Annotated in this window: 57 protein-coding genes and 2 tRNA genes (1 of these 59 running past the window's edge); 31 read left to right on the forward strand and 28 right to left on the reverse strand. The window is 35.7% G+C overall.

Annotation, left to right across the window (positions count from 1 at the left end; all coding sequences use genetic code 11):
* Both BM201_RS16460 and BM201_RS16465 read right to left on the reverse strand, forming a co-directional pair.
* Nucleotides 1-990, reverse strand: a 990-nt coding sequence (locus BM201_RS16460) for an alpha/beta fold hydrolase (RefSeq protein ID WP_092544632.1), incomplete at its 3' end; no start/stop codon positions are given.
* 172 nt (nt 991-1,162) lie between these two features.
* On the reverse strand, nt 1,163-1,492 hold the full coding sequence (locus BM201_RS16465; RefSeq protein WP_092544634.1) for a hypothetical protein: 330 nt from the start codon (nt 1,490-1,492) through the stop codon (nt 1,163-1,165).
* A gap of 632 nt (nt 1,493-2,124) precedes the next feature.
* On the opposite strand from BM201_RS16465, the gene BM201_RS16470 reads away from it, so the two are divergent.
* From BM201_RS16470 to BM201_RS16480, 3 genes are read left to right on the forward strand one after another with little or no spacing between them, the layout of a single operon-like run.
* A complete protein-coding gene (locus BM201_RS16470; RefSeq protein WP_092544636.1) occupies nt 2,125-5,130 on the forward strand; it encodes a SusC/RagA family TonB-linked outer membrane protein in 3,006 nt (1,001 codons plus the stop codon).
* Nucleotides 5,131-5,142: 12 nt separating this feature from the next.
* Nucleotides 5,143-6,549: a RagB/SusD family nutrient uptake outer membrane protein gene (locus BM201_RS16475; protein WP_092544638.1), complete on the forward strand. Its 1,407-nt coding sequence runs from the start codon at nt 5,143-5,145 to the stop codon at nt 6,547-6,549.
* A 12-nt stretch (nt 6,550-6,561) separates the two neighbouring features.
* Nucleotides 6,562-9,363 (forward strand): M16 family metallopeptidase, encoded by a 2,802-nt coding sequence (locus BM201_RS16480; RefSeq protein ID WP_175487071.1) that lies wholly within the window; start codon nt 6,562-6,564, stop codon nt 9,361-9,363.
* 57 nt (nt 9,364-9,420) lie between these two features.
* On the opposite strand, the gene BM201_RS16485 is transcribed toward BM201_RS16480, so the two are convergent.
* The 4 genes from BM201_RS16485 to BM201_RS16500 form a co-directional block, all read right to left on the reverse strand.
* Nucleotides 9,421-9,699, reverse strand: a complete 279-nt coding sequence (locus BM201_RS16485) for a DUF6520 family protein (protein WP_092544642.1) — start codon at nt 9,697-9,699, stop codon at nt 9,421-9,423.
* Nucleotides 9,700-9,761: 62 nt separating this feature from the next.
* A complete protein-coding gene (locus BM201_RS16490; RefSeq protein WP_092544644.1) occupies nt 9,762-10,205 on the reverse strand; it encodes a MauE/DoxX family redox-associated membrane protein in 444 nt (147 codons plus the stop codon).
* An 86-nt stretch (nt 10,206-10,291) separates the two neighbouring features.
* Nucleotides 10,292-11,215, reverse strand: coding sequence for a helix-turn-helix domain-containing protein (locus tag BM201_RS16495; RefSeq protein WP_175487072.1), 924 nt, complete (start codon nt 11,213-11,215; stop codon nt 10,292-10,294).
* Nucleotides 11,208-11,585, reverse strand: a complete 378-nt coding sequence (locus BM201_RS16500; RefSeq protein ID WP_092544648.1) for a DUF7793 family protein — start codon at nt 11,583-11,585, stop codon at nt 11,208-11,210. Before BM201_RS16500 ends, BM201_RS16495 begins: the two co-directional genes overlap by 8 nt.
* Nucleotides 11,586-11,817: 232 nt before the next feature.
* Here BM201_RS16500 and BM201_RS16505 point away from each other — a divergent pair, with 232 nt between their 5' ends.
* The 5 genes from BM201_RS16505 (at nt 11,818) to BM201_RS16525 (ending at nt 17,072) form a co-directional block, all read left to right on the forward strand.
* Nucleotides 11,818-14,223, forward strand: a complete 2,406-nt coding sequence (locus BM201_RS16505; RefSeq protein ID WP_092544650.1) for an aminotransferase class I/II-fold pyridoxal phosphate-dependent enzyme — start codon at nt 11,818-11,820, stop codon at nt 14,221-14,223.
* Nucleotides 14,224-14,263: 40 nt separating this feature from the next.
* Entirely contained in the window at nt 14,264-15,148 is an 885-nt protein-coding gene (locus tag BM201_RS16510; RefSeq protein ID WP_245758682.1) for an RteC domain-containing protein, read from the forward strand.
* 277 nt (nt 15,149-15,425) lie between these two features.
* Nucleotides 15,426-15,710 carry a helix-turn-helix domain-containing protein gene (locus BM201_RS16515; protein ID WP_092544654.1) on the forward strand — a complete coding sequence of 95 codons (285 nt, stop codon included), beginning with the start codon at nt 15,426-15,428 and terminating at the stop codon, nt 15,708-15,710.
* A complete protein-coding gene (locus BM201_RS16520; protein WP_092544656.1) occupies nt 15,710-16,426 on the forward strand; it encodes a hypothetical protein in 717 nt (238 codons plus the stop codon). Before BM201_RS16515 ends, BM201_RS16520 begins: the two co-directional genes overlap by 1 nt.
* Complete coding sequence (locus BM201_RS16525) at nt 16,410-17,072, forward strand: P-loop NTPase family protein (protein ID WP_092544659.1); 663 nt, start codon at nt 16,410-16,412, stop codon at nt 17,070-17,072. Before BM201_RS16520 ends, BM201_RS16525 begins: the two co-directional genes overlap by 17 nt.
* A gap of 64 nt (nt 17,073-17,136) precedes the next feature.
* Here the strand turns inward: BM201_RS16525 and BM201_RS16530 are convergent, their stop codons facing one another.
* Nucleotides 17,137-18,618, reverse strand: a complete 1,482-nt coding sequence (locus BM201_RS16530) for a vWA domain-containing protein (RefSeq protein WP_092544661.1) — start codon at nt 18,616-18,618, stop codon at nt 17,137-17,139.
* A gap of 316 nt (nt 18,619-18,934) precedes the next feature.
* Here BM201_RS16530 and BM201_RS16535 point away from each other — a divergent pair, with 316 nt between their 5' ends.
* The 7 genes from BM201_RS16535 to BM201_RS16570 all read left to right on the forward strand — a co-directional run bounded on the left by BM201_RS16535 (nt 18,935) and on the right by BM201_RS16570 (nt 25,852).
* On the forward strand, nt 18,935-19,222 hold the full coding sequence (locus tag BM201_RS16535) for a hypothetical protein (RefSeq protein ID WP_084840822.1): 288 nt from the start codon (nt 18,935-18,937) through the stop codon (nt 19,220-19,222).
* A 281-nt stretch (nt 19,223-19,503) separates the two neighbouring features.
* Nucleotides 19,504-21,903 carry a TraG family conjugative transposon ATPase gene (locus BM201_RS16545; protein ID WP_092544663.1) on the forward strand — a complete coding sequence of 800 codons (2,400 nt, stop codon included), beginning with the start codon at nt 19,504-19,506 and terminating at the stop codon, nt 21,901-21,903.
* Between the two features lie 12 nt (nt 21,904-21,915).
* Nucleotides 21,916-22,512, forward strand: a complete 597-nt coding sequence (locus BM201_RS16550; RefSeq protein WP_092544666.1) for a TrbJ/VirB5 family protein — start codon at nt 21,916-21,918, stop codon at nt 22,510-22,512.
* On the forward strand, nt 22,512-23,366 hold the full coding sequence (locus BM201_RS16555) for a hypothetical protein (protein ID WP_092544668.1): 855 nt from the start codon (nt 22,512-22,514) through the stop codon (nt 23,364-23,366). The genes BM201_RS16550 and BM201_RS16555 overlap by 1 nt, the downstream gene beginning before the upstream one ends.
* Nucleotides 23,367-23,455: 89 nt before the next feature.
* Nucleotides 23,456-24,064: a conjugal transfer protein TraK gene (locus BM201_RS16560; RefSeq protein WP_092544670.1), complete on the forward strand. Its 609-nt coding sequence runs from the start codon at nt 23,456-23,458 to the stop codon at nt 24,062-24,064.
* A gap of 11 nt (nt 24,065-24,075) precedes the next feature.
* Nucleotides 24,076-24,999: a conjugative transposon protein TraM gene (gene traM / locus BM201_RS16565; RefSeq protein WP_092544672.1), complete on the forward strand. Its 924-nt coding sequence runs from the start codon at nt 24,076-24,078 to the stop codon at nt 24,997-24,999.
* A gap of 4 nt (nt 25,000-25,003) precedes the next feature.
* Nucleotides 25,004-25,852, forward strand: a complete 849-nt coding sequence (locus tag BM201_RS16570) for a DUF4138 domain-containing protein (RefSeq protein WP_092544674.1) — start codon at nt 25,004-25,006, stop codon at nt 25,850-25,852.
* 169 nt (nt 25,853-26,021) lie between these two features.
* On the opposite strand, the gene BM201_RS16575 is transcribed toward BM201_RS16570, so the two are convergent.
* The 7 genes from BM201_RS16575 to BM201_RS16605 form a co-directional block, all read right to left on the reverse strand.
* Entirely contained in the window at nt 26,022-27,248 is a 1,227-nt protein-coding gene (locus BM201_RS16575; RefSeq protein ID WP_092544676.1) for a site-specific integrase, read from the reverse strand.
* Between the two features lie 224 nt (nt 27,249-27,472).
* A tRNA-Arg gene (locus BM201_RS16580) sits at nt 27,473-27,546 on the reverse strand.
* A 185-nt stretch (nt 27,547-27,731) separates the two neighbouring features.
* Entirely contained in the window at nt 27,732-28,001 is a 270-nt protein-coding gene (locus BM201_RS16585; protein ID WP_092544678.1) for an ATP-dependent Clp protease adaptor ClpS, read from the reverse strand.
* A 58-nt stretch (nt 28,002-28,059) separates the two neighbouring features.
* Nucleotides 28,060-28,893, reverse strand: coding sequence for a 50S ribosomal protein L11 methyltransferase (prmA, locus tag BM201_RS16590; protein WP_092544680.1), 834 nt, complete (start codon nt 28,891-28,893; stop codon nt 28,060-28,062).
* A 2-nt stretch (nt 28,894-28,895) separates the two neighbouring features.
* Complete coding sequence (gene tpiA / locus BM201_RS16595) at nt 28,896-29,648, reverse strand: triose-phosphate isomerase (protein ID WP_092544682.1); 753 nt, start codon at nt 29,646-29,648, stop codon at nt 28,896-28,898.
* A gap of 132 nt (nt 29,649-29,780) precedes the next feature.
* On the reverse strand, nt 29,781-30,875 hold the full coding sequence (locus tag BM201_RS16600; protein WP_092544684.1) for a BT_3928 family protein: 1,095 nt from the start codon (nt 30,873-30,875) through the stop codon (nt 29,781-29,783).
* Nucleotides 30,876-30,899: 24 nt separating this feature from the next.
* Entirely contained in the window at nt 30,900-31,448 is a 549-nt protein-coding gene (locus tag BM201_RS16605) for a DUF1599 domain-containing protein (protein ID WP_092544754.1), read from the reverse strand.
* Nucleotides 31,449-31,539: 91 nt separating this feature from the next.
* On the opposite strand from BM201_RS16605, the gene folP reads away from it, so the two are divergent.
* The 3 genes from folP (at nt 31,540) to BM201_RS18370 (ending at nt 33,660) form a co-directional block, all read left to right on the forward strand.
* Nucleotides 31,540-32,364 carry a dihydropteroate synthase gene (gene folP / locus BM201_RS16610; protein ID WP_092544687.1) on the forward strand — a complete coding sequence of 275 codons (825 nt, stop codon included), beginning with the start codon at nt 31,540-31,542 and terminating at the stop codon, nt 32,362-32,364.
* 37 nt (nt 32,365-32,401) lie between these two features.
* Nucleotides 32,402-33,178: a diadenylate cyclase CdaA gene (cdaA, locus tag BM201_RS16615; protein ID WP_092544689.1), complete on the forward strand. Its 777-nt coding sequence runs from the start codon at nt 32,402-32,404 to the stop codon at nt 33,176-33,178.
* A 296-nt stretch (nt 33,179-33,474) separates the two neighbouring features.
* Nucleotides 33,475-33,660, forward strand: coding sequence for a DUF3667 domain-containing protein (locus tag BM201_RS18370; protein WP_175487073.1), 186 nt, complete (start codon nt 33,475-33,477; stop codon nt 33,658-33,660).
* Nucleotides 33,661-33,906: 246 nt separating this feature from the next.
* On the opposite strand, the gene BM201_RS16625 is transcribed toward BM201_RS18370, so the two are convergent.
* Nucleotides 33,907-35,676, reverse strand: coding sequence for an ABC transporter ATP-binding protein (locus BM201_RS16625; protein ID WP_092544693.1), 1,770 nt, complete (start codon nt 35,674-35,676; stop codon nt 33,907-33,909).
* Nucleotides 35,666-36,418, reverse strand: a complete 753-nt coding sequence (truA, locus tag BM201_RS16630; protein WP_092544695.1) for a tRNA pseudouridine(38-40) synthase TruA — start codon at nt 36,416-36,418, stop codon at nt 35,666-35,668. The genes BM201_RS16625 and truA overlap by 11 nt, the downstream gene beginning before the upstream one ends.
* A gap of 100 nt (nt 36,419-36,518) precedes the next feature.
* Between truA and BM201_RS16635 the strand changes: the two genes are divergently transcribed.
* On the forward strand, nt 36,519-37,016 hold the full coding sequence (locus BM201_RS16635; RefSeq protein ID WP_092544697.1) for a metallophosphoesterase family protein: 498 nt from the start codon (nt 36,519-36,521) through the stop codon (nt 37,014-37,016).
* 273 nt (nt 37,017-37,289) lie between these two features.
* Here the strand turns inward: BM201_RS16635 and BM201_RS16640 are convergent, their stop codons facing one another.
* Nucleotides 37,290-37,700 (reverse strand): DUF4293 domain-containing protein, encoded by a 411-nt coding sequence (locus tag BM201_RS16640; RefSeq protein ID WP_092544699.1) that lies wholly within the window; start codon nt 37,698-37,700, stop codon nt 37,290-37,292.
* Nucleotides 37,701-37,899: 199 nt separating this feature from the next.
* On the opposite strand from BM201_RS16640, the gene rho reads away from it, so the two are divergent.
* From rho to BM201_RS16660, 4 genes are all read left to right on the forward strand, one after another.
* Entirely contained in the window at nt 37,900-39,552 is a 1,653-nt protein-coding gene (gene rho, locus BM201_RS16645) for a transcription termination factor Rho (protein ID WP_092544701.1), read from the forward strand.
* A 116-nt stretch (nt 39,553-39,668) separates the two neighbouring features.
* On the forward strand, nt 39,669-40,382 hold the full coding sequence (locus BM201_RS16650) for a response regulator transcription factor (protein WP_092544703.1): 714 nt from the start codon (nt 39,669-39,671) through the stop codon (nt 40,380-40,382).
* A complete protein-coding gene (locus BM201_RS16655) occupies nt 40,366-41,724 on the forward strand; it encodes a HAMP domain-containing sensor histidine kinase (protein ID WP_092544705.1) in 1,359 nt (452 codons plus the stop codon). The genes BM201_RS16650 and BM201_RS16655 overlap by 17 nt, the downstream gene beginning before the upstream one ends.
* A 75-nt stretch (nt 41,725-41,799) precedes the next feature.
* The gene (locus BM201_RS16660; RefSeq protein WP_092544707.1) at nt 41,800-42,279 is read left to right on the forward strand and encodes a hypothetical protein; all 480 of its coding nucleotides are present in this window, start codon (nt 41,800-41,802) and stop codon (nt 42,277-42,279) included.
* A 419-nt stretch (nt 42,280-42,698) separates the two neighbouring features.
* On the opposite strand, the gene BM201_RS16665 is transcribed toward BM201_RS16660, so the two are convergent.
* Together BM201_RS16665 and BM201_RS16670 are read right to left on the reverse strand one after the other, a co-directional pair.
* Nucleotides 42,699-42,771: transfer RNA gene (locus tag BM201_RS16665), tRNA-Gly, on the reverse strand.
* A gap of 51 nt (nt 42,772-42,822) precedes the next feature.
* Entirely contained in the window at nt 42,823-43,248 is a 426-nt protein-coding gene (locus BM201_RS16670) for a GNAT family N-acetyltransferase (RefSeq protein WP_092544709.1), read from the reverse strand.
* A 65-nt stretch (nt 43,249-43,313) separates the two neighbouring features.
* Here BM201_RS16670 and BM201_RS16675 point away from each other — a divergent pair, with 65 nt between their 5' ends.
* On the forward strand, nt 43,314-43,862 hold the full coding sequence (locus BM201_RS16675; protein ID WP_092544711.1) for a ClpP family protease: 549 nt from the start codon (nt 43,314-43,316) through the stop codon (nt 43,860-43,862).
* 5 nt (nt 43,863-43,867) lie between these two features.
* Entirely contained in the window at nt 43,868-44,155 is a 288-nt protein-coding gene (locus tag BM201_RS16680) for a GNAT family N-acetyltransferase (protein ID WP_245758683.1), read from the forward strand.
* 73 nt (nt 44,156-44,228) lie between these two features.
* Here BM201_RS16680 and BM201_RS16685 read toward each other — a convergent pair whose 3' ends face one another.
* Entirely contained in the window at nt 44,229-44,987 is a 759-nt protein-coding gene (locus BM201_RS16685) for a murein L,D-transpeptidase catalytic domain family protein (RefSeq protein ID WP_245758684.1), read from the reverse strand.
* A gap of 382 nt (nt 44,988-45,369) precedes the next feature.
* Here BM201_RS16685 and gpmI point away from each other — a divergent pair, with 382 nt between their 5' ends.
* From gpmI to BM201_RS16715, 6 genes are all read left to right on the forward strand, one after another.
* Nucleotides 45,370-46,887 (forward strand): 2,3-bisphosphoglycerate-independent phosphoglycerate mutase, encoded by a 1,518-nt coding sequence (gene gpmI / locus BM201_RS16690; RefSeq protein WP_092544715.1) that lies wholly within the window; start codon nt 45,370-45,372, stop codon nt 46,885-46,887.
* A gap of 23 nt (nt 46,888-46,910) precedes the next feature.
* Complete coding sequence (locus tag BM201_RS16695; protein WP_092544717.1) at nt 46,911-47,453, forward strand: thioredoxin family protein; 543 nt, start codon at nt 46,911-46,913, stop codon at nt 47,451-47,453.
* Nucleotides 47,454-47,512: 59 nt separating this feature from the next.
* Nucleotides 47,513-47,923: a BT0820 family HAD-type phosphatase gene (locus BM201_RS16700; protein ID WP_092544719.1), complete on the forward strand. Its 411-nt coding sequence runs from the start codon at nt 47,513-47,515 to the stop codon at nt 47,921-47,923.
* Between the two features lie 12 nt (nt 47,924-47,935).
* Complete coding sequence (map, locus tag BM201_RS16705; protein ID WP_092544721.1) at nt 47,936-48,751, forward strand: type I methionyl aminopeptidase; 816 nt, start codon at nt 47,936-47,938, stop codon at nt 48,749-48,751.
* Nucleotides 48,744-49,310 (forward strand): HNH endonuclease, encoded by a 567-nt coding sequence (locus BM201_RS16710; protein ID WP_092544723.1) that lies wholly within the window; start codon nt 48,744-48,746, stop codon nt 49,308-49,310. The genes map and BM201_RS16710 overlap by 8 nt, the downstream gene beginning before the upstream one ends.
* A 69-nt stretch (nt 49,311-49,379) precedes the next feature.
* Nucleotides 49,380-50,153, forward strand: coding sequence for a class I SAM-dependent methyltransferase (locus BM201_RS16715; RefSeq protein ID WP_092544725.1), 774 nt, complete (start codon nt 49,380-49,382; stop codon nt 50,151-50,153).
* Between the two features lie 67 nt (nt 50,154-50,220).
* Here BM201_RS16715 and BM201_RS16720 read toward each other — a convergent pair whose 3' ends face one another.
* The 8 genes from BM201_RS16720 to BM201_RS16755 all read right to left on the reverse strand — a co-directional run.
* Nucleotides 50,221-51,255 carry an FAD:protein FMN transferase gene (locus BM201_RS16720; protein WP_092544727.1) on the reverse strand — a complete coding sequence of 345 codons (1,035 nt, stop codon included), beginning with the start codon at nt 51,253-51,255 and terminating at the stop codon, nt 50,221-50,223.
* A complete protein-coding gene (locus tag BM201_RS16725; RefSeq protein WP_092544729.1) occupies nt 51,236-51,595 on the reverse strand; it encodes a Na(+)-translocating NADH-quinone reductase subunit F in 360 nt (119 codons plus the stop codon). The genes BM201_RS16720 and BM201_RS16725 overlap by 20 nt, the downstream gene beginning before the upstream one ends.
* Before the next feature lie 97 nt (nt 51,596-51,692).
* Nucleotides 51,693-52,979, reverse strand: coding sequence for an NADH:ubiquinone reductase (Na(+)-transporting) subunit F (gene nqrF, locus BM201_RS16730; RefSeq protein ID WP_092544731.1), 1,287 nt, complete (start codon nt 52,977-52,979; stop codon nt 51,693-51,695).
* 16 nt (nt 52,980-52,995) lie between these two features.
* Nucleotides 52,996-53,610, reverse strand: coding sequence for an NADH:ubiquinone reductase (Na(+)-transporting) subunit E (gene nqrE / locus BM201_RS16735; RefSeq protein WP_092544733.1), 615 nt, complete (start codon nt 53,608-53,610; stop codon nt 52,996-52,998).
* Between the two features lie 22 nt (nt 53,611-53,632).
* The gene (locus BM201_RS16740; protein WP_092544735.1) at nt 53,633-54,391 is read right to left on the reverse strand and encodes an NADH:ubiquinone reductase (Na(+)-transporting) subunit D; all 759 of its coding nucleotides are present in this window, start codon (nt 54,389-54,391) and stop codon (nt 53,633-53,635) included.
* 2 nt (nt 54,392-54,393) lie between these two features.
* Complete coding sequence (locus tag BM201_RS16745) at nt 54,394-55,137, reverse strand: Na(+)-translocating NADH-quinone reductase subunit C (protein ID WP_092544738.1); 744 nt, start codon at nt 55,135-55,137, stop codon at nt 54,394-54,396.
* Between the two features lie 2 nt (nt 55,138-55,139).
* Entirely contained in the window at nt 55,140-56,324 is a 1,185-nt protein-coding gene (locus BM201_RS16750; RefSeq protein WP_092544740.1) for an NADH:ubiquinone reductase (Na(+)-transporting) subunit B, read from the reverse strand.
* 11 nt (nt 56,325-56,335) lie between these two features.
* Nucleotides 56,336-57,671: the 3' portion of a Na(+)-translocating NADH-quinone reductase subunit A gene (locus BM201_RS16755; protein WP_092544742.1), read on the reverse strand. Its footprint extends 11 nt past the window's final position; the window shows 1,336 of its 1,347 coding nt (coding positions 12-1,347); its start codon lies beyond the right edge, outside the window; it ends in the stop codon at nt 56,336-56,338.

Below are 57,671 nucleotides of genomic sequence, written 5' to 3' on the forward strand. Positions count from 1 at the left end.
TATTATTTTGTTCAATGGAGCTTTATCCATTTTATACAAAGATGTTCCTACAGGTGCATTTTTTTCTGTCAAATAATGGTTGAGATCTTCAAAAACTTTAACTTCAATAAATTCATTTTTAAAGGATTTTATATAATCGGATTCCAGTTTAGCATTAAGAATTGCGTCGTCAGAACCTACAAAATAAAGTGTAGGAATGGATAAGTTTCTAATGACTGTTTCATAATCTTTTCTGACCAACTCCATAAATACATCATCACTTAAAAAGTCTTTAAGAAATTTTAAATATTTGCGATTAAAACCTTTTTTATCAAGTAACTCTTTAGTCTGTTCTTTTATATCTCTTGAATTCGAATTATCAGCCAATATTTTAAACATATCACCAAATAATTCAATGGTTTCTTTTTCAGTTTTACCTTTTTCAATAATACTCGGATTGTTTTGTATGTCGTTTTTAATTCTATTTAAGATATAATTTCCATTTTTAAGTACTGGTGTTCCAATTAATATTAAGAAAGTCGGATTTAGACCATTTTGAATCATTTCTAAACTGGCCATTCCTCCGCGACTATGTCCTACGAATCCAATTTTTTTATCTTTATAAGATATTTTTAGCTTTTTAAATAAACTTGAAAGATCTTGTGATAGTTTTGTTGCAGAGTCGGTATAACTACCTTCTGATTTTGCGATTCCTCTTTCATCAAAACGATAAACTGCAATGCCATTCTTTAGTAATTCCTCTGCAAGAATAAAATGAGAATGTCTAGTGTCTTCAGTACTACCAGGTATGATGACAACAATTTTGTCATAATCTTTTTTGGGTTCTATAAGAGTACCTGAAAGCTTGATATTATCAAATGCATTGAAAAATCCAATATCTATAAAATTATACTCTTTTTTCTGTTTAATTTTTTTTTCGTAGTTGAATATATTTTGTGTATTTCCAATAGCAGAAATTAGAAAAAATAGGAGCAAAAATTTTTTAGTCATAATTGTGGGTAACTCGTTATATCTATATAATAGTAATCATATATTATTACTATTTTCTGGATATCAACACTATAAATATATTAACCTCGCGTATAGAAAAAATACGGTTTACCGTAAAATAAAGAAAAAACTGATAATTAAATTTGGGAGAAATCAGAAACTCTGTAGATTACTATTTATTCTTCTTTTGAAGACCTTTAGCAAATTGATCTATTTCTGTTTTTTTGATTGAATTATATACCTCAGCAAACTCAACCAATGTAAATCCCATCCCTTCAACTATAGAAATTAAAGTCGAAAATCTTACGTTGCTTTTTGCATTAAAATTATCGGAAACTGTTGCTTTACGTAAATCAGCATTAGTTGAAATCTTACTATAGCTTTTTGCGAACTTAATAGTATCGTCAAAATCTAAATCCTTATAAAGTTTACTTTGTAAAAGCAATTTATTCAATGCTAAAGAAGTCCTAAGTTTAATATGGTCAATTGCTTTTTCTTCCATTGATGCAATTAACTATAACTTAAAATATTTTTCGGTACGCTTTGGCGTACCGAAAAATTATTCTATATTTATCCTGTTTATTATATTTGCGAAACTTCTTAAGTAAAAATATTAGAAGCATTCGCTTTGAATCTCGCTATCGAAAACTGGTAATTTAAGGAACGAGATGATAAGTGTAAATGCTCACGACCGCGGGCGTGGGCTTACTTATTGTTCCAACGGTATTACCAGTACCGCGATAGCATAAGTAAGTCACCATGCCCTTTCTTTTTAGACTTCATTCAAAGCTTTTCTTCCTCTATATTATAGTACTGGTTTTGCAGTTTTAAGACCCTACTTTTTTATTGGTAATCCATAGGGAGCTTCCTAGTGGCTATTCCGGGAATCGCAACAAACCCTATTTCTAAAATTTATTACTGTGGTGATGGGCGGGTGAGGTATGCCCTAAAATGATGTAAAATAAATGTGTAATCTAAAACAAAATCTATAAGAATAAAAGAAAGCAAAACCACACAATTTGAAATGGCCTTAGGCTAGGCTATTAGCTAAAAAGCCTTCCCGCAAGTTTGGAAGCAGAGGGAAGGCTTAAGGCTTGATTAACTAATAAAGTAAAACAAAACCACAGCGAAATTATGAAAAATAATTACAGGTGCTGCAATCTTGTAGTGCTAATACCCCTATTATATATAATTCTTCAGCTAGAGACTGGAAAAGTCTACAGCCAAACCAATCAAAATCAGCAAACCATTTCCGGTATCATTAGTGACCAGGACGGTTTACCACTTCCGGGCGTGAATGTTCTTATTAAAGGAAGCGCTACCGGAACCATGAGTAATATGGATGGTCATTACAGTATCCTTGTTTCTATTGGTGATACCATCCTCTACTCTTTTATAGGCTACCAAACCATAGAAAAAAAACTCACGCCCGGGTTTAATGGGGACTTGATAATGCACCCGGCAACCGATGCCTTATCCGAGGTCGTTATTAACGCCGGCTACTATAATACAACCGAGCGAGAGAGAACGGGTAATATCGCAAGGGTTACTGCTGAGGAAATAGAACTGCAACCTGTGGTAAGCCCGATACAGGCATTGCAGGGAAGAATGGCAGGAGTTGAAATTGTACAGCAAACCGGTGTCCCGGGAGCTGCTCCTACCATACGTATACGAGGACAAAACAGTCTTAGAACCGGTTTTAATGATAATGGTAATTTACCTCTATACATCATTGATGGGGTTCCTGTGAATTCAGCTCCAATAAATTCTATCAATCGCTTTAACAGTAGTATTGGTATCGACCCGCTAAATGGTATTGATTTGTCCAGCATTAAAAGTATTGAAGTTTTAAAAGATGCCGATGCTACTGCTATTTATGGATCCAGAGGGTCTAATGGTGTCGTTTTAATTACCACAAACAATAAGAACTATAGTCAGCAACAGGAAAAATTCCTAATCCGTGTTTATAGTGGTGTTAGCAATGTTTCCAATTATTTAGAAATGCTAAACACTCCTCAATATTTAGCCATCCGGCGAGAGGCATTCGAAAATGACGGAGTAGAACCAACTGTAGCAAATGCTGAGGATTTAGTACTATGGGATCAAGAACGGGATACCGATTGGCAAAAAGAACTCTTCGGTCAACATTCACCCACCTTTAATGCTTATATTAACTATTCAGGCGGAAACGAATATACCAATTTTAATATTGGAGCTTCTTATTTTAAACAAGGAATGGTTTTCCCCGGAAATTATTCTTTTCAGAAAAAGAATATAAGCCTTAATCTTAATCATCGATCCAAAAATCAAAGATTTCAAACTAACCTTACCATAAATTATGGCTTAACAGATAATGATCTCTTTAGTACATCAAACTTTGTGGGTAATGCTTTAAGCCTGCCTCCTAATGCTCCAGCCATATACAACGAGGATGGTAGTCTTAATTGGGAAAATTCTACCTGGAGTAATCCTTTAGCTCCGCTTAACGGTTCGGGTAAAAATGAAGGAAAAATACTTATTAGTAGTCTTAATCTTAGTTATAAATTATTTGAGGGATTTTATTTAAAGACCAATCTGGGATATAACACATTGGATAGTCGGGATGATCTTAAGCTACCTATCGTGATTTATGATCCCGCTATATGGGATAGAGTCTCCAATCAATCGCGTCTATTAATAAATAATCGTATCTCATGGATCGCCGAACCTCAAATAAACTATACTAAAACATTTAAAAAAAATCAATTTGACCTGTTGTTGGGAACAACTTTTCAGCATAGCGAAGATAGTAGACTAGGATTTAATGGAACCGGGTATGCAAACGCTCAACTTATTGGAAATCTAAATGCCGCAGATGCCGTAGTTTCTACTGCAGATCAAAGTTTAATCTATAAATACCATGCTATTTTCGCCAGGATAGGATATAATTTTGATAAAAGATTATTTTTAAACTTAACCGGAAGAAGAGACGGATCTTCACGATTTAGTCCAAAAAATCGGTTTTCCAATTTTGGCGCAGTAGGTGCCGCCTGGATTTTTAGCTCCAGTAAGTTTTTAGAGGACAATCTTGATTTTATAAGTTTTGGAAAACTTCGAGGAAGTTATGGGATTACAGGAAATGATCAAATCGGAGATTATAGATATCTGGATGCCTACCGGGCAACACCTGGTCCCGGCGGCTTATACCCCACTCAATTAGCCAACTCGAACTTTTCATGGGAGTCTACCAAAAAACTAGAGTTTGCCTTGGAGTTAGGCTTATTTAAGAACAGAACGAACTTAAATCTTAGCTGGTACCGCAACCGTTCTTCAAATCAATTAGTGGGGTACACATTACCATCAATCACCGGATTTACAAGCGTTGAAGCCAACTTACCTGCCACTGTTCAAAATCAGGGTTGGGAATTGGAACTCTCTTCGGATATTATAAAGAATAAAAACTTCAATTGGCGTAGTTCAATCAATCTTAGCATTCCAAAAAACGAATTGATAGCATTTGAAGACATTGAACAAAGTTCTTATGCAAGAGCTTTTGAAGTTGGTGAACCACTAAGCATTCAAAAGGTATATCACTTTAACGGTTTAGATACTGAAACAGGATTATACCAAATTGAAGATGCTAATGATGATGGTCGCTATGATTATCAGGATCAAATTATCAATGAAGATTTGGGGAGAGTCTACTTTGGAGGTCTTTATAATCAACTAAGTTATAAAAACTTCTCTTTAAGCTTATTGATGGAATTTGTAAAGCATAAAGGGAATGAGTTTTATATAAATACTCCAGGCTTTTTTGGTTATCTCATTGACAATGGACAATATGTTAATGGGCTGGCGGTGAATGATGGTGTGCAAGGGCCCTCACAATCTATTGATGCATTATTAGCTTATGAAAATGTCGTTAGAAGTGATCTCTGGATTTCTGATGCTAGTTTTTTACGAATGAAAACGGTGGATCTAAGTTATAAGATTCCCGAAAAACTATTTTCATCTCAGTCATTACCAGATATCCAATTATTTGTACAGGGACAAAATCTCTTTACAATTACAAATTACAAAGGTCTTGATCCCCAGTCCCCCGGTAGCCGAAATCTTCCTCCATTAAGAACGATTTCAGCAGGATTATCCTTAACCTTTTAAATTTTATAACTCATGAAAATTATATCAAATATTTCAAAATGTATCATTGTCATCGGCTGCTTTCTGATCTGGTCCTGTGAAGATTTTGTGGAAGTAGAAACTCCTGATTACTTTCTAACCACTCAGAATGTTTATAACAATGATGAATCGGCAGATAGAGCTCTAAGAGGAATGCTGAACCAGTTATTCAATATAAGCTTTGCCAATGGATCTTATCAATCCGTGAGTTTTCTGGGAGGTTTATCAGCAGATAATTATGATCTATACTCGAACTCGCAAGAGCTAATAAGCTTCTATTATAATAACATCCCTGTAAATAACAATAACAACCTTAGCTTATGGAGTGGAGCCTATAATGCGATATATCAATCAAATGCATTACTGGAAGGCGTTAGGGATAATTCTGATTTATCAACGGCACTTGTAAATAAAATTGAAGGGGTTTCAAGGTTCGTTCGTGCCTTCACTTATTTCCATCTTTTAAACCTTTACGATGAAGTCCCATTGATTTTGACCACCGACTATCAATCAAATGCACTTGCTAGCGAAACAGATCGTCAGGAAATTTATAATCAAATCATTTTGGATCTTGAAACTGCGAGCGAATTGTTATCTGATAGTTATGCCGATAATGACCGTACCGTTCCCAATACTTATGCTTGTTATGCTTTACTCGCCAGAGTTCATTTATTTTTAGAAAATTACCAGGCAGCAGAAGACTATAGTTCACTTGTGATTCAGGCAAGTGACCAATACACTTTGTTATCAGATTTCGACATGGTATTCCTTGCAGATAGTGAGGAAGCTATTTGGCAGATTTCACCTATTGGATGGGGAACAAGTTTCACACATACCCGCGATGGTAACGCTTTAATTAAAACACCTACTGTGAGCACTCCATTAGCACTATCAAGAAATTTTTTGGAAAGCTACGATCCTACTGATCTACGATTAGAAAATTGGGTGGATTACATTATTCAAAACGAAGACACGCTATTTTATCCTTATAAATATAAAATTCAATATGAAAATTCTGGAGAGATCACTGAATATTCCATGGTTATGCGTTTTGCCGAGCAATATCTAATAAGGGCAGAAGCCAGAACCATGTTATCAAAATTCGCGCAGGCTATTGAAGATATTAATACGATAAGAGAGCGATCAGGGATTAGTCCAATTTCAAATACAGAGGATTCACACAATCAAGACCTCATTCTGCAATTGGTAATTAATGAACGTAGAAAAGAACTCTTTAGTGAATGGGGACATCGTTGGTTCGATTTAGTACGATTTGAAATGCTTGAGGAGCTTAGTGAAAAAAACAATTCCGAATTCAGCACCCCCAGATCCTTGTTATTTCCTATTCCAGATAGTGAACGGGAAAGAAATCCTAATCTTAATCAAAATCCAGGATATTAAATGAATAATTATATGCAAATACATAAAATAATACTTCTATTAATTGTATTCAATGTCAGCAAATTATACTGTCAGGATGTTCCATTGAAAAACTCAAATGATCAAGAAGAAGTGATTATTGATAGCCTTGCAAATGGTTTAAAGTATATTATTAAACCTATAAATGACGAAAAAAGAAATTTTTTAAGTCTTGTTATCAAAGCCGGATCAGCAATGGAGGAAGAAGATCAATTCAACAATGCTCATTTATTGGAGCATATAGCTTTCAATTATCTTTTTCATTTTCCGAACATATCCAATAATGATCAATTATATATAGATTTAGGTGTAAAAAAAACAAATTACGTAGCAAATACCGGAGGGTATAGAACACGGTATATTTTTGACTATCCTGCCAATAACACTCGTGGTCTCGATACCATTTTAAGCATATATTCTGATATTATTTCAGGTAATGTTCTATTTAATGAGCATCAGATTGCTTTAGAGCGAAAAGCCATTTATCAGGAATATTTTTTTGGTAATAGCCCGAGAAGATATCCATACCTTAAAATTGAGGAAACCTTATTTGGGTGTACATCCACATATCCTGATCCTGATCACTACGAGGATTTTATATTAAAAGGTTCCAATCAAGCTTTAAAACGTTTTTACAGGCAATGGTACCAACCGGATCTTGCAACTTTAATTATTACCGGAAATTTTGAAAATATCGAAGAAGTACGTGAAAAAATTAAACAGAAATTTGCGGCTATTCCAAAACCAAAAAGAGAAATAAAATCCCTTAAAGATTGTTCAAAAGATATATTACAAAGCGAGCCAAATTTTATTACCAAAAATCAGTATGATACAGCAAAACTTCAAACTGTTTTTCAATTTTACTACAGGGATAATAGTAATCGGTTTGAAGGATTTGACAGTTCAGAATATCCATTCCTGAAAGAAATTTTAAAAATCATCATTAATTCAAGATTACAGAAATTAAAACATAATTATGAATCTAAGTTCAATACATATTTTCAAGATAATATGCCATATCCAGCCTCATTTTTAGAAATCAATCTATTGGAAAATCCTAAGAAAAGTATAGGCAAAGTTTTTGGTGTTCTTCAGTCTTTCAAAGAACAAGAGATAACGGCGGATGAATATAGATTAATTGAAAATTACATAAATGAGGGGACTGAAAATAAACGATATAGTTCGTCAAGAGACTGGTTAAATTTTTACGATCAAAAAACTGATCATTCAAATGCTAGAATGGAGAATAAAAAACTCCGCGAAAAACTGTTCGCAAAACTAACTACCTCAACATTAAATAACTTATTGAAAAATTATAGCTGGTATCCCGATGATATAGCTGTTATCGTTCCATTCAATACGAGCAAAAATGAATATTCGAGAGCGCAAGTAAACAATTGGATAAAAGATGGTTTATCAAAAGCCTTTATCCCGGAACCCATTGATAAACCCAATCAGCTTTTAAAAAAAATTCCTAAAGAAGCGAAAATTATCGATCATCAATTTGGTTCCATAAATGAGGATATCATCACTTTTGAGAATGGACTTAAAGTAGTTTTGAAAAGTAACTCCTGTATATCTGGAAATCATAAAGATAAAATTACGATTAGGGGCTTTAGCCCTTTTGGTAGCAGTCAATTTAAAGAAGAAGAAGAAATTCAGGCTGATTTTTCTCCACAAATCATTAAATATAGTGGTTTGGGGGAGCATTCCTATTTCGAAATAAGGAACTTTCTGCAAAACACCAGTATTCTATCCGGTTATAACGATTACATAAACAAATATGAAACTGGATTCGAAAATGAGGTGGTAGCTGAAGATTTAGAACGCTTTTTAGCGTTGATTTATTTATCCTTTACAAAACCAAGGTATGATGTAAAAGCATTTAAATATTGGAAATATAAAGAACTGGAAAGTTTTACTAGAGCTCCTAATCCTCAAATAGATTTTAATGATTTTGTAAAACAAAAATTAGATATGTCTGGACTTCCTCGTGGTGAAAAACGATACGAGCAAAGTAAAAAAATTAAGTATCATAAATCTTTCTCTTTATATAGAGAGTTACATAATAACCCCGGTAATTTCACGGTCATAATCACAGGGAATTTTGTAAAAAAAGAAATTATCCCGTTGTTAAGTCGATACTTGGGAAGTATAGAATTGAATAAAGAAGATAGTAGCTTACAAGCTCTGGATAAGAATGACACTTTATTAAATTCAGTTGCTTTTACTGAAAAGGATACTGTAACGCCTAATTCTCCTTATCGAGTAAAGAATAGATTTTTGACGATTGATTATAGAACAAGCCTGGATTCCAGAACATTTGAAGAAGAGATTCATACGGAATTAATAAAAACGGCTATTTTTCATCGTTTAAATGAACTTCGTTTTAAAGCACAGCTGGGTGTATATTTTTATGCCGCTACACAATCTATTAATTATGACACCGGGACCAGGGACATTCAAATCAACCTTCAATGTGATAGCAAGGACTACGAGCAAGTATTGATATATTGCCAGGAAATCATAAAAGACCTCAAAAATGAGTTACAAAATGAAAGTTTTCTAACACTGGTAAAAAGCAGTATGTATTTGCCTGAATGGTCTAAAAAATTTGAACACTCCAGTAAATCCGATATGAATCGACTTTATAATAACTATAGACATAAAATCCCTTTAGTATCCATAGCACAATCTCAAGAATATATAGACAAATTAAGTGTTAGCGACCTGCGTAAGATTGCCAATGACTATTTAAATAATGATAATCACTTGATATTCACAAATAAAATTTAACGCAAATAAAAATAGAGGCTGCCTTCAAAGCAGCCTCTAAAATTAAACACTCTTAAATTATCTTTCAATAATATAAGGTATTTGTGTTCCTCCCTCTTTTTCCTCGGTTAATTCTTCATCCATAAAAACTGGATAGACGGTACTAAGATCGTCAGAAAATCTTACCTGGCATGGCTCAGATGTTTGAGAATTACAAGGATCCTGTGATAGTTGAACCGCCGTATCATTTTGCTCTATCCATCCATTGGACTGTTGTTCATTCGCTTTTGTTGAAAAAGCAAGACCAACAGCCATTGCGATTGCCATTACCGGCATTAAAATTTTTGAAGATTTCATAATTTTTGAGTTTTAATTCATACCTACTCTATCCTTTCAGGTTTTCGGCTTCCCCTGCATCGTCACGTAACAATATTTTTATATTCATTTTTACTATTAAGATATATTCCAAGGCCGCTTAAAAGTGTAAGACTTACATTGAAAATTAAATGTTCTTTCCAGCTTAATTCACTTACAATACCTCCGCAGGAACAAGGTAGGTTATCGCTAAAAACAAGTATTCCTCCTAAGTAAATACTAAAAATAAGCATCAGTAAAAACACCAGGTACCATCCTGTTTTTAAGTATTTACCACTTATAAGTAATCCTGAAATTCCAATTTCTAGCATCGGTATTATAATAGACACAAATCGAGCAAGAAAGGAATATCCAAAAATGGGACTGTTTAAAAGATCATTATAAAACTTTCGATAATCGATAAGCTTGCTTATGGCAGCGTATAAAAAGAGTATAATAAAAATATACCGAATAATAATTTCCAAATACTTTCTCAAAGTGTTTTTCATGACCTTCCTATTTCCAATAGGATAAAGTTGATAAAACAATTTTGCTCTTTAAGAATAAAATATTGTCTTACAGGTATTTTGAAGAATTAATTGATATAATTATCGTCTTTAAATTTAGAAGGTGATTTTCCATACTTCTTTTTAAAGGCTTTTGAAAAATACGGATAGTCCATAAACCCGAAATTTTTTGCTATAACACTTAAGGGTGTTGGAGTATTAACAATCATCTGATAAGCCATTTCCAGCCGCTTTTCACGATGAAATTTAACAACAGGGGTTTGATAAAGTGCTTTAAATCCCTTTTTTAATTTGAACTCGTTTAAATTAAACTTACGAGCAATTTCATTGAGGGAAGGTAATTTTTGGTGCAAATTACTCAGGATGTACTGATGTACTTTTCTTAAATTCATTATATCAGCCTGATACTGAATAATAGAGTGTTCCTTGTTTCTGGATTTTGTTTTTGGCTGCAGTAACGGCACTTTTATCTCCTTCTCTGCAATCGGTAAGCCACGAAATAAAAAATAGACTCCGTCCGCTCCCTTTACAAAATGACAATATCCCCAACAATCTAAAATATTCCCTGATTTTAAATGAAAGGAAATTAATAATCGTACCGGGGTATGAGTTCGTTCTTCCTCAAAATGAACTTTGAGCTGTTGGGTTATAGCAGCATAAGTTGATTCGGTTACGACCTCACTTAAAGGCAGTTCCAACAATTTTTTTTCAGGAATTTGCATAAGATCCACAAACCGACAATTAACACCGGTAATTTTAAACTCTTCATTAACCGCAAATACATAGGGGTCTGCCATATTCTTTATTCCAAACACTCCGGGGTGAGAAATAAACATTCCTAATTCCTCTGCCAAATAATTAAGTCGTTCTCCTATATTTTCAATTTCACTTTCAGGATTTTCTACTTGATATCGATAAGCAAAGTTTCCCAAAGCTAGTTGAACAATCATTTCTAATATATCATCAATTTTAGCTAATTCCTTTTTATTCACTGACATATGGTTTTAAAAATTGTAGAGCAGCCTCTTGCGTAGAGAAAACAGCTGTAGGAGCCGTAGGTTGATCCACAGTAATAAAAAAATCGGCCAATTTTTCTTTACTATAGGAATTGGCCACATAAGCCACGGCTTTCGCCAACACCGATCCTTGCACCGCGAGAAATCGTCTGGCACTTAAGTTCGGTTTCCCAATTTGTCTTACATCGCATAAGACCGGAAAGGCTATTTCACGCTGTAAAGACAATCGCGCAGCGACAATCTTCTCTGCCGCTGCTAAGTCAAAATTTTCAAAGGGCAAATATTTAAAAAACAAGACCCCATCCTGAATAAATAATTCAGAATACTCATTTTTAATATAATTCATATTCTCGATAAATTTGGGTAAGACAGGAACCTTTTATTACATTAATTATCTATCCATTTGTTCCCGTTTGAACGAATTTAATTACAATTAGGCTTAAAAAGTTGTCATCAAAGGATTAATACTTGTCTAAAAAGTATTAATTAACGGTCTACCCTATGTTTTCACTTCTAGATCAGTATTTATTTTTTAGTTTGATTTAGAAATAGCCCACAATCCTGCAAATTATAAATCGATGGCAAAAATTAAGACCAATAATGTATTGAATACTATAGTTTCCGTATTGTCCGGAGCTAAAGATGCCGGAGCCTTGCATCTATACGCCGAAGGAACAAGTTTTAATGGTCGCCATATCAAGGTCTCCGGACATCAAATGTATCATTTTGGAACAACCGGATATTTAGGATTGGAACAGGATCAACGTTTAAAAGAGGCAGCCATTGCAGCGATACAGAATTATGGAACACAATTCCCATTATCAAAAAGCTATATATCACATCCTCTGTACTACGAATTAGAGTCTTTGATGAGATCCATCTATGATAATAATTATATCATCATTACAAAAAATAGTACGCTAGGACATATTGCGGTCATCCCATCAATTATGGATGATGGAGATGGGGTTTTACTCGATCATCAGGTGCATTGGAGTGTTCAAAATGCTGTTGCTCCACTAAAATTAAGATCAATCCCTGTAGAAATGGTTCGGCATAACGACCTGAACATGCTAGAAGACAAAATCAAAAAATTACAAACTTCACGAAATAAAATCTGGTATATGGCAGATGGTGTATACTCCATGTATGGAGACTATGCACCGATAAAGGAACTCATGGAACTATCCAAAAAGTATCCCAAATTATATTTTTACTTTGATGATGTCCATGGGATGAGCTGGAAAGGAGATCATGGTAATGGGTTTGTGATGAGTAAATTAAAGAATTTACCGGATAAGGTCGTTATTTTTGGAACTCTGAGCAAGACATTTGGTGCAAGCGGCTCAGTCATGGTATGCAAGGATAAAAATCTATTTTCCAGAATTAAAAATTATGGAGGACCACTCAGCTTTTCAGCACAATTAGAACCGGCATCCGTAGGTGCTGCCATAGCATCGGCTAAAATTCATTTATCCCCCGAAATAGTTGATTTACAACAGCAACTTCAGAAACGAGTAATATTCTTCAATGATCTTTTGGAAGGCACAAAGCTTCCATTGATTACTCAGAATGATTCTCCAGTATTTTTTATCGGCGCAGGTAGCCCTGAAACAGGATATAACTTAGTGCAACGTTTAATGAATGATGGTTTCTACACGAATCTGGGAATCTTTCCTGCAGTACCCATAAAAAATACGGGATTAAGAATAACCATTTCATTACATAACAAAGAAAAGGATATCGAAAAGCTCGTTAGAAGTTTGAACTTTCATTATCCCAAATCTTTAAATGAAACACATACCGATCTCGGTCGGGTACATTTTGCTTTCGGAATGACTTCTAAGTCTTTTAAGACTGAAAAAAGTAAACATTTACATTATAACATCGAGCATTCGATAAATGCTATTGATCCTGAGCTTTGGAATACGCATATGGCAGATCGAGGAATGCTTGACTGGAAGGGATTAAAGTTTCTTGAAGAAAGCTTCTCTGGAAATGACAAACCAGAACATAATTTTCAATTTTACTATATTATTATTCGTGACCGTGAGTTCCACCCGATACTTATAAGTTTTTTTACTTATGGTTTATTGAAGGAGGATATGCTGGCTTCAGCCCCTGTCTCTTTAAAGATTGAAAAGCAAAGAGAAAAAGATCCCTATTATTTTACTTCCTCCAGTATGAGTATGGGAAGTATTTTTAGCGAAGCATCTCATCTCTATCTCGACCGAGAACATCTACTATGGCAGGATGCATTTCATCTTATGCTAAAAAAAATTGAAGATTTGGAACGAAAGCTTCGACCGGATTCAATTATTATGAGAGACTTTGATCCATCGGATAGAGAATTGGAACAACTATTTCACCATAAAGGGTATATGAAGGTTAGTATGCCGGAAGGAGCATTCTATAATCATTTCACATGGGATACAAAGGAAAGCTATTTCCAAAGTCTTAGTCAGAGATCTCGCCGACATTTCAGAAATGATATATTACCAAAAGAGCAACATGTAGTCATTGAAGTTACACATCAATTAAAAGAGCGAGAATTAAAGCATTGTTTTCAACTCTATTTAAATGTTAAAAGAAATAACCCCGGACTGAATACTTTTGATTATCCGATAAAACTTTTTAAGAATATGAATAATAGTCGGGATTGGCGGTTTATCTTAGTAAAAAAAGTAAAAGTTCCCAACCAAATAATCGGAGTCATGTTTTGCTATTTCAATCATAATAGCATTTTCGTGCCTGGTCTTGTAGGTCTTGACTACGACTTCAATGAGAAGTTTGGTATCTACCGCCAACTGTTATATCATTCTATATTAGAGGCTAAAAAATTAGGAGCTAAGCGCATTGACTTCGGAATTACAGCAGGTTTTGAGAAGCGTAAATTAGGTGCTCATTTGTATCAAAATTGTGCCTATATACAGACATCTGATAATTTCAACCTGGAATCTCTGGAATGGCTAAGACAGGAGTAATTTTAATTAGTTTGGCTCTATTTCTAATCAACTCAAAAGTTTGAAACTAGCACAACAACGTCACTATTTGTTATCTTTAAATACGCACCCCATGATCGAGAACATTATGTCGACTTTTAGCGAAAACATCGATAGCCTGATTCATTCCGGTGATTCCGATCTTAAAAAGGCTGAATCCGGAATTCAGCTCTCGGTAAAAACGCTCACTAAACTTCAAAAACACGTGGATAAGAAGGATTTTGAAGATCCCCAATCGGAAATAGACTTCTTCAGGAATATTAAACCCCTTCCAATGAGTTACCATATCTACTTCTCTCAGGTACGTCATTGTGAGATTAAACTACCAAAAATCGGTAATTCTAATAAGGTGCGATTTCTTGAGAAAGAAATGAAAAAGATCAATCAATTCTTTTCGGAGAACAACAGTTTTGTGAGTTATATGGAACAGGGGCATACGTATCTTGATCATATGTTCTTTAGTCGTCACGGGAAAAGAGATTTTTCGTTTAACCCCAATATTTTCTACTACCAATACCCGGAATTCTCCACCTCTCATGATTTGCTTTGGTCTCAGGTACAAGCGCTTTACCGTTACATTCATTATATTCGGGAAAAACTGGAAAGAATAGAACCGGGAAGCAGCAGTAATTTCAGGGAACGAAAACCTAATCTTTTAATTTGGTCCGGTACCAAAACCAATTTGGTCGAAATGATCTATTCTTTTTATTTTAATGGAGACATCAATCATGGAACCGTAGATCTAAAAACTCTTTTTGCAGCTTTTGAAGATTTCTTTAATATCAAGATCGATAATTTCTACAAAACATACGGCGAAATAAAATCCCGTAAAGATCCTCGTACCAAATATCTTCATTCACTTGCCGCAATCATGGACGCTAAAATGCGAGAAGACGATAAAAAATAGATATTCGTAGTCAACTCGTACTACGAAAAGTTCATTTCTCGTAAAATTCTTTCCTATTTTACGCCTTACCTACCTCTTATTCCTCCTTCCCCTATTTAAATCAGGTCATAACAAGCTAAATCCTATCAAAAGTTAAAGTTTTTCGTACTACGAAGCTCCTACCGAAAAAAGACCATCAAAGTCCACCAATTTTATAGAACGAAAGTCAAATCATGGAAAGGGCTATCATTTAAAAACAATCAACCTTGATAGCCCATTCCTTTAAAACCAATTTATTATGCCAAGTTCAATTATTACAACCGACGATTTAAGAGAATTTAAAGTAGAGCTACTCGAAGACATTAAAAAACTGCTCACCTCACAATCTAAGAATAAAGTAAAACGCTATTTAAAATCTGCCGAAGTTATGGATATGCTTCAAATCAGTCCGGGAACACTTCAAAACTTAAGAATTAACGGTACCCTGCCCTATACTAAAATGGGAGGCATTATTTATTACGATACCCAGCAGATTCAAAAAGTTTTAGATCAAAACAGTATTCATCATAAAATGAAACTTTAATGCGCAATTATATCAAACTACTGACCGCGGCCTATGAGCAGTTTTATAAAGATAGCCGGCTAAGTCCGTCCCATGTTAGTTTATACATGGCTCTTTTTCAAGAATGGAATATCAGTCGTTTTGCCATAGAATTTTATGCTGATAGGCATTTGCTTATGAAAATTTCCAAGATCGGTTCTACTTCAACCTACCATCGTTGTATCGTACAACTACACGACTGGGGATATCTAATATATTACCCTTCTTTCAATCCGTTTAAAGGCAGTAGAATTAGGATGCAACTTCTTGACGATACCGAGCAGGAATTAGCATCCGGTTACGATCCCAAATTAGAACAGCTTGCCGAACGCTACCATCCCACCACTGAACAGCTCGACGATCGGAAGTATCCCGTGAGCGAACAAGCATGCGTATCTAATATAAAACATAATAAACCTTTAAACATTAAAACACCAAACCGGAAGGAGGTTATTTTATTTTTTAAAAATCTAAAATCAAAAAAATCAAGTGCCAATCATTTTTTTGACCACTATCAAGGACAAAATTGGGTTACCGGTGATGGTCTAGCCATTAAGAACTGGAAATCACTCGCGAAAAAATGGATCGATAGGCAACATGCTTTTGAAAAGAAAAACAAGATCAGGCATCCCAAATCTGAAAAGGATATAGACTTCTTAAAAACAACTAACGATAAAGATTATGGACAACCCCTCTAAAATTGTTGAAGGTGGCGTCACCTATTCCCTCGGAAGATTTGATGGCTGCTGTGTACACTATGATTTTTCTAAGATTCTGGTTTACCTGGAAGCCAAAGGAAAATTACTGTTTGGATCACATTTTGAGCTCTTCAAGAAAGATCGAAAAATACTATTACAATTATGCTCCTACATGATTAGGGATGCAACCACCTGTGCGAAATATGATATCGATATCAATAAAGGAATATTACTTTCCGGACCGGTAGGCTGTGGTAAAACCAGTCTCATGAAATTATTACGACACTTGGATCCACAGCGGCGTTTTTATGAAATGATTCCATGCCGTAATGTAAGCTTCGGATTCAACCATATCGGTTATAAAACTATTGAAGATTATGGGAATTCAGGCTACTATTGTTTTGATGATCTTGGAGTGGAACTTCCCGGAAGATTTTACGGAAAAGATTGTAATGTCATGGGCGAAGTTTTACTCTCCCGATATGAACGTCATAACCTAAGTAAAGGAACCTTTAAAACACATGCTACCACTAACCTCAACGCCGAAGAATTAGAATCCCGTTATGGTATACGAGTACGAAGCCGAATGAAAGAAATGTTTAACCTCATCGCCTTTCAGAAACACACCGGAGACAAAAGAAAATAAAAGGAATATGCTTTTGGCACATTCCTTTATTATCCGGTATATAACTATAATTGCTATTAAATAATCACAAATCTTTGGCCTTTGTGACTATTTCTTTAAACTCCGCTTTAAAGCCATGTTCATCTCGTAGGTTGGTACTGTTGATCCATTCCAATACCTGAGAATAACTACTTGTCCCTTTATATTCGGAATCAGAAAGGAGCATCGAGAATGCTGAAATACCAGCGGTAAACTTCATGAAATCAGATGACTCAGAAAAAGTTTTTGCTTCATCAAAAATTTCCAACTGAATAGGAATGCTAACATCGCTATCCGGTAACTTATATCGAAAATCTACTGTAAAAGCCGGAAGGTTTTCAGAAACATTACCAACAGGAACAATTTCATAGAGTGCAGTGATATTTTGCCCTGCACCGATCTCCCCGGCATCTTCCGTATCATCTTCAAAATCTTCTGTATCTAAAATTCTGTTTTCATATCCAATTAAGCGATAAGCTTCCACTACTTCAGGATTAAAAGCTACCTGAACTTTAACATCTTTGGCTATGGTATAAAATTTACTATAATCGTAAATAAAGACTTTCCGTAATTGCTCCGGATTATCGATATATTCATAATTTCCATTTCCGTGGTTGGCAATCTGCTCCAGGGCAGCATCGTTTAAATTCCCTCGACCTACTCCCAAGACCGTTAGAAATATTTTGGAAGCTCTTTTCTCTTCTATAAGCGCTATGAGTTCCTCTCGGTTACTTATTCCCACATTAAAGTCGCCATCAGTTCCCAGAATAATTCGGTTATTGCCATTTTCAATAAAATTTTCCTGTGCGATCTCGTATGCAGTAGAAATTCCTGCTGCTCCGGCTGTACTTCCTCCCGCACCTAATTGATCGATTGCATTTTTGATGGTATTTTTTTCTGTCCCGGATGTTGATGCTAATAAGACTCCGGCACTACCGGCATAAGTCACTATTGCTATACGATCCTCTGCCCCTAATCCATCAACGAAATATTTAAAACCATTCTTTAAAAGTTCCAGCTTATCTTCACTGGCCATCGATCCTGAGACATCAATAAGAAAGACAAAGTTTGATGGTACATCTTCACTTTCAGGTATTGTTTTACCTTTTATTCCAATTCTAATCAATTTGTTTTCACTATTCCATGGATTTCCACTAAGCTCCCCATTTAAACCAATGGGATGTTCGCCTCCATTAAACTCGTAATCCAGGTTAAAATAATTAATAAGCTCCTCTGTACGAATGGCTCCTCTTGGAGGTAACATATTTTCCTGCATTATAAATCTTCTCATATTCCCATAGGAAGCACCATCGGCATCAATGGAGAATGTGGAAATTGGAGCTTCTGAGGTATACACAAATGGATTCTCTACATATTCTTCATATTGATCTCCAGTTTGAAACTCTCCCATTTCGTCGTATTCCGCGGTATTCCCATTAGAAAAAGAAAAGCTATTGTCATTTTCAGGATTCGTACTGCAGGAAGCAACAATGAATAGCAACAAAATTAATTCGTAAACTTTTTTCATAATGACTAGTATTGGTTTCTATATAGATACACTGATAATGAAAAAGTTGCGTATGTTTTTGAAGTATATTTTCGGGGGATTTTAAAAATAAACTTTAGGTAAATGAACGATACATTGTCGTTTTTGAGACCTCCGATATATTCCATTGAATAAGTTATCAACAGATTATTGGTTCTCATCATAATATTTATTGCCAATTAGCACTAAAATCTATCATCCGACACTAAACTTTATTTTATTCACAAATTATTGATTTACAGTATTTTACATCCTTAAAACTATAACTTTATCATAACAAATTCTAAATCATTATGTTATGAGAAAATCAATTGTACTTACTTTAATGTTAAGCGTTTTTGCGACGCCACTTTTTGCTCAGATTGGGGGTATTGAAGATTCCGTAAATGATATCGCCAGTACGATCCGAAGTGTATTTCCTATTATTTTGGCAGTGATCTTTTTAGTAGGCTTTCTTTTTAATGCCGGTCATTTCTTTGGAGAGAACTCGGATATTAAAAAAGGGATTACCCGGGTATTGGTATTTGTACTTATTGCCGGAGCCGTGGTAGGAATCTTCTCCTATATCCTTGGTATTGTGGTTTAAAGAAAAGAATATGACTTCTTTTGACACCTACCGCAATATCCGTAAGGGTGCCGTTATTTTTGGATTACCGATACCCCTATTCGCTCTATGTATGGTATCGGTAATCGGCTCCCTTTTGATCATCATTTTTGCTTTTAGCATGACAATTATTGCTAGCGCATTACTATGGAACCTTGGATTATATATCCTTTTACTGCGAATGAGCAACCGTCCTATTTCATTCACACCAAAGGGACGATTTCCAAAGCATATCACCAATAAATTTTATTCAGGAATAACTTATGAAAAGACTTGAATTTTCAAAATATCATCCGCTAATCCATATGGATGGTAATTTAGCATATGCCAATAACGGTAACGTGATTTTAGGCTACAGTGTACATCTACCGGAAATCTATTCTCTTTCTGAAAAAGATTTTGAAAAGCTACATTCGAGCTGGTTTCAATCTCTAAAATCATTGCCTTCCGGATGCCTTGTTCACAAGCAAGACACCTATCACAAAAAGGAATATTCCGCTTCTGCCCTTCCAAAACAGCGCTTTTTAGAAAAAGCAACTTATACCTATTTTAAGGGAAGGGAATATCTCTATCATGAGTGTCATTTATTTTTTGTCCTTCCAGCCGGTAAATCCATTCAAAGTACTCGGTTTGTCAATCCGTTCAAAAAGCTGAATACCACAATTCCCAAACGCATATCCGAGCGTGTAGATCAATTTGTAAGCAGTGTATCAGATGCGGTTTCCTTCCTAAACAATAGTCGAAAAATTAGCTTAAGTCCATTGTCTCCTGAGCAATCGCTCCAACTTACAGAAGATTATTTTAATGGATATCACGAAGATCATAAAACAGATATGTTACTGCATCGTGATGGCGTAAGTGTTGGAGAACATCATTATGGTGCTATGGCAATCAATAATGAGTTGTGTTTTGGCGATCAACTGCATACCAGTAAAATCAATGAAGCTTTTACTTCCGACACCTTTAGCTTTCAAATGGGATTTATTGATGGTCTTGGTCTCGCCCTTCACGAAAATCATATGATTAATCAGGTTATGATCCTTGATGATAAATACAAATGGCGCCGGATCCTGGAACAAAAAATTGAGGCATTGAAAAAAAGTGTCAATTTTGGTTCCCAAAACAAAATCATTTTAGGTAAAATACAGGAAATCCTAGACCGTATTAACGATGATGAGCAGTCCCGAATTATAAGAGGGCATTTAAATATTATATACTGGACAAAAAAGCCATACCGGCTCTCGAACATTGCCTCAAAAATCAATTCGGAATTTAAGGAGTTGGATATTATACCCTATGCTCCGAAAGGGGAAGCTTTAAAGCATTATATCCTTAACAGCTACTGGGCTCATGCTACTAATTTCAAAGACCACGATCTTTATGTAAGTGAACTTAAACAAGCTTTATGTCTTTTAATCAATAACACCTCTTACCGATCTGATCCACAAGGCATAATTTTTAATGACAGGGCTTATAATATACCCGTATTTAAGGATGTTTGGGATGAACGAAAGAAACGGATAAAAGCTCGTAATTTTGCCATTTTTGCCCCGACCGGGGAAGGGAAATCTTTTTTAGCCAATAATATACTTCGTCAATATTTTGAGCAGGGAATTCGTCTGGTAATTATCGATCTTGGAGGTTCCTATACAAAGCTTGCCAAGCTCTATCCCGGGCAATATACCGTAATGCGATATCATGAGGGAGAAAGTCTTGGGATCAATCCTTTCTATATCGCTACAGCTAAAGATCTCACTACCGAACGGCTTGAAGATCTGGCAATATTTATATTTGAGCTCTTCGCTCCCGGCACCAGGATTGAAAAAGCGCAATCTGTAGCACTCAAAAAGATCTTAAAAGCCTATTACCAACAAGAATCCGGGATTCCTTCTTTAGCCGGTTTCTATCATTTCATTGATGACTCCGGTGAATCACTACCTGCAGCACTGGGAATCAAAATGGAATACTTTAACCGATCTGATTTTCTTCATGTTATGTCTGAGTATGTGGAGAACGGGATCTATAGTTTCCTATTTGAAGATCAGGAAGATCAAACCTATAAACTGGAAGATAAACGCTTAATAATTTTTGAACTTGATGAAGTTCGTGATAACAAAGAAATTCTTTCGGTAATGCTAAAGCTTATCAAAACAGCGGTACAGCGAACGATTTGGAGAAACCGATCCGAGCGCGGAATTATTTTGTTTGATGAATTCGCCAAGCAACTCAAATTTGATAATGTACTCGAAAGCGTTGAATTCTATTATCAGGCCATTCGTAAACAAAACGGTGCCATCGGTATTATCCTTCAATCGATCAATCAACTTCCCGGAAATACAACGGCTGCCAGTATTCTTGAAAATACGCAGGTTATTTACAGTCTTAACAATGAGAAAGGATATGATGAGCTCGCCTCGAGATTGAAGTTATCCGATCATGATCTAACGCAACTGCGATCCATCCGTAACAATTTCTCGGGGTCGCGAAAGTATACCGAGATCTTCATTAAGATTGGAAAAGAAAGTAACATCTTTCGCTTGGAAGTACCTCCCGAAGTTTATGCCGCTTACCTCACCGATGGTGCCGAAAATGAAGCGATAATGGACAATTACAATAAAACCAATGATATGGAAGCGGCTATAAAAGAATTTTTAAATCCATAAAACTTACAGCTTATGAAAACATTACTTACCGCTAAACAGCACCTTATATGTATTACCATCATCTCATTTCTAATACTAATTCCGGGAAACATACAAGCTCAGGGAATGCCGGTCTATGACAATACCAACTTTATCAGCTTGGCGCAACAACTGATCGAATCAGCCAAACAAACATCCAATTTGGTACAGACCGTAAACTTCTTAAAGGAGCAAAAAGAAAATCTGGAAAAGGTAACCAATGTTGTCAAACAATTACATGCCGTTCAGGAAATTACCGAAAATAACCAGCGCCTATACCGGATGGTTCGTGATGATCTTCGGGAAATCTTAGCCTCTCCCTATATCCGACCTTCAGAAATCGAAAGGGTCAGTGATGCTTTTAATCGCATCATTGAAACCAGCCTTGAAGATCTTAGTTATATGGAAAGTATTTTATCCAGTGATTATCTCAAAATGAGCGATGCAGAACGGGCAAAAATCCTTCAGGAGAAAAAGGAGGCCTCGCGGCAAATGGTAATGGAAATCAATCAGAAAACAAAAAGATACCGGGACATCATCTCCTTCCGGGAGATGCAGGATAAAATCAATAATCGCGAAAATGAATTCTAATGAATGCTTTGCCAGCTTATAGTATTGGTCTGGAATACGTAGATAGTGTCTTTCAGATTATTAAAGACAGTGACTTCTCTCAGTATACTATCACCGGAATAAAAGGACTTGGTGTTGTATTATTTCTAGTGAATATTCTGAAAAAATACAATGAGGGAATTGCTGACCGTGAAGGATATACCTGGGGACTCAGCCCCGGGGCATTAGTCAAAAATTTTGCCGTGATCTTAGTCGTTGTGTTTTCCACGCAGCTTTTGGGCTTCTTTGACACTATTCTTGTTGCTATTGAAGAGGACTATCGGGATACGGCACCTCCGTTGCTTCCTCTTCAGCTACAGGAAATGGAACTGGAAACAGAATATACCGGAATTGCCGGTGGCATAGAGGTAGCGCAAAAGGCACTGGCAACTTTATACGATGTTTTGGTTACCCCGCTTTACGGCGTCAAAATGATTTCCTTTATGGCGGGTCTGTTTTTATGGATCCTGGATCTATTTATATATCCATTATTTCTGGCCGAGCGCTATTTTTTATTAGGACTAATGCAAGCATTTTTCCCACTGATCATCAGCCTTTCGGTATTTGATAAATTCCGATCTATGGCGTACCAGTTCTTTAGACTCTACACCGCTGTCTACATGCTGGTTCCGGCATTTTTTCTGGTCAACATTTTCATCAATACACTTTATACCCAAATCAATGCAAATTTCTGGAATGAGCTTCTCGGTGTAACGATGGATAATGCGTTGATCAACATCATTATTGAAGCAGGCTCCATAGGCTTTATTGTATTCCTGAAGTTTAAACTCTATAAAAAAGCGACCAGTTTTAGTCTTCGCTTATTTACCTCATGAAGTAGTTCATTAACCTTTCTTATTCAGGTAGCGCTTAAGCCTATCAAATCCCGATTATCGGGTAAAATTCATCTCTAATCCATTTAATTATGAAAACGCCTTATACTGATATTTTTGCAATACTAAAATTAAACCGTCTGGTCTCCATAAGTATAAGCATTGGTGCATTCCTTGCGATTAGCTACTCCGCATGGCTAACCTATTCCATCCATAATGAAGCATTAAATAATGCATTTGCTGTTGATGCCAATGGCAACGTACTCTCCTTAACTTGGGAAAACAAACAAGATCATCTGGATGTGGAAGTATTGGCGCACCTGGATAATTTTCACCGGTATTTCTATGAGCTGGAATCAGGAACCTACGAAAAACATATTGAAAAAGCCTTATGGCTCGGGGATCAATCCGTAAGCGATTTATACCAACAAAAAAAGGCTGATGGTGTTTATAATCGCTTGCTGCAATATTCCTTAGTACAACAGGTGACTCAGGTACAGAGTGAGATTGATATACAGAACACTCCTATTCCGTTTCGAACCACCACAATTTTTAAAATTAACCGTGGGGGAATTACGGATACCTATAAGCTTATTACTTCCGGAAAAATACTCCGGGTAGAACGGCATTTTCCTAAAAACCCGCATGGAATGCTGATCACTGACTTTTACGAAAACTCCCTTCAAAAAGTAACCTATTAAAATTAAAAATTATGAAAATACCTAAAAACAGTATTGTTTTTATCACTCTTACGGTGATTGTAATTGCCTTTATTGTCGGCGCCATATTTTGGTATCTTGATGATGGGCAGGAAAATGAAAACCTTCAACGCACGGGTATCCCCGAACTCTCTGAAGAGCCCATAACTTATACTTCCAAATTAGAAGCACTCAATAATCTGGAAGAAACAAAAGAGCGAACCGCGCCTAGTATTTATCAGGAATATGATAAAGATCGCCTGAATAGCAGGAGTCCATCCAGTGGGATTAATCCCTCCATTCCCATGCAGGATAGTTTACTACCCAATCCACCGCCACATGCGCAAAGCTCAAAAAAAACAGAGGTCGAGAATAGTTCAGCAAATCATTTAAATCCTAGCTTAACCAGATCTTCTGACTCTTTTGAATATCATTTTAATATGAAAGAGCGGGCATTAGATCATCAATTGTTTTTTACGGCACATTCCGAAAAACAATTACTCCATAATACTTTTACAGACTCTGTTATTCCAGCTGTTGTTGATGGGCATCAGGTCGTTCGATCCGGTTATCGTTTGCAACTGCGATTAAGTAAAGATTGTAGTATCAATGGTCATCGATATCCTAAAAACACCAAACTATTCGGGTTTGTACGATTTCAACCTAATCGCGTGCTCATTGATATCTCACGAATCAACCATGAACCTATAGCATTAATGGCTTATGATCAGAGTGACGGTAATGCTGGTATTTATATCCAAAATAGCTTTCAGGCCGAAGCAAGCCAGGAAGTCTTTGGAGATGTCGTTGATGATATTCAAATAACAGGAGTTCCACAGGTCAGTGGTCTTCAACGGATTTTCAGAAAAAATCACCGCAATATCAAAGTCACCATTAGCAATAACTATAAACTTCTTTTAAAACCTTCTAATATTTAAAACCATGAAAACTGTATTTACTCTTTTTCTTATCCTTTTCTATGGAAGTATTCAGGCAGAAACTTCTAAAGCTCTGGATACCCTTTATGCTAACGAAACCTATAATGTAGCCTTGTTTTTTTCAAAACCAATTCGTCAGGGAATTACGGGAGCTGAAAATTTTGCTTTTACATTTAATCGTGATCAACAGCAAAATCTTGGACTTTTACAGGCCAGTCCCGGTACACTTACCAATTTACTGGTGATCTGCAATGATGGTTCGGTATATAGCTATATCCTAAAGTATAGAAAAGAACTCTCCAAACTCACTTATTTTTTGAGTGCAGAATCAAGTATTGGAAATGAATACTATCAAACAGAAGTATCGGAACAGCAAAAGAACCAGAATATTACAAGTGATTCTCCTATGATTAAAAATGATAGTATTGATTATAAACCAACATGCAAGGCAATCTTAAATAGTCAGGAGCATATTCGAAAAAAGAAAAAAAGTAAGTATGGCATCAAACTGGAACTTCAAAATATTGTGTTTAGGGATCATCAGCTGTATTTTAAATTTCAATTAAGCAATACCTCTACTCTGGACTATGATCTTAATTTTCTTAAACTCTATGTACAAACGAAGAAAAGGGGAAAGAAAAAATCCATGCAAAGTGTTCTGAAAAAACCTATATACTCCCACCAAATACCTACTAAAATAACTGGTGGAGCAAAAGCGAGTTTTGTCGTCGCATATGATAAGTTTTCCATGGCTAAAGATAAACGGCTTTTTATTGATCTCAACGAAGCAAATGGCGAACGCCATATCGATCTAAAAGTAAATAGTAGAGTGGTTAACTTTCCGAATACATAAATACTAAAACTAAAAAATCAAGGTTTATAAGTTATCCAAAATGGACCACCTTTAATTTGGTATCAATAGGTAGCTTTTGTACGATAAAGTGTAGAAATAAATGCACGAATATTATTAAAAAAAGGATAGCTTTCTTAACTATCCTTTTTATTTTCAAAATTACAAAGACTTATCGATTCCGTAATTTCTTACTAAGATCTGACATATCATTACTCAATTTATCCTCCAAAACTCTAGCATAAATTTGAGTAGTGGCTATTTTCGTATGCCCTAATAGTTTTGAAACAGTTTCTATAGGAACACCGTTTGCCAGGGTTACCGTAGTAGCAAAGGTATGTCTGGCCATATGAAACGTAAGGTTTCTCTTTATATCACAAAGCTCTGCCACTTCTTTCAAATAAAAATTCACTTTAACATTGGTAATTAAAGGCAAAAGACTCCCAGCTATCGCTGTCATAGGATGATGCTCATATTTTTCAATAAGCTCTAAAGCTTTGTCAAGCAACGGAATCTTGACCTTTGTTTTCGTTTTATTTCTAAAGGTAAATATCCATTTTTGCCCATCTAATCCTATCCGTATATTATCCTTCGTAAGTTGATTAATATCCGAGAAACTAATGCCGGTGTAACAACTGAATATAAATAGATCTCTTACCCTATCCAATCGCTCGTTATGAAAAATAAAATCCTCTATTATTTTTAATTCGTTTGAATTAAGAAAATCACGCTCTTTCTTCTCAAAGGTGGGCTTCCAACGAACAAAAGGATCCTTATCAATCCACTCTAGATGAAAAGCCAATGTTACTATTTTTCTAAGGCGTTGAACATGCTTCATCACCGTATTATGACTCATAGCATTAATATGTCCCTTAGGCCAACATGTAAAAAGAAAATTCGAAAAATCATTAATGAACTTATAATTAAGCTCACTTAAGTAGATAGAATTTGTATGAAGCTCTTCTTTTAAGAATCGATAAATATAGTTTTCAGTAACCTTAAAATTTCGGATAGTGCCTTTGGTTAATGTACCATTGATTTTTTGAGCATGATAATCCAAAATGTCAACCAATGTTTTATCTTTTGGACCTTCTCCTAAGAAATTAGCTTTTAAAAGCTCCGCGGTTACCTCCCTATTTTGGAAGCGCAAATCCTGATAGTTCTGAAAAATCTTCGTCCGGGTCTCATCTATTAGGTTATTAGATTCTTTGGCAAGTTTAGAATTACCATTTAAGCGTTGGGCTGTAGCATCCCATAAATCATAGGGGATTTTGGATTTCAAACTAACATTTACCCGTTGATTGTCCAGAGAGATTCTGACATAAAGATTAGTTTGATTGTTCTTCACTCTGGAGGAATACACCCAGAATAAAATGGAAAAAGTTTTTGAAGTACGCATAATAGTCGTCTTTAAGTTAATACTCAGTAAAGACGAAAGTCAAACCACCAAATTTTAAATCACTGATAATCAAAGTGTCAACATGTTGACAGAATAAAATTATGTTGACGATCTGTGAACTACTAAAGGTAATAAAACGCTCACAAACAAAACCCTCTAAAAACATAAAACCCTGTAAATCATAGTATTTACAGGGTTTTAGTTCTTTCTATCTTCTTTAAAAGTGACCTCGGCAGGATTCAAACCTGCAACCTTCTGAGCCGTAATCAGATGCGCTATTCAGTTGCGCCACGAGGCCTTAATTTGTTCGCTAAAGGCAAATGCTTTAAGCGGGTGCAAATATATTCTTTATTTTAGATTCAGAAAAACTTTTAGATACTTTTTTTGAAGAAAAAACAGATTAAATTTATAAAGTATTAATGCCTAGCGAGTAACAACTTTCCTTATTAAAAAGAATTTATACTGTATTTCGACAATATTAGCTTAGACGATTTCTGCACTCAAACCTGCGTCTAAAAGCTTAGAACATCTCGGTTTTAAATCATCAAAAGCTCCGGTTTTTACCGTACATTTTCCTTTATAATGTACCAAAATAGAGCATTGTTCTGCCTGCTCTGGAGTATGATCACAAGCGTAAATTAAAGTCTCGATTACATGATCAAACGTATTGTAATCGTCGTTATATAAAACAATCTCGTTTTCTTTGCCTACTTGGGTATCTACCTTCTCTAAAACTTCTTCTTGGGTACTCATAGGGTATTAATTTTGATTCAGATACTTTGCAAAAGTACAAAAAAGTAAGTTAAAACTCTCATAAAGAAAACTTTACCGCCACCCACTTATCTTTTTCAAGGTTTTCCTGAAATTTTAATCCTAGCTTTTCGCAAGCTTCCTGAATAATCGGGATGTCTTCTTTATAGAATCCACTTAAGTACAAATCTCCGCCAGGTTTTAATACCGAAACATATTTCGCCATATCATTCAGCAAAATATTACGGTTAATATTCGCTATTATAGCGTCATATTTTTTTTCGCCCAGCCGTTCTGCTCCGCCTTCTTTAACGCTAATTTCAGGAACGTTATTGCGTTCAATATTTTCCAGTGTATTTAGATAGCACCAGTTATCAATATCGATGGCTTCAACAGGGTTTGCGCCTTTTTGCGCACTTAAAATAGCCAAAACTCCGGTTCCGCAGCCCATATCCAAAACAGATTTTCCCTTCCATTCGTTTTTCAGGATAAACTGAATCATCATGTGCGTTGTTGCATGATGCCCGGTTCCAAAACTCATTTTTGGCTCGATAACAATATCGAATTCGGTTTCTGGTTTTGGATGAAAAGGAGCCCGTACACTACAAATATCATCAACCACGATGGGCTGAAAATTTTTCTCCCATTCTTCATTCCAATTTACCTGTTGTATTTCAGAAGAAGAATAGGAGATTTCAAATTCATCAGAATCTAATATCTGAACTTCAGCCAGCATTTCTTCCTGAAATTCATCTTTCAGAATATATGCTGTAACGCCATCTTCATTTTCCACAAAACTCTCAAATCCCAAAGCACCTAATTCAGCAATTAATATCTCTGAAGCAGGAACTGGCGGATCTATTTTAAACTGAAATTCTAGATAATTTGATGCCATTTTTAAAATGAGTTCACTATTGCTAAAAAGTCTTCTGCCTTAAGACTTGCTCCACCAATTAAACCTCCATCTACATCTTTGTTAGCAAAGATCTCTTTAGCATTTCCAGGCTTACAGCTACCGCCGTAAAGGATAGAAACTTCTTCTGCAATTTCGCTTCCGTAAGCATCTGCAACGCTCTTTCTAATAAATGCGTGCATTTCTTGAGCTTGCTCTGGTGATGCAGTTTCTCCTGTACCAATAGCCCAAACTGGCTCGTAAGCAAGGATAATATTTTTCCAGCTCTCTTTAGAAAGATGGTATAAACTTTCTTTAAGCTGACTTTCAACTAAATCGAAATGCTTATCTGCTTTACGATCTTCTAATTCTTCCCCAAAGCAAAAAATCACGGTCATATCATTTTCTAGAGCTGTATTTACTTTTTCAGCAAGAAGCTCGTTAGATTCTTTAAAATAAGCACGTCTTTCACTGTGCCCTAAAATTACTGTTTCTACACCTACACTTTTAAGCATCGCTGCGGAGATTTCTCCTGTAAAAGCACCATTTGCATTTTGATGCATATTTTGTGCTGCTACAGTTATTGGCGTATCTTTTAAAGCTTCAAAAGCAGGATATAAATTAGTATACGTTGGCGCAACCATGATCGTTGCTGCTGGATCTGCAGAAACTTGTTTTTTAAGATCTGCGATTAGCTCCTGGGTTTGAGCCAGGTCATTATTCATTTTCCAGTTTCCGGCTACAATATTTTTTCTCATAATTTAGTATTCTAAAGTTGTTTAAATTTTAAGCTGATTTCTACAAATATACCGATTCGATCACACATAAGTCCTTTGTATAAAAGGCTTTTATAGCTTTTTATTAATCTTCTAAGACTTTTTAGAATTTGCTTATAATTTTATAGCTGAAGCGTCTGACCAGTGCTTTTTTTGTGTTATCGTTCCCTTTTCTAAAACCAAAATTCCGGGATTAGCGCGTACCACCGTTTTAAGAGCCGTAGCATCGGTTTGATAAAAAGGAAAATTAAGACTGAATTCTTCTTTGATCTGTGATTTTAAAGCGTCACCTGAAGCTGTTAAACCAACCACCTGGTAACCTTTGCTATTAGCTTCTCTCTCTAAAGATTTAATAGCTTCGTAACCTTGCTTTTCGGTAAGATTTAGATCGTAAGCTACAATTAGTAATACTTTTTCGGCTTCAAGAATTTCTGAAGTAATATCTTCTCCATCATCCAAAATCTGGAAATCGTGAATTGGCGGAACATAACCTTCTTCGATCATTTCAGTATCTACCTCAATAAATTCACCTTCATGTTGTGGATAACTTCCATCGGTTACTACCACTTCTTCCTTTCCATTTACGTTGAATTTCCAATGATATTCAAAAACATCGGTCGCTGCACCTTCTGGAATATCACGCAGTTCTGGTATATTATTTCCTACTTTATACGGTCTAAAATCGATCACCGGCAAATGCATCAACACATAATATGCGTATAAAAAACATAACATATAACTTAAGAAAATGATCCAACGATGGCTCGCTGGAACAAAAACTGGAGTGATCATCTTTTTATTAAAGAACAATATCAATATAAAAACCAGCAAGATGAGATCCTTGGTAAAGCTTTGCCAGGGTGTGAGCGGAATAGCATCTCCAAAACAACCACAATCGGTCACTTTATTAAAGTAAGCCGAATAGAACGTGAGAAAAGTGAAGAAAATGATCATTAGCACCAAACTCCACATCGTGAATTTTGGCAAATATCCAATGAGCAGCATAATTCCCAATACCAGCTCGAAAACACAAATTAAGATGGCAATTACCAGCGCAAAAGGAGATAGAAAATCTAGACCTAAAACCTCTGGTGAAAAATATTCCTGAAGTTTATAAGAGAATCCAATAGGATCGTTCAGTTTTATAAATCCTGAAAAAATAAAAAGGACCCCAACAAAAATACGGGCGAATTTCACTAATAACTTCATCTTAAAATTGGTGGTTTTTGGATATTATTTTTCTTCAGCTTCAGCAAAATGGATCATCGCAAATACCGCGTAATTGATCATATCCTGATAGTTGGCATCGATACCTTCGCTCACTAAAGTTTTACCTTTATTATCTTCAATTTGCTTTACGCGTAATAATTTCTGAAGAATAAGATCGGTTAACGAACTTATACGCATATCACGCCATGCCTCGCCATAATCGTGATTTTTATTCATCATCAATTCTTTGGTTGCAGTGATCTTTTCGTCATAAAGTTTTGAAGCTTCATCTGCATCTAAATCTGGCTGATCTGCAATTCCTTTTTCAAGCTGAATAAGTGCCATGATCGAATAATTGATAATGCCAATAAACTCAGATTTTTCGTCTTCATCTACTTTTCTTACTTCATTTTCCTGAAGTTTTCTTATTCGCTGTGCTTTAATAAAGATTTGATCGGTTAAAGATGGCAGTCTTAAAATTCGCCATGCACAACCATAATCTTTCATTTTCTTGGTAAACAAACTGCGGCAGATTTCAATTACTGCATCGTATTGTTTCGAGGTATCTTGCATAAAACCGTGGTAATTTGCGTAAATTTCGGGCAAATATTCCAGCTGGTCAAAATTATTTTGAACCGCCCCAAAATTTAAAACTTCTAACAGCATGACCATCAATTGCAAAGGCAAGCTTATCGATCTTTCTTCTCCCAAAGTGATGGGAATATTAAATATTACGCCCGATTCTTTTTTTGAACATAGCCGAATGCAAAACGAAAGCGATCTTCTTAAAAAAGCCGAATTAATGCTGAAGCAGGGTGCTACTTTTATCGATATTGGCGGATATAGCAGTCGCCCAGATGCTAATGATGTTGCTGAAGATGAAGAATTAAACCGGGTAATGCCTGCTATCGAAATTTTGGTAAAAGAATTTCCTGAAATTTTAATTTCTGTAGACACTTTTAGAAGTAAGGTTGCTGCTGAAGCTATTGAAGCTGGTGCAGCAATAATTAATGATATCGCAGCCGGAAATCTGGACGAAAAAATGATGCCCTTAATCGCACAATATCAGGTTCCGTATATTATGATGCATATGCGTGGTACACCAAAAACCATGAGGCAGTTAACCGAATATGAGGATCTGGTTGGCGACATCACCTATTATTTTTCAGAAAAAATTAAAGAAGCTCGAGCTTTAGGCATTAACGATATTATTTTAGATCCCGGTTTTGGTTTTGCAAAAACAACCGAGCAGAATTTTGAATTACTGAAAAAATCAGATCTGTTTTCAAGCTTTAAGCTTCCCATGCTTATTGGGATTTCCAGAAAAACAATGATTTACAAAACATTGAATATCGATCCAACTGAAGCACTTAATGGCACTACCGTTCTAAATACTTTAGCGCTTACCAAAGGTGCGTCGATTTTAAGAGTTCATGATGTTAAAGAAGCAATAGAAGCTATAAAATTAGTATCGCATTTCAGCAAGTAATCTTTTATTTTCTATTTTTACATAAAACCTCGCAAATTTGGATATTTTAAGTATTCGCTTCCTGGATATTCTCGATATTGTTCTTATCGCAATGCTTTTGTACTATGTTTATAAACTGGTAAGGGGCACAGTAGCGGTAAATATCTTTATTGGTATCGTGATCATCTATTTGGTGTGGCGACTTACACAGCTTCTTCAAATGGAACTTTTAAGTAGCGTTTTAGACCAGTTTGTAGGCGTAGGAATGTTTGCTCTAATTGTGGTTTTTCAGCAGGAAATAAGAAAATTTCTTTTAATGATCGGGTCTGCAAATATTACATATAACGGGCGTTTTTTCAGAAATTTAAAATTTACTCGTAACGATTCTGATGATGGTGCTACTAACGTAGATGTAATCGTAGATGCTTGCGAATCTATGGGACGTACTAAAACGGGAGCGCTAATCGTGATCCAAAGAAGTACCAAATTAGATTTTGTAAAGAACAGTGGTGACGAGATGAATATTGAATTAAATCAGCCAATTATCGAGTCGATTTTCTTCAAAAATAGTCCGCTGCATGATGGTGCCATGGTGATCGAAGAAAACAAAGTAACAGCCACAAGAGTTATTTTGCCAGTTTCTAACGATCGATCGATACCGCTTAGATTTGGATTAAGACACCGTGCTGCTGTTGGTATTACTGAAAAAACCGATGCTTTAGCACTTGTAGTGAGTGAAGAAACAGGACAAATTTCGTACATCCGTGATGGAGAATTTACCATGTTTGAAAGTAATACTGAATTACGTGAGCGATTAAAAGAAGACCTAAGATAAAGGATTTGAGATTTGAGATTTGAGAAAATTGTAATCAGACAATTAGAAATCAGAAGAGAACACGAAATTCTTTTTCAAATTGAAGCTTTAAAAGTCTAATTTCTATAGTCTCCTATCTAAACTTTTAAGCCGCTAAAAACGGAAAGCGAATCGACCTAGTATTTATGTTCTAATTTCTAAAAAGGTCTATACTTTTTTTTTCGAGGTTTTATGAAAAACGAAATTTTACATTCTGAAGCTTATTTTTGTAAAAACTGCCATGCTCCACTTTCTAGTGAACATGTGTATTGCTATGCTTGCAGAGCAAAAAAATTGATTCGAGATTAGATCTAAAGCTGGTTTTTGAAGAATTCAGCACCATTTTTTTTAATATCGACAATACTTTTCTAAAGACATTTACCACGCTTTTCAAAGCTCCAGAAAAAGTTATAGATAGTTATATCACTGGCGTAAGAAAACGATACCTGAATGTAATTAGTTAGTTTACGATCGGACTTACCCTTGCAGGTTTTCAAATATTTTTTCTTAGAAAGTTTTATCCTGAAAGTTTAGAATTACCCGGAATAAATGATAATGCAGGCCAAATTCTTACTTGGAGTTGTGATAGTTTCAGCGTTAATAATCGTTGCAACGGGTGCAGGTAAAGCTTTTCAACATTCAGTTTAAAAAAGACTAAGCTTATATTAGCAAGATTCGATAAAACGAGATTAAATTTTTCAACTACCGACTTAAGCAGATTCTTCAGCCATAAACTGCACTTCGTAAAGCTTGCGATAATGACCATTATCTTTCAGTAATAATTCGTCATGCGTTCCCATTTCTACGATTTCACCACTGTCCATTACCATGATCTTATCGGCTTTTTTAATGGTAGCCAATCGATGCGCAATAACGATCGAGGTTCTTCCTTTGGTAATTTTATCTGTAGCCTCCTGGATAAGCTGTTCACTGTAAGTATCTACAGAAGATGTTGCTTCATCCAGTACCAAAATACTAGGATTACTTACATAGGCTCTTAAGAACGAGATTAACTGGCGTTGCCCAGAACTTAACATCACACCACGTTCTTTTACATTATAATGATAGCCGTTTGGTAACGAACTTATAAAATCGTGTATCCCGATTTGTTTAGCAGCCGTGATCACATCGTCTTCAGTAATATCTGGATTATCTAATTTGATATTATGCATTATCGTATCGGCAAATAAAAACACATTCTGAAGCACCACAGCAATTTCAGAACGCAGCGATCTTAAAGTAACATCTTTAATATCGATACCATCTACAGAAATTGTTCCGCTGTCGATCTCGTAAAATCTGTTCAGCAGATTAATAATGGTAGATTTTCCAGCTCCTGTTGCTCCAACAATGGCGATCGTTTCACCTGCTTTTGCCGTAAAGTTTACACCACGTAAAACTTCTTCTCCCTCTACATAACTAAAACGAACTTTATTAAATTCGATATCTCCTTTAATAGATTGAAGCTCTTTTTCACCTTCATCTGTAATCGTAGAATCGGTATCTAAAATCCCAAAAACACGATTTGCGGCAACCATTCCCATCTGCAACGTATTGAATTTATCGGCAATTTGACGCAATGGTCTAAACAACATCTGCGATAATTCAATAAAAGCGATAATAACACCAAGGGTGATATTTGGATTATCATTTACTGCCTGCAAACCACCAAACCACACGATTAGACCAACGGTGATCGAAGTAGACATTTCAGCAATAGGAAAGAAAATAGAGTTATACCAAACAGTTCTTACCCATGCTTTTCGATGTTTATCGTTGATATTTTTAAAATTCTGATATTCGGCTTTCTCACGATTAAAAAGCTGAACGATCTTCATCCCAGTAATTCGTTCTTGCACAAAAGTATTAAGATCGGCTACCTGGGTTCTCACTTCTTCAAAAGCAATTTTCATTTTTTTCTGAAAAACCCTGGTGGCGTAAATAATAAATGGCAACACCGTTATAACCAATAAGGTTAATTGCCAGCTTTTATAAAACATAAAACCTAGTACCACGATCATTTTTAAAAGATCACTAATGATCATAAAAAGTCCCTGGCTAAAAATACTTGAAATCGTTTCGATATCACTAACCGCACGAGTTACCAATCGCCCCACAGCAGATTTATCATAATACTTCATCTTAAACTGAAGCATATGCTTAAATAAATTTACCCGCAGATCTCGAACAACATTTTGTCCTAACAGGTTTGCAAAGTAGATAAAGAAAAACTGCGAAGTCACTTCTAAAATAAGAAAACCTATCATTAAAGAAACGTAGAAAATAAGGTTTCCGTTATCTTTTGGTGTGATAGAATCGTCTATAGTTACCTGTAATAAATAAGGTCTTGCAACAGCAAAAAACGACAATAAAATAGCCGTTATAGCTACAAAGTAAAAAGTTAATTTATAGGGATTTGTATATTTAAGCAGGCGCTTAAAAAGATCAAAATCAAATGCATTTCCTGTCTTAGAGGCCATCAAAAAGTGCTGTTTTAGGGTATTCTATTTTGGTTAAATATAAACCATGCGCCGGAACCGAAGTTCCCGCCATACTTCTGTCTTCGCTTTTAAGGATTTCTTTCAAAAATTCAACCGAATTTTTACCAAGACCAATATCCAGCAAGGTTCCAACGATCGCTCTCACCATATTTCGCAAAAAACGATTTGCTGAAATATGGAATATAAGTTCGTCTTCAGTTTGTTCCCAAAAAGCTTCAGTAATGCTGCAATTATACGTTTTTACATCGGTTCGGCTTTTTGAAAAGCACTTAAAATTAGTGTAATCTTTCAACATAGCCGCTGCGCGATTCATTTTTTCGATATCCGGTTGCTTTAAAAGATAGTACGCCAAATCGATCTTAAATGGGTCTTTAGAATTTACAATATGATATTCGTAACTTCGGCTAGACGCATCAAAACGCGCATGTGCCTCTGGCTGAACCTTAAATAGTTGCTGAATCGAAATATCTTTTGGTAAAAATGAATTCAGTTTAAATTGAAGTGTTTTTTCATCGAATTTCATCTTGGCATCAAAATGCGCATACAATTGTTTGGCATGCACACCGGCATCTGTCCTGCCCGCTCCTACTACTTCTATATTTTGCTGAAGAATTTTTGAAAGCGCCTCCTGAAGTACCTGCTGAACACTAACAGCATCTGGCTGAATTTGCCAGCCATGATAAGCAGTACCCAAATAGGCTAAATCTATAAAATACCTCAAAGCTAAACTGAATTTTCTAATTTTGCAGCGCACAAAGATAAGGCATTTATTCTGCTAAATCGAACTTAAGCAAAAGCTTTAACCTGAAAACAATTCTGCTTTGAAAAAGATATTATTATTAAGTGATACACATTCTTATATCGACGATAGAATTATCCATTATGCTGAACAAGCCGACGAGATTTGGCATGCCGGCGATATTGGAACTATAGAGGTAACCGATAAACTAAAAGCTACAGGAAAACCCCTGATCGCTGTTTTTGGAAATATCGATAATGCTGAAATTAGAAAGGAATTTCCTCTAAACCAGCGCTGGATGTGCGAAGGTGTAGATGTTTGGATCACACATATTGGTGGCTATCCTAAGAAATATAATCCGGCGGTAAGAGATGAAATTCGGCAAAATCCGCCTAAATTATTTATTTGTGGCCATTCACATATTTTAAAAGTAATGATGGATAAAGATTTAGGTTTACTACACATGAATCCCGGTGCTGCGGGAAAACACGGTTGGCATAAACAACGAACTATGCTAAGATTTGTAATCGATGGTGAAGACATTAAAGACCTGGAAGTTATTGAACTGGCAGGGAAATAGTTTTAGGTATTGAGTTGGCAGCTTCAGTAAGCAGTCGGTTATTGCGACGTAAAATTAACAGTCACTGTAGGCAGTCCAGGAAGGCGGTTTGAGCTTAAGTTTTAAATAATTTAGCTTGAAAAGATCGAATTTTGACTTGGTAATAATCTAGAATTTATTTGAAAATGATCAGCAAACTACTTCAGGATATTATAGCCTTTGGCGGTGCTAATAAAAAAACCCGAAGTCTTCACTTCGGGTTTTTAACGCACTAATACTACTAAGATGATAGGCTTATCGTAATCGGTCTACAGATTTTACAAGATCTTCGTCCTTTTTAATGGCTTTATTCGCCAGAACTAGAAAAACGATAGAAATGATAGGAAGAAACATCCCAATACCCTTCTCTGAAATATTCATTTCTCCGGGTAAACTTAGTGACCAATAAACAAACACTCCTAGTAAAAAAAAGTTTAATATGATATTGATACGCCCCAATACAAATTGAAGCTTTCTATTCTTAAACATAAAAATACTGATCAAAGATAATAATCCAGATGCAATAAACATGATAAACACCGTTAATTGATCTAAAGCGTAAACTGCGCTACCTTCTTCAGTTTGCCACAAAGCAAATACAAATATAAGCCCAAGGCTTACTATTGCTGCTATGAGTAAATAAACTGTCTGTATTCTTTGAAGCATATTGTCTTAAATCTGCCGACAAAAATAAAATAAAGTTTTTAGAAAAAACAGCTATTTTTCTAAATAAAGTTGTATAATTGCATACACATTTCGTAACCGGTTCTTTACAGGTTACTTATGACTCCAAAAAATTTATTTTTCTATTCTTCCAAAAAGAAGTCTATACAATCAATCCAAACAAATTTATTCTTGACTATTCATGTTTGAAATTTCTGAATTAAAAGCTAAAAAGCTACCTGAGCTTCAGGAGATTGCCAAATCCCTAAACGTCCCAAAGTTTAGAAGTCTTAAAAAATTAGATCTAGTTTATCAAATCTTAGATTATCAGGCTGCTAATCCTACGAAGACGAAAGAAGCTTTGCAAGAAGAAAAGGCCGAAGAGAAAAAAACCGAGGATAAGCCAAAAAGACCAAGAAAGAAAATTGGTAGTGACAAAAAACCAGGCAGACCTAAGAAAACCGAAGAATCAACTTCAGAAGTAAAAAAGGACATTCCTAAAAAGGAAAGCCAGGACAACACTCCTAAGCCAGAAAATAAAGCTCCTAAAAAGGAGAAGGAATCTAACAAAAGCGAGGATAATTCATCCAGATCGAATAATCGAAACAACAATCGTAAAGATTCCAGAAACAATAACAACAAGAAGGACAATCGCAGCGATAATAATAGCAACAACAATAATCATAAAAATCACGGTAACCGCGACAATCGCAACCGCTACCGCGAGCCAGATTATGAGTTTGATGCAATTATAGAAAGTGAAGGTGTACTTGATATTATGCAGGATAACTACGGTTTCCTTAGATCTTCAGATTATAATTACCTTACTTCTCCAGACGATATTTATGTATCACAGTCTCAAATTCGTTTATTTGGATTAAAAACCGGTGATACAGTACTAGGGCAAATTAGACCTCCAAAAGAGGGCGAAAAATATTTCCCTTTAATCAAGATCAATAAAATTAATGGTCTTGATCCACAGGTAGTACGAGACCGTGTTTCTTTCGAGCATCTTACTCCGCTCTTCCCAAAAGAGAAATTTAACATCGCAGATAAAGAAAGTTCTATTTCTACACGAGTGATGGATCTATTTTCTCCTATCGGAAAAGGACAACGTGGTATGATCGTTTCGCAGCCTAAAACTGGTAAAACAATGTTATTAAAAGACATTGCTAACGCCATTGCTGCAAACCATCCAGAAGTTTATCAAATCATACTTCTTATCGACGAACGTCCAGAAGAAGTTACCGATATGCAACGTAACGTACAAGGTGAAGTTGTTGCTTCTACTTTCGATAAAGAAGCGCACGAGCACGTAAGAGTTGCAAATATTGTTTTAGAAAAAGCTAAACGTCTCGTAGAATGCGGGCACGATGTAGTGATCTTATTAGATTCGATAACTCGTCTTGCAAGAGCCTACAACACCGTACAACCTGCCAGTGGTAAGGTATTAAGTGGTGGTGTAGATGCTAATGCGCTACACAAACCAAAACGTTTCTTTGGTGCTGCCCGTAATATCGAAGGTGGTGGATCACTTTCTATCATTGCAACAGCATTAACCGATACTGGTTCTAAAATGGACGAGGTAATCTTTGAAGAATTTAAAGGAACCGGTAACATGGAGCTTCAGTTAGATCGTAGAATTTCTAACCGTAGAGTATTCCCGGCGATCGACCTTATTTCTTCAAGTACGCGTCGTGATGATCTTCTTTTAGATGAAACAACTATCCAACGTATGTGGATAATGCGTAAATATCTTGCCGATATGAATCCTGTTGAAGCAATGGAATTTATTCAGCAAAAAATTAAGCAGACGAATAACAACGAAGAATTTCTTATTAGCATGAACGGCTAAGCAAAAGTTATTCATTCATTATATCAAAAGCGGCTTTTTATAGCCGCTTTTTTATTAACTCATTTTTCCTGTTTATTGATTAATTTCTTGTTATTTTAGGCCTATCTAGAATTATTATGGATACAAAAAACGCCAAAATATTACTTGTTGAAGATGACACCAAAGTTTGCGCCTTCATCAATAAGGGTCTTACTGAAGAAGGTTTTGAGGTAAGTATTGCTTTAAACGGAAAAGAAGGCTATCAAATGGCCTCGTCTAACAAATTCGATCTGCTTATTCTCGATATTATGTTGCCTGAAATGAATGGCATGGAGATCTGCAAAGCAGTAAGAGAGGAAAATCAGCAGGTTCCTATCCTATTTTTAACAGCCCTGGGCAGTTCTGAAAATATTGCGATGGGACTAAACAGTGGCGCTGATGATTACCTGGCAAAACCCTTTAAATTCATAGAACTTATTGCCAGAGTTAAAAGTTTACTGCGTAGATCACGTAATTTCAACTCGAACGCACCAGACGACAGTTATAGATTTGCAGATATTAAACTTAATGATTCTGCCAAAACTGTTACACGTAACGGCAAAAAAATTGCTTTAACCTCTACGGAATATAAACTGCTACTCGCCTTCTTGAAAGCGCCGGGAAGAGTAATTTCCAGAACAGAATTACTTGAAAATGTTTGGGGTGTAAACTATGATATTGGGACTAACGTCGTAGATGTTTACGTGAATTATCTTCGGAAAAAATTAGAAAAAGAAAATAACGAAAGACTTATCCATACTGTAATCGGGATGGGATATGTTTTAAAAGAAGACGATGAAAACGCAGAATAAAATTATTCTTTTTCTTACTTCAATATTTCTCGCTTACATTCTTGTTTTTAGCGGGTTTATTTATTTTTCTATTAGTGATTATTCGTATACAGATTTTTACAAACGACTGGAGATTCGCGCCATCACTATGGCTAAAATCGAATTGGAGGACGACCAGGACATCAATGCCGTTAAAGAAATTCGTCAGGATTTCCTGGAAGAATTACCTAACGAAAAGATCACGATCATCGATTTGCAACGTTTCGATATTCATTCACAATCAAGCTTAGCCATTCCGATCTCTTTTTTAGAAGATATCGAAGAATTAGAACGTGCTTATTACAAAGAGAAGAATACATTTTATTCAGGTATAAAATATCATAACCGTGGCAGAGATTATTTAGTGATCGTTTCCGCAGAAAACTATTATAACACTCACCATATTGTTTATTTGAGGAACTTATTATTCATTGCACTTTTAATTTCTATTTTAATTATAGTATTTATTGCATGGTTCTTTTCAAGAAGGGTATTGCTACCGCTACAGATTATTATTGAGGACATGAAAAAAATTAGTACAGAAAACCTCAATTTTCGACTTAGAGAACCAGAAGATAATGAAGAACTTCGTAGCCTTACTTCTACCTTTAATAATATGCTAAACAGGCTGGAAACTTCCTTTGAAACCCAAAAGAACTTTATCAGTAATGCCTCTCACGAACTTAATACACCACTAACTTCGATTATTGGGGAAGCAGATGTAACGCTTGCGAAAGAAAGATCTAACGAAGAATATGTTTCATCACTTAAGAACATATTAGAAGAAGCCGGCAAACTTGATAAAAAGACCAAAGCACTACTTTTTTTAGCCCAAACAGGTTATGATGGCAAAGCACAAACATTTACAAGCTTGCGCATTGACGAACTGGTAATTGATGTTAAAGAAACGGTCGAAAAAATTTATCCTGATGCACATATTCACCTAGATTTTGATCTTTTACCTGAAAATCCAGAGAAATTATCCATTAACGGGAACGCCCAATTACTACACCTTGCGATCTCTAATGTAGTGATGAATGCCTGCAAATATTCTAAGAACGAAAAAGTGAATTTCGCACTAGCAGCATCAGATAAGGATGTGATTATTGTTGTAAAAGATAAAGGAATAGGCATCCCGGAAAACGACCTGCCTTATATCTTCGATCCATTTTTTAGAGGAAGTAATACTGAAAATTTTCACGGCTACGGAATCGGACTTCCTTTAACCCGCAATGTAATTAATATGCATAAGGGTAATGTTGTGGCAACATCTTCTAAAACTGAAGGAACCGTGATCGAAATTAAAATTCCCATCGCACTTTAAATTCTAATGGTATTCTAATCTTGTATTAATAGGTTTCTAACAAGCATAAGATAAGTTTGTTAGAAACAAATTGCTATGAGAAAGATTTTAGTTCCGACAGATTTCTCTGTGAATTCTCTAACGCTTTTAAAGCGTGCGCTAGATGATTGCGAGCAAAAGACCAATATTGTTTTGGTTTATGGAGCATCACTTTCATCATCAATCACAGAGCTTCTTTTTTATTCAAAAGATGATCATCTGGAAGAATTAAAATCTGAAGCATTTAATGAAGCAATGATCGCTCTTGAAAATAAATATCGGGACATCATCAATTCAATTACCATAGATATATTTTTTGGAGGTACCAGGAATGCGTTCAATAACTTCGTAGAAGGACAAAAAATAACGCATGCATACCTACCATCAGACGGTAGAACGATGAAGTGTAAAAGGAAAAATGCATTTAATATTATTCCTTTTTTAAAAGATTCTGATATCGAAATTATTAATGTAGAATATCCAACAGCAATGAATGTTGTTTCTAATAGTACATTAGCCAGGTTACTGGCTTCTTAATTAAAAATTGTTTGATTAGTGCCTATGCAAATGATTTTGGTTGTTAGTTAATAGGTTAATTTTCGGTTGGGGTGATCGCTGTTACTTCTTTCATCATATTTTTGCGTTCACTTCTGATATCCTTAACATGTGGTTGCCCTGCCGAGAATTTATAGTAAACTACCTAGAGGCAAGCCTTCGAGGCATTCTTTGGAAACAAATTTTTAATTTCCAGGCAAGCGTCGGGATATGATATCTTTGGCGGTGCCAATAAAAAACTTTTCCTAAAGTAATGGCCGTAATAAATACTAATTTAGGAAATTAAAAAGCCTCGCAATGCGAGGCTTTATTTTTTACACCCAAAAAATGTAGCTCAAAAATTACTAAAATGAGCTTATAAAAACAAAACCCTGCCGGATTTTCCAACAGGGTTGTTCTAGAGCGGGAGACCGGGTTCGAACCGGCGACATTCAGCTTGGAAGGCTGACGCTCTACCAACTGAGCTACTCCCGCCTAAAGCGGTGGCAAAGATAAATTAGATTTGTCTATCTCTCCAAATATTTTTCAATATTTTTTCTGAAAATGATAACCACGTATCACATAACCTTCGTTCATGTAAAACTTATGCGATTTAAAATTTTCTACATACGTATTTAATTCAACCGTAGCTGCATTATTCTTTTTAGCCAACTCATCAATAAAAGCAAATAATTGCTTCCCTACTCCTTTTCCGCGGTATTCTTCAGCAATAACAATATGATCTGCTTCGTACATTTTACCGGCATAATGCCTGGTCATCTCCCATAAACCAAAAACTCCAATAATTCGATCGCTATCAAAAACGCCATAGCATGTGTAATTTTGCGAAAACATTTCTGTGAATCGTTCTTTTAAAACTTCAGCAGGAATAGGCATTATAGCCAGTTGCTGGATAAGCGGAATTATAATATCAATTTCTTCCTTTAAAATCCTGTTAAATGAAAGCTCCAAATTTTATTTTTCTTCAAAATTAATCATATTTTTATGTGATAATAATTTTTTGAAAAGAAAGCATAATGAAAGATAAGCCAGGAAAAATTCAGGATAAAATAGACGCTAAATTTTTAGAGGAACGTAAAATATTTATGTGGGGACCGGTAGACGATAAATCGGCCAAACACGTGATAGATCGTTTACTTTATCTTGATTTGAAAGGAAAAGAAGAAATTCAGCTTTATATCAATAGCCCGGGTGGTTATGTTACAGATGGTTTTGCAATTTACGATACGATACAGGCCATAGAAGCGCCGGTTTCTACTATTTGCACCGGTCTTGCAGCATCTATGGGATCTATTTTACTTTCTGCAGGAAAAAAAGGAAGACGATTTATACAACCTCATGCTAAAGTAATGATACATCAACCTTCTGGTGGTGCGAGAGGTCAGGCTTCAAATATCGAAATTCAGGCTACAGAGATCTTAAAAACTAAAGAACTTAGCGCGAAGATCCTTGCTGAAAACTGCGGACAAACTGCAGAAAAAGTGATGAAAGACTTTAACCGTGATTACTGGATGGATGCGCAGGAATCTTTAGACTACGGCATTGTTGATGGTATCCTAAAATAAAAGATATGGAAAGCCCTATTAAACACAAGGAAAACGACCGCATGGGCATGTTTTATATGGAAGGTGAGAAAGGAATCATTGCTGAACTTACCTATACAAAATCTGGAAACGGACTTATAACTATAGACCATACAGAAGTAAAACGCCAATATGAAGGACAGGGAAAAGCAACCAAACTAGTGGCTGAAACTGTTAAATATGCGAGAGAAAAAGACTTGAAGATCGAACCACTTTGCCCATTTGCAGAGGTAATGTTCGAGCGTTATTCAGAATACTCTGATGTTAGGGCATAATTAATATTAAGAAAAAACTAGGGCTGAAATTGTACAATTTCAGCCCTAGTTTTTTATAATGTAAAGCTTATTATTAAGCCTTTTGATTTAAAAATGTACTATTGGATAAGTAGTCCTGAGAACTTTTATTAATATAAACCACAGAATTTCCTTTAATCGTATTAATGATCTCTCTAGAAATCTTTCTAGGCACTGCAGGACAACCATAACTGCGACCAGCTCTACCTCTACTATTCACAAATCTCTCGGTCACATAATCTGAACCGTGAATAACAACATAACGTTTTCTTGCGTTGCTATTAAATTTTTTCTCCATTCCATCAATAAAAAGAGAAAGACCGTTTTTACCATAATAAGTCTCACCGGTCACATAAAAACCTAAACTACTTTTATGACTATTTACAGCATTAGAGAAAGTTTTAGCAAATTCCCAACCAGAATTTTTACCATGCGATGTATAAGTATTAAAAAGCACATCCTGATTTTCCATATCTAAAACCCAAAATCTTTTTAGCTTAGAAGAAAGATCAAAATCAATGATCGTAAGCAACTTATTTTTTACTTTACCTTCATCTTCTAACTTGTAATAGCCTTTCATTGCATTTTGAAAAGCAACAAGTTTAGGCATACTTTCATTTTTATCTTTAAAAGTATCATATAACATACCTACCTTATCTTCAAAAGTAAGTTCAGTTTTTTTAATCTCGAAATTATCTAATTCAGCTAATAATTTTTGGTCTTTTTTAATTTTAATTTCAGAAGTTGCAGTAGATCCCGAAAAGGCAGTTGAAAACATTAAAACTACCGCTACAGCCATTAATCGTTTCGTCATTTTGGGGTTTGTTTTGTTAATTTTATCTAAAATTTTTGCCAACATACAAAAAATAACATGCTTACACAATTTTCATAATAATTATTTGAAATCTAAGCTGTTAAATCTAATTTAACAATAAGCATCATACTATTTCATGAACGCTGATTGACCTATGTTATTACATAAACCGATCCATAAAATGTTAAATTTTATAATCCCGATATGTTAAAAAAAATTGACAAAATTATTTTTTAAGGTTTTAAATCGTTTTCGTTGAAAAATATTTTAAGATCTCAATTTTAATCTCCAAAAAGTGAATAACTTTAATAAAACATTAAGGTTGCAGCATTTAGCAACTTTTAATTTGTTTTTATCTTTATCCAAAATTTACACCATTACAATGAACAAGAAGGTATTATTAATGATATTAGACGGTTGGGGACTTACTCAAAACGAAGATGTTTCTGCTGTCGCAAAAGCGAACACTCCATTTGTAGACGAAATTTCTAAAAAATATCCTCACGCTCAATTAAGAACTGATGGAATGAACGTTGGTTTACCAGAAGGGCAAATGGGAAATAGTGAAGTTGGTCACATGAATCTTGGAGCTGGTCGTGTGGTTTATCAGGATCTTGTAAAGATCAATCAGGCTGTAGAAAATAAAACTTTAATTGAAGAGCCCGCATTACGCGAAGCTTTTGAGTATGCTAAGAAAAATGATAAGCCAATCCATTTTATGGGACTTTTAAGTGATGGTGGTGTACACTCTCATATTAAACACCTTAAAGGTCTTTTAACCGCTGCTGAAGATTACGGCATTGAAAATAAATATCTACACGCTTTTACAGATGGCCGAGATGTAGATCCTCGCTCTGGAAAAGGTTTTGTAGAAGAGATACAACAACACCTTAAAGAAACTAATGGAGAATTAGCATCTATTATTGGCCGTTATTATGCCATGGATCGTGATAAAAGATGGGAACGTGTAGAACAAGCTTACGACCTAATCGTTAAGGGAGAAGGAAAAGAAACTCAGGATCCCGTACAAGCTGTACAAGATAGTTATGACGATGAAGTTACAGACGAATTTATAAAGCCAATCGTTATTACAAAAGAAGATGGCACGCCTGTTGCTAAACTTCAGGAAAAAGATGTTGTAATTTTCTTTAATTTTAGAACAGATCGTGGTAGACAGTTAACCCAGGCTCTAAGTCAGGATGACTTTGCTGAATATGATATGAAGAAAATGCCTTTATATTATGTGACGCTAACCAAGTATGATGATAGCTTTAAAAACGTAAATGTGATCTTTAAAAAAGAAAACATAAAAAGTACATTAGGTGAAGTACTGGAGTTTGTTGGTAAAAAGCAGATCAGAATTGCTGAAACTGAGAAATATCCGCACGTTACTTTCTTCTTCTCTGGTGGTCGTGAAGAACCATTTAAAGGAGAAAAAAGGATTATGTGTAATTCTCCAAAAGTAGCTACCTACGACCTACAGCCAGAGATGAGTGCTTACGAAATTAGAGATAAGATTGTTCCTGAATTAAATAAAAAATCGGCTGATTTTATTTGCTTAAATTTCGCGAATCCAGACATGGTTGGACACACAGGTGTTTTTGAAGCCGCTGTAAAAGCATGTGAAACTGTAGATGAATGTGCAAAAGATGTATGTACTACTGCTATGGATAATGATTATTCTGTAATTGTGATTGCAGATCATGGAAATAGTGAAACGATGATCAACGAAGACGGATCTCCAAATACAGCGCATACTACGAACCCAGTTCCATTAATTCTTTTAGATAAAGACATTAAAGAAATAAAAAGTGGTAAATTGGGCGATATTGCACCAACTATTTTAAAATTGATGGGAATCGAGAAGCCTGAATTAATGACGCAGGATTCCCTTGTTTAATTAAAAGCAAGACGCTAAAAAAAATGACAAAACTAATTCCCTTTATGGTTTCCGTACTTTTAGGGTGCGGCACCGTAAATACTTCTAAAGAAAGCAATAACGAGGCATCTGTAGCAGAAGTGCAACAAAGTATGCTATTAGGTAAATTCAAAAAAGAAGACCTGCAGCAGCAGCCTTATGCTTCCTGGTTTGAGTCCAGGTACGAAAAATTTGAACCAAAGGCTGAAGCTATGGAAACCATCAAGGAAAACATTAATGATTACGAAATTAAGATCTTTATGGGTACCTGGTGTGGCGATAGTAAAAGAGAAACACCACGTTTCTTTAAAATATTAGATGAGACCGGTTACGATCAAGATAAGCTTACGGCTATCGCAGTAGACTATAGCAAATCTACACCAGAAAAGTACGAAGACGAAGTAAACCTAGATCGTGTACCTACTATCATTTTTTACAAAGACGGTAAAGAAGTAAACCGTTTTGTAGAATTTGCGCAAGAAAGTCTTGAAGAAGATATTGCTAAAATAGTAAGTGGTAAAAAGTACAAAAACTCGTACGCCGAGTAAATAAATAAGTGTTTGAAAACGGGTAGTTAACTGCTATTCATTTATTTTTGCTGAACGTTATGTCCCCTACACTAACAATAGCGATAGATTTTGACGGTACTATTGTAGAAAATAAGTACCCAGAAATAGGTAAGCCCCTTTTGTTTGCTTTTGAAACATTAAAAAAGCTACAAGAAGATGGGCATAACCTTATTCTATGGACTTACCGCAAAGGCACTCGTTTAGAAGAGGCCGTAACATTTTGCAAAAAAAATGGCATAAATTTCTATGCTGTAAATAAAAGCTACCCTGAAGAAAAGTTTGATGAAAGCCTTAGTCGTAAGATTTTGGCCGATATTTTTATTGACGACCGTAATATTGGCGGTATGTTAGGATGGGGAGAAATCTACCAAATGATTTCTCAAAAGACAGGGAGCAAGCACTCAAAGCAAATTAAAAAAAAGAAAAACCGATTTTTCGGTAGACTATAAAGATTAACACTAATGATTATACCTAAAACAAGGGAACAGATTGAATTAATTAGGGAAAGTGCACAAATCGTATCGAAAACCCTGGGGATGCTGGCCAAAGAAGTTAAGCCTGGTATTTCTACACTTCAGCTGGATAAAATGGCAGAAGAATTTATTAGAGATCATGGCGCCCATCCAGGATTTTTAGGAATGTACGATTTTCCAAATTCCTTATGTATGAGTCCAAATGCACAGGTAGTGCACGGGATTCCTAACGATAAGCCCCTTGTTGAAGGTGATATTATTTCTATTGATTGTGGTGCTTTAAAAAATGGTTTCTACGGAGATCATGCTTATACCTTCGCTGTAGGAGAAGTCGCCCCAGAAACACAAAAACTCCTGGAGGTTACCAAAGAATCACTTTATGTAGGAATAAGAGAATTCAAAGCCGGCAATCGTGTCGGTGATGTTGGCTATGCTATTCAGAAATTTACTGAAGACCATGGTTACGGAGTTGTTCGTGAGCTTGTTGGTCACGGCCTTGGCGCTAAAATGCACGAAGACCCAGAAATGCCTAATTATGGCAGAAAAGGTCGAGGAAAGAAATTTGTAGAAGGAATGGTAGTTGCGATAGAACCCATGACGAATTTGGGTACACGTCGTATTAAACAGCTTCCCGATGGCTGGACGATTCTAACTGCAGATAACAAACCAAGTGCTCATTTTGAACACGATGTAGCCTTAATCGACGGCAAACCGGAGCTGTTGTCCACCTTCAGTTATATCTATGAAGCTTTAGGCATAGAAAGTAACGAAGAAGACGAATTTAGAGCAAAAACCTATGATTAAAAATTTCAGAGGAGAGGTTTGGAAAACCCTACACAAAGAAGAATGGGAAGACCGTTTTGTCTACAAAGTATCTAATTACGGTAGACTGGTAAGCTTCCTAAAAAACAAAGAAGAAGGCGAATTAATGCGTGGCGGCCGGGTTGGAGGCTACCTTAATTTCGCTGTGAAATTAAAGTCTGGAAAGTCCAAGACGTATTACATACACCGTATTGTTGCAGAACTTTTTCTGGACAAAAAAGAAGGAGATAAGTATGTAATTCACAAGAACTTTAAGAAAGACGATAACCGCGTAGAAAATATTGCATGGGCAACCAAAGACGAATGGGTTGCACATCAATACAACAGCCCTAGCGTTAAAGAGAACAAGAAAAAACGTAAACTTAGAAAGGTTACTTCTTATTCTAAATTAACCTATGCACAGGCGGTAATCCTTAAAAAGAAATTACTGGACCCAAATAGAAAAACAAGAATTCGTGTTCTTGCGAAACAATTTGGAGTTTCAGAAATGCAGCTTTACCGAATTAAATCTGGTGAGAACTGGGGAGATATCGAAGTATAGACATTCGAGATAATTTCCTGTTGAAAGCATTTAATTTGAATATCTTTGGCTCCGGAAAGATATACTTAAATGAAAAGGCTTTTTAAAAAGATTCTCAATACAGTACCAAGACCGTTATTAATACGTCTTAGTTATTTTGTTAAGCCATTTTTGGTCTTAACACTTAAAGGCAGCACCTATACGGATCCTATAGATGGTAAAAGCTTTAAAAAGTTTTTACCTTATGGGTATGAGAATCAGCGGGAAAATGTTTTATCTCCATCGACGCTTTCTTTAGAACGTCATCGCTTATTATGGCTTTATTTGAAGCAAAAAACAAGCCTTTTTGAGGCAAATATCAAAGTGCTTCATTTTGCGCCAGAGCAGGCTTTTTACAAACGTTTCAGACAATTAGATAATCTCGATTATACTACAACAGATCTTAATTCGCCCTTAGCTGACGTAAAAGCAGACATCTGTAATCTTCCTTTTAAGGATAACGAGTTTGATTTTATTCTGTGCAATCATGTTTTAGAGCATATTCCAGATGATACTAAAGCCATGCAGGAAATTTTGCGTGTGCTTAAACCTGGAGGAACGGCTATTTTACAAATTCCGCAGGAGTTAGATCGCGCCACTACTTTCGAAGATGACAGTATCACAGATCCAAAAGAGAGAGCCCAAATTTTTGGCCAATATGACCACGTTCGTGTTTACGGAAGAGATTACTTTGATAAATTAAGAAACATTGGTTTTGACGTTGAAGAAGTCAACTTTACTTCAGAACTTTCTGCTGAACAGGTTGATAAATTCCGACTTGCCAAAGGTGAAATTATTCCGGTTTGCCATAAACCTGAATTTTGATCAACTAAAATTTTAAAATTTCTGCTTCAGAATATCTAATATTGAAGCTTGAAGCGAAAACCAGCAATTACTCACTAATTAAAACTTCCTGAAATCCTTCAGAGGTATAAACTTTAGTTGAATCATTTTCAGCATAAATAAAATAAACCTCGATATTATCCAATTTCGATGATAATTCTTTAGCCTTATCTAGCCCTAAAGCCATAAATGCAGTAGCATATCCATCGGCAAGCATACAACTTTCAGCAAGAACAGATGCACTTAGCAAATTGCTTCTTTCTGGCTTACCAGTAAGCGGATTTATGGTATGTACATAACGTTCGCCGGTAACCGAATCTATTCTGAATTTTCGATAGTTCCCTGAGGTTGCCATACCTCTATTTTTAAGCTTCAACGTAGCCTGAAAAGTCCTTTCTCCTTCTTCCTGCAATGGATCATCTATAGCGACAATAAAAGGCTTCTGTTTTGTGATATGCTCGCCTTTGCTTACTAATTCTCCACCTAATTCAATCAAATAATTTTGCACTCCCCTACTTTCAAAATATTCAGCTATAACATCGATCGTATACCCTTTAGCGATTGCATTAAAATCAAGATAAATTTTTGGGTCTTCTTTTACAATTTCAGATTCTGAATTCAGCTTCAACTTATCAAAACCTACATATTGCAGTAAAGAATCGATGGTTTTATCATCCAAGGCATCTAAATGACTATCTGGTCCAAAACCATATGCATTTACTAAATTCCCTACCGTAGGATCAAAATAACCTTCGGTTTCTTGATATATTTTACCAGAAGCTTGGAAAACTCGTTTAAAATGACTGTCGATTTTTACTGAATCTACTCCTTTATTGATTAAAGAGATATCGGAATTCTCCCAATAAGTACTCATTGACTGATTTATCACATCGAAAATACTATCCAAAGCCTTTTCTACCTGTAAATCGTCCTTTCCTGTGAAGATTTTAATATGATAAGAAGTGCCCAAAGCCTCACCGGCATAATTTTTTTCTTCGAATTCATTGCCTTCGCAGCCAATAAAAAAAGAAGCGCATAAAACAACGAATATTGATATGGTGTATTTAAATTTCCTGCCAGCCATCGTAATTAATAATATAATTTTCTTCGTGAGTTACTGGTAATTCATAATCTTTAGCATTCGCGATACCAACCCCGGCATAAAAAGTTCTAGCTTTAAACTTAGTAGCGTGCTGCTTCATAGTTTCCATATAAATTCTATCCATAACTTTTGGATCCATAGGATAACTTATAGCACGAACCACCACAAAATGAAGTTTTTTATTTTTCAATGCTACAAATTGCGGATTTGCTTTTATACTACTGTTTACCCCTAAAAACTCATAGCCATTTTTTTCTAAATCTTCGCCTACCACATTCATTGCAAGGTTGTGAAGCTCCTGTTTTGTTAACTCGTTTGCCATGCTGCAAAATTACAAATAGAAGACTTAAACGCTAGAAAAAGAACACAAAAAAAGCCGACTTATATAAGTCGGCTTAGTATTATTTTTAAATTTTGAATTATCCTCCAAAATCATCGAATCTTACATTCTCACGAGGTACTCCAAAATCTTCAGTCATTTTCTCTACCGCTTTGTTCATTAGTGGTGGTCCACAGAAATAGAACTCTATATCCTCTGGCTCATCATGATGACTTAAATAGTTATCAATTACAACCTGATGAATAAAGCCAACAAAACCATCTCCTTCACCATCAATACCGTCTTTTACTTTCCAGTTATCCTCTTCTAAAGGTTCAGAAAGTGCAAGATAGAATTTAAAGTTAGGGAAATCTCTTTCTAATGCTCTAAAGTGCTCTGTATAGAAAAGCTCTCTTTTAGAACGGCCTCCATACCAATAAGTAACTTTTCTTCCTGTTTTTACAGTACGGAAAAGGTGGTACAAGTGAGAACGCATTGGCGCCATACCGGCTCCACCACCAACATAAAGCATCTCTGCGTCACTTTCGTTGATAAAGAACTCTCCATAAGGGCCAGAAATGGTTACTTTATCACCTTTCTTTCTAGAGAAGATGTAAGATGAAGCAATACCAGGATTCACATCCATCCAACCGTTCTTACCTCTATCCCATGGCGGCGTAGCAATACGTACGTTAAGCATGATTTCTCGTCCTTCTGCAGGATAAGAAGCCATAGAGTAAGCACGCTCTACAGTTTCATTATTTTTCATTACTAATGGCCATAGACCAAACTTATCCCACTCTGCCTGAAACTTATCTGGAGTTTCATGCTCTTCTGGGTGAGCTGTAATATCAATATCTTTATATGGTACTTCACATTTTGGAATTTCGATCTGAATATATCCTCCTGCTTTGTAATCCATATCTTCAGGAATTTCTACCACAAATTCCTTAATAAAAGAGGCTACGTTATAATTTCTAACAACGGTAGCTTCCCATTTTTTAATACCAAATACTTCTTCAGGAATCTGAATTTTCATATCCTGCTTTACTTTCACCTGGCATCCAAGTCTCCAACCATCAGCGATTTCTTTACGCGTAAAATGTGGCTCTTCTGTAGGTAACAGTGATCCTCCACCTTCAGATACGATACACTTACACTGGATGCAGGTACCACCTCCACCACAAGCAGAAGGAAGGAAAAGTTTTTCTGAACCTAAAGTACCTAGCAGTGTTCCTCCAGAACTTACTTCAAGGTCTTTTTCTCCATTTACATTAATCTTAACCGGTCCCGAAGGGATTAACTTCGCTTTAGCTCCTAAAAGGATAGAAACCAAAAGAAGGATCAAAATTAAGAATACAACTATACTTGCAATTATAACTGTCATTGTTGTTGTTTTTCTTTTATAATTTAATTCCCATAAAACTCATAAATCCTATCGCCATTAATCCTGTGATGATAAATGTAATCCCAAGACCTTTTAATGGTGCAGGTACGTTAGAGTAGGTAATTTTTTCTCTAATTGCTGCAATAGCGATGATGGCTAAAAACCATCCAATACCACTACCAAAACCGTAAGTTACTGCTTCGCCTATTCCTCCAAAGTTCTTTTGTTGCATAAATAAAGATCCTCCTAAGATCGCACAGTTTACCGCGATAAGTGGAAGGAAAATACCTAGAGCACCATAAAGAGCAGGAGCAAATTTTTCAACGATCATTTCTACAAGTTGTACCATAGAAGCGATTACCGCAATAAACATGATAAAACTTAAGAAACTAAGGTCTACATCAGCATATTCTGGACTCAACCATTGAAGAGCACCAGGGCTTAATAAATATTGATCTAATAGAAAGTTGATTGGTACAGTTACGGTAAGTACAAATATTACTGCCGCACCAAGACCAACAGCGGTGTTCACTGTTTTTGACACTGCTAAATAGGAACACATTCCTAAGAAGTAGGCAAAAATCATATTTTCTATGAAAATACTTCTAACAAATAAATTTAAATATTCCATAATAAGATAATTCGCTGTTGATTTATTCTTCGATTAGTTTACGGTTTCTAGAACGTTGTACCCAAATAATGATTCCTACTATAATAAGAGCCATTGGCGATAGCAACATCAAACCGTTATTTTCATACCCTAAAGCATAAAGACCTGTAGAATCTGCTAAAGTTGGTGCTTTATGACCTAAAACTTCATATCCAAATAACTTTCCAGATCCTAATAGTTCTCTAAAGAAAGCTACTACAATTAGGATAAAACCATAACCAGCACCGTTTCCTATACCATCTAGAAACGATTTGTAAACGCCATTCCCTAATGCAAAGGCTTCTAGACGTCCCATTACGATACAGTTGGTAATAATAAGCCCTACGAAAACCGAGAGCTGCTTACTAACATCATACGAATAAGCTTTAAGTATCTGATCCACCAATATTACAAGTGATGCAACAACTACAAGCTGTACAATAATTCTAATTCGGTTTGGAATCAAATTTCTAATTAAAGAAACAATCACGTTAGAAAAAGCAACTACTGCAATTACAGCAATAGACATTACTAATGCAGGTCTTAACTGTACAGTAATCGCTAATGCAGAACAAATACCTAATACCTGTACGGTAATTGGGTTATTGTCGTCGAATGGATCTGATAATAATTTCCTGTTATTCTTAGACAGAAAATGTTCTTTCTCTTCTGAACTTGACAGGAACAGAATCATTTCATCTTTTTTCTTCTCAGCAGCTGCTTTAGCTGAATCTGTAGAAGTTTTTGTGTTATCTGTCTTCATAATTACTTAGTTGCTACTTTTACGTCTGTTTGTTGCTTGAAATAAGGAAGATAATGCTTTAATCTTTCAGAAATCATATCAGACACACCGTTACCAGTAATCGTTGCACCAGAAATGGCGTCTACCTGATTATCATCTTTATTAGCATCTCCCTTACTTCCTTTTACAACAGACACTCCTACAAGATTCCCGTTTTCGTCAAAGATTTTTTCATCTGCAAAACGTTCCTGAAACCATGCCTGTGTAATTTCGGCTCCTAGACCTGGTGTTTCACCTTTGTGATCAAATACAGCTCCTTTAACCGTATTTACATCATCTTTTAAAGAAATATAACCCCAGATTGCATCCCAAAGTCCTTTTCCTCTAAGAGGAATAATGTAATATTTAGAACCTTCAATATCTGCAATATATAAAGGATAGATTTGCTCTTCTACCGGTCTACGTAATTCTTTGGTAAGATCTACCTCGAAAGCATCAACAGATTCATCAACAGATCCATCTTCTGTTAAAGAAACTGTTTCTGTAATATACTGATCGTACAATGCCTGTGCGCTATCTCTACTTGTTTCTATACCTACTGTAGCAAGAATATTCTGCATTTTTTCATTACGAACATTCTCGTTTTGTAAAGGCTTTAGCGATGTCGCTGTAAAAGCAAGTACACTGGCTACAACTAACACCATAATAATAGCGAAAATAAAAGTATAGCCGTTTGTATTTGTTTTATTTACTGTTTTCTCTTCCATAACTAAGCTGTTTTCACTTCTTTAACTGTAGCTAATCTTTTCTTTCTCTTCTTCACATTACCCTGGACCACATAGTGATCGATTACCGGAGCAAAAACGTTCATCAATAAGATAGCTAACATAATTCCTTCTGGATAAGCAGGGTTAAAGATTCTAATCATAATTGCAAAGAATCCAATTAGGAATCCATAGATCCACTTTCCTTTCATGGTTTGTGCGGCAGAAACAGGATCTGTTGCCATAAACACAACACCAAAAGCAAGACCACCAATTACAAGGTGATTATACCAAGGGAAGTTTGTAAGATCGTTACCCTCTATTCCTAAAGATGGAAGAGAGTTAAAAATTAATGCCATTACTGCTGCTCCTGCAAATCCACTTACGATAATTCTCCAGCTACCTACTTTAGTAAGTATTAAAAGTAAAGCACCAGCAAGAATACATATAGTAGAGGTTTCTGAGATCGATCCCGGAATTAAACCAGAGAACATATCCATAGTGTTATAAGGCACTTCTGTTCCTGATGCTAATTTACCAAGAATCGTTTCTCCTGATACTCCATCAATTTCAGAAGCATTATGAACCCAAACTGTGTTACCAGACATATAAGTTGGATATGCAAAGAATGCAAATGCACGTGCTGTTAAAGCCGGGTTAAGAATGTTCATTCCTGTACCTCCAAAAGCTTCTTTCCCTATAATAACAGAGAATACTACAGAAACACCAACCATCCAAAGCGGAATATCAATTGGCATTACCATAGGAATAAGTAAACCAGTTACCAGGTAACCTTCGTTTACTTCGTGACCTCTAAAAATTGCAAAAGCAAATTCAATTCCAAGACCAATAGCATAAGAAACTACGATCATAGGAACGATCTTAATAGCTCCTTCTATAAAGGCATCCATAAAAGGAACACCATCTGCATATTCTGGTAATTGATGTAAGTACTGGTAACCACCATTCCACATACCAAAGATCAAGGCTGGGATTAGTGCTAACACTACTGTAATCATTGTTCTTTTAAGATCTACACCATCACGAATGTGCGCACCAGTTTTAGTGGTGTGATTAGGTGTAAACAAAAAAGTATCAAGAGCATTGATGGCAGGAGCATACTTTTCAAGTTTTTTCCCTTTACCAAAAGGCTCTTTAAATTTATCTAATCGTTGTCTTATCCATTCCATAATTAAACTTTTTATCCTACCTCAGTAATCATTAGATCTAAACCAAGACGTATGATTTCCTGAGCTTCTAGTTTAGAAGTGTTTACATAATCTATCAATGCAAAATCCTCAGGAGCTACTTCGTAGATCCCTAAATTCTCCATCTTCTCGAGATCCCCGGCCATGCATGCTTTTAGTAACTGCATTGGATAGATATCCATTGGAAAAACTTCTTCCATTTCTCCTGTTACCACTAAAGCACGTTCTTCACCATGAAGGTTCGTAGTTGGCTCGTATTTTCTCTTCGGAAACAACCAGGATAGTGATGTTTTCGAATTAGAGTGGATATTATTATACGTAAAAGGCAACCATCCAAACATTCTGTAATTGTTACCTTCAGGAATTAAGGTTAATGTATTATGATAAAACCCTAAATAGTGATTATTAGAAATCTGATCTCCTGTTAGCACATCACCAGAAATGATACGAACGTCATCTGGGATTTGATTACCAATAAGATCTGCAGAATTCGCTCCAATAATTACATCATAATATTTTCTTTCCTGAGCTTCGCTACCTGCAACTGCTACTATTTTCTTTGGCTGAAAATAACCAGTTAAAAATAAATCACCAATCACAGGAACATGATCTGCACCTACAACCCAAACGCGCTCACCTGCATTTACAGGATCGATCTCATGGATTTGAACACCTACGTTACCGGCAGGATGTGGCCCACTAACTTTATGCAACTCTACACCTTCGATATCCTTAAGAACAGGATAAGAAGAATCATCTACAGAAAGATGAATTTTCCCTGGTGTAAGTTTTTGTAAAGCATAGATCCCTTCCTGGAAAGATTTTACTTTGTCTTTAAGTACAAAGCCCAAATCTGCAGCTAAAGGTGCTGTAGTTACGGCAGAGATAAAAATTGCCTTTGGTGTATCTTTTGGATCTGCAACAATGTCGTAAGGACGTTGCATGATAAAAGCACCGCAACCACTTGCAAGGATCTTTTCTTTAACAGCTTCAGCCGGAGCGGTCGCTGCATTAAGTTTTCCAAAATCTTTGTAAGAATCTGTAGCATCGGCTTCGATAATCACCTCAACTATTCGGCGCTTTTCAGCTCTTTTAATTTCTTTCAGGGTTCCGCTAACCGGTGAAGTAAATCTTACCTCTTCTGTATACTTAGAAAAGAAAATTTCGTCTCCTGCTAATACTTTGGCTCCTTCTTTAAGAACCATTTTAGGAACAACTGAGTGAAAATCTGGAGGTTTAATCGCATAGGTCTTGGACCTTGGGGCCTCAACTATTTGTTTTTCCGCCTCCCCTTTTAATCGTAGAGTAAGTCCTCTTTTAATTCGAATG

Source organism: Zunongwangia mangrovi (genome assembly GCF_900112105.1).
Taxonomy (GTDB): domain Bacteria; phylum Bacteroidota; class Bacteroidia; order Flavobacteriales; family Flavobacteriaceae; genus Zunongwangia; species Zunongwangia mangrovi.

Excerpts from the sequence above, each read along its gene's own strand:
- BM201_RS16740 (WP_092544735.1), bottom strand. The coding sequence starts at position 54,391 with ATGAAGACAGATAACACAAAAACTTCTACAGATTCAGCTAAAGCAGCT.
- BM201_RS16750 (WP_092544740.1), bottom strand. The coding sequence starts at position 56,324 with ATGGAATGGATAAGACAACGATTAGATAAATTTAAAGAGCCTTTTGGT.
- BM201_RS16500 (WP_092544648.1), bottom strand. The coding sequence starts at position 11,585 with ATGAATTATATTAAAAATGAGTATTCTGAATTATTTATTCAGGATGGG.
- traM (WP_092544672.1), top strand. The coding sequence starts at position 24,076 with ATGAAAATACCTAAAAACAGTATTGTTTTTATCACTCTTACGGTGATT.
- BM201_RS16725 (WP_092544729.1), bottom strand. The coding sequence starts at position 51,595 with ATGGCAAACGAGTTAACAAAACAGGAGCTTCACAACCTTGCAATGAAT.
- map (WP_092544721.1), top strand. The coding sequence starts at position 47,936 with ATGATTATACCTAAAACAAGGGAACAGATTGAATTAATTAGGGAAAGT.
- BM201_RS16490 (WP_092544644.1), bottom strand. The coding sequence starts at position 10,205 with ATGAAAAACACTTTGAGAAAGTATTTGGAAATTATTATTCGGTATATT.
- gpmI (WP_092544715.1), top strand. The coding sequence starts at position 45,370 with ATGAACAAGAAGGTATTATTAATGATATTAGACGGTTGGGGACTTACT.
- BM201_RS16715 (WP_092544725.1), top strand. The coding sequence starts at position 49,380 with ATGAAAAGGCTTTTTAAAAAGATTCTCAATACAGTACCAAGACCGTTA.
- BM201_RS16710 (WP_092544723.1), top strand. The coding sequence starts at position 48,744 with ATGATTAAAAATTTCAGAGGAGAGGTTTGGAAAACCCTACACAAAGAA.
- BM201_RS16600 (WP_092544684.1), bottom strand. The coding sequence starts at position 30,875 with ATGAAGTTATTAGTGAAATTCGCCCGTATTTTTGTTGGGGTCCTTTTT.
- BM201_RS16475 (WP_092544638.1), top strand. The coding sequence starts at position 5,143 with ATGAAAATTATATCAAATATTTCAAAATGTATCATTGTCATCGGCTGC.
- rho (WP_092544701.1), top strand. The coding sequence starts at position 37,900 with ATGTTTGAAATTTCTGAATTAAAAGCTAAAAAGCTACCTGAGCTTCAG.
- BM201_RS16575 (WP_092544676.1), bottom strand. The coding sequence starts at position 27,248 with ATGCGTACTTCAAAAACTTTTTCCATTTTATTCTGGGTGTATTCCTCC.
- prmA (WP_092544680.1), bottom strand. The coding sequence starts at position 28,893 with ATGGCATCAAATTATCTAGAATTTCAGTTTAAAATAGATCCGCCAGTT.
- BM201_RS16515 (WP_092544654.1), top strand. The coding sequence starts at position 15,426 with ATGCCAAGTTCAATTATTACAACCGACGATTTAAGAGAATTTAAAGTA.
- nqrE (WP_092544733.1), bottom strand. The coding sequence starts at position 53,610 with ATGGAATATTTAAATTTATTTGTTAGAAGTATTTTCATAGAAAATATG.
- BM201_RS16480 (WP_175487071.1), top strand. The coding sequence starts at position 6,562 with ATGCAAATACATAAAATAATACTTCTATTAATTGTATTCAATGTCAGC.
- nqrF (WP_092544731.1), bottom strand. The coding sequence starts at position 52,979 with ATGACAGTTATAATTGCAAGTATAGTTGTATTCTTAATTTTGATCCTT.
- BM201_RS16465 (WP_092544634.1), bottom strand. The coding sequence starts at position 1,492 with ATGGAAGAAAAAGCAATTGACCATATTAAACTTAGGACTTCTTTAGCA.
- BM201_RS16695 (WP_092544717.1), top strand. The coding sequence starts at position 46,911 with ATGACAAAACTAATTCCCTTTATGGTTTCCGTACTTTTAGGGTGCGGC.
- BM201_RS16605 (WP_092544754.1), bottom strand. The coding sequence starts at position 31,448 with ATGCAAGATACCTCGAAACAATACGATGCAGTAATTGAAATCTGCCGC.
- BM201_RS16470 (WP_092544636.1), top strand. The coding sequence starts at position 2,125 with ATGAAAAATAATTACAGGTGCTGCAATCTTGTAGTGCTAATACCCCTA.
- BM201_RS16655 (WP_092544705.1), top strand. The coding sequence starts at position 40,366 with ATGAAAACGCAGAATAAAATTATTCTTTTTCTTACTTCAATATTTCTC.
- BM201_RS16560 (WP_092544670.1), top strand. The coding sequence starts at position 23,456 with ATGAAAACGCCTTATACTGATATTTTTGCAATACTAAAATTAAACCGT.
- BM201_RS16585 (WP_092544678.1), bottom strand. The coding sequence starts at position 28,001 with ATGAGTACCCAAGAAGAAGTTTTAGAGAAGGTAGATACCCAAGTAGGC.
- BM201_RS16570 (WP_092544674.1), top strand. The coding sequence starts at position 25,004 with ATGAAAACTGTATTTACTCTTTTTCTTATCCTTTTCTATGGAAGTATT.
- BM201_RS16535 (WP_084840822.1), top strand. The coding sequence starts at position 18,935 with ATGAGAAAATCAATTGTACTTACTTTAATGTTAAGCGTTTTTGCGACG.
- BM201_RS16700 (WP_092544719.1), top strand. The coding sequence starts at position 47,513 with ATGTCCCCTACACTAACAATAGCGATAGATTTTGACGGTACTATTGTA.
- BM201_RS16650 (WP_092544703.1), top strand. The coding sequence starts at position 39,669 with ATGGATACAAAAAACGCCAAAATATTACTTGTTGAAGATGACACCAAA.
- tpiA (WP_092544682.1), bottom strand. The coding sequence starts at position 29,648 with ATGAGAAAAAATATTGTAGCCGGAAACTGGAAAATGAATAATGACCTG.
- BM201_RS16505 (WP_092544650.1), top strand. The coding sequence starts at position 11,818 with ATGGCAAAAATTAAGACCAATAATGTATTGAATACTATAGTTTCCGTA.
- BM201_RS16530 (WP_092544661.1), bottom strand. The coding sequence starts at position 18,618 with ATGAAAAAAGTTTACGAATTAATTTTGTTGCTATTCATTGTTGCTTCC.
- BM201_RS16675 (WP_092544711.1), top strand. The coding sequence starts at position 43,314 with ATGAAAGATAAGCCAGGAAAAATTCAGGATAAAATAGACGCTAAATTT.
- BM201_RS16525 (WP_092544659.1), top strand. The coding sequence starts at position 16,410 with ATGGACAACCCCTCTAAAATTGTTGAAGGTGGCGTCACCTATTCCCTC.
- BM201_RS16745 (WP_092544738.1), bottom strand. The coding sequence starts at position 55,137 with ATGGAAGAGAAAACAGTAAATAAAACAAATACAAACGGCTATACTTTT.
- BM201_RS16640 (WP_092544699.1), bottom strand. The coding sequence starts at position 37,700 with ATGCTTCAAAGAATACAGACAGTTTATTTACTCATAGCAGCAATAGTA.
- folP (WP_092544687.1), top strand. The coding sequence starts at position 31,540 with ATGACCATCAATTGCAAAGGCAAGCTTATCGATCTTTCTTCTCCCAAA.
- BM201_RS16550 (WP_092544666.1), top strand. The coding sequence starts at position 21,916 with ATGAAAACATTACTTACCGCTAAACAGCACCTTATATGTATTACCATC.
- BM201_RS16555 (WP_092544668.1), top strand. The coding sequence starts at position 22,512 with ATGAATGCTTTGCCAGCTTATAGTATTGGTCTGGAATACGTAGATAGT.
- BM201_RS16720 (WP_092544727.1), bottom strand. The coding sequence starts at position 51,255 with ATGGCTGGCAGGAAATTTAAATACACCATATCAATATTCGTTGTTTTA.
- BM201_RS16680 (WP_245758683.1), top strand. The coding sequence starts at position 43,868 with ATGGAAAGCCCTATTAAACACAAGGAAAACGACCGCATGGGCATGTTT.
- BM201_RS16520 (WP_092544656.1), top strand. The coding sequence starts at position 15,710 with ATGCGCAATTATATCAAACTACTGACCGCGGCCTATGAGCAGTTTTAT.
- BM201_RS16660 (WP_092544707.1), top strand. The coding sequence starts at position 41,800 with ATGAGAAAGATTTTAGTTCCGACAGATTTCTCTGTGAATTCTCTAACG.
- BM201_RS16485 (WP_092544642.1), bottom strand. The coding sequence starts at position 9,699 with ATGAAATCTTCAAAAATTTTAATGCCGGTAATGGCAATCGCAATGGCT.
- BM201_RS16685 (WP_245758684.1), bottom strand. The coding sequence starts at position 44,987 with ATGACGAAACGATTAATGGCTGTAGCGGTAGTTTTAATGTTTTCAACT.
- BM201_RS16625 (WP_092544693.1), bottom strand. The coding sequence starts at position 35,676 with ATGGCCTCTAAGACAGGAAATGCATTTGATTTTGATCTTTTTAAGCGC.
- BM201_RS16545 (WP_092544663.1), top strand. The coding sequence starts at position 19,504 with ATGAAAAGACTTGAATTTTCAAAATATCATCCGCTAATCCATATGGAT.